This is a genomic window from Bordetella bronchialis, assembly GCF_001676705.1.
GTDB lineage: Bacteria > Pseudomonadota > Gammaproteobacteria > Burkholderiales > Burkholderiaceae_B > Bordetella_C > Bordetella_C bronchialis.
Genome location: NZ_CP016170.1, coordinates 1,933,013 through 1,990,683, shown reverse-complemented (window position 1 = coordinate 1,990,683; position 57,671 = coordinate 1,933,013). Strand labels below are relative to the sequence as shown.

At 67.5% G+C, this 57,671-nt stretch carries 48 protein-coding genes and 1 pseudogene (2 of these 49 running past the window's edge); 6 read left to right on the top strand and 43 right to left on the bottom strand.

What is annotated here, in order from left to right; genetic code table 11:
- The 18 genes and pseudogenes from dnaG to ndk form a co-directional block, all read right to left on the bottom strand.
- Positions 1-32, bottom strand: partial view of a DNA primase gene (gene dnaG, locus BAU06_RS08855; RefSeq protein WP_066347283.1) — the 5' end (the start) only. It extends 1,975 nt beyond the left edge of the window; only the first 32 of its 2,007 coding nucleotides appear in the window; its start codon is at positions 30-32; its stop codon lies beyond the left edge, outside the window.
- Positions 33-74: 42 nt separating this feature from the next.
- Entirely contained in the window at positions 75-287 is a 213-nt protein-coding gene (gene rpsU, locus BAU06_RS08850) for a 30S ribosomal protein S21 (RefSeq protein WP_006218592.1), read from the bottom strand.
- 53 nt (positions 288-340) lie between these two features.
- Entirely contained in the window at positions 341-883 is a 543-nt protein-coding gene (locus BAU06_RS08845) for a phosphoribosyltransferase (protein ID WP_066347281.1), read from the bottom strand.
- 12 nt (positions 884-895) lie between these two features.
- Positions 896-2,191 (bottom strand): adenylosuccinate synthase, encoded by a 1,296-nt coding sequence (locus tag BAU06_RS08840; RefSeq protein ID WP_066347278.1) that lies wholly within the window; start codon positions 2,189-2,191, stop codon positions 896-898.
- 73 nt (positions 2,192-2,264) lie between these two features.
- Positions 2,265-3,422 carry an ATP phosphoribosyltransferase regulatory subunit gene (locus tag BAU06_RS08835; RefSeq protein WP_066347274.1) on the bottom strand — a complete coding sequence of 386 codons (1,158 nt, stop codon included), beginning with the start codon at positions 3,420-3,422 and terminating at the stop codon, positions 2,265-2,267.
- Between the two features lie 405 nt (positions 3,423-3,827).
- Positions 3,828-4,775 (bottom strand): protease modulator HflC, encoded by a 948-nt coding sequence (hflC, locus tag BAU06_RS08830; RefSeq protein WP_066347269.1) that lies wholly within the window; start codon positions 4,773-4,775, stop codon positions 3,828-3,830.
- Between the two features lie 17 nt (positions 4,776-4,792).
- Positions 4,793-6,088 carry an FtsH protease activity modulator HflK gene (gene hflK / locus BAU06_RS08825; protein WP_066347265.1) on the bottom strand — a complete coding sequence of 432 codons (1,296 nt, stop codon included), beginning with the start codon at positions 6,086-6,088 and terminating at the stop codon, positions 4,793-4,795.
- A complete protein-coding gene (gene hflX, locus BAU06_RS08820; protein WP_066347260.1) occupies positions 6,054-7,160 on the bottom strand; it encodes a GTPase HflX in 1,107 nt (368 codons plus the stop codon). The genes hflK and hflX overlap by 35 nt, the downstream gene beginning before the upstream one ends.
- Before the next feature lie 252 nt (positions 7,161-7,412).
- A complete protein-coding gene (hfq, locus tag BAU06_RS08815; protein ID WP_066347256.1) occupies positions 7,413-7,649 on the bottom strand; it encodes an RNA chaperone Hfq in 237 nt (78 codons plus the stop codon).
- A 125-nt stretch (positions 7,650-7,774) separates the two neighbouring features.
- Positions 7,775-8,845, bottom strand: coding sequence for a histidinol-phosphate transaminase (hisC, locus tag BAU06_RS08810; protein WP_066347252.1), 1,071 nt, complete (start codon positions 8,843-8,845; stop codon positions 7,775-7,777).
- Positions 8,846-8,861: 16 nt separating this feature from the next.
- Positions 8,862-10,265 (bottom strand): ribosome biogenesis GTPase Der, encoded by a 1,404-nt coding sequence (gene der, locus BAU06_RS08805; RefSeq protein WP_066347250.1) that lies wholly within the window; start codon positions 10,263-10,265, stop codon positions 8,862-8,864.
- Between the two features lie 20 nt (positions 10,266-10,285).
- Positions 10,286-11,443: an outer membrane protein assembly factor BamB gene (bamB, locus tag BAU06_RS08800; RefSeq protein WP_066347246.1), complete on the bottom strand. Its 1,158-nt coding sequence runs from the start codon at positions 11,441-11,443 to the stop codon at positions 10,286-10,288.
- A 5-nt stretch (positions 11,444-11,448) separates the two neighbouring features.
- Positions 11,449-12,087: a YfgM family protein gene (locus BAU06_RS08795; protein WP_066347244.1), complete on the bottom strand. Its 639-nt coding sequence runs from the start codon at positions 12,085-12,087 to the stop codon at positions 11,449-11,451.
- Between the two features lie 54 nt (positions 12,088-12,141).
- Positions 12,142-13,410, bottom strand: a complete 1,269-nt coding sequence (hisS, locus tag BAU06_RS08790; RefSeq protein ID WP_066347242.1) for a histidine--tRNA ligase — start codon at positions 13,408-13,410, stop codon at positions 12,142-12,144.
- Between the two features lie 56 nt (positions 13,411-13,466).
- On the bottom strand, positions 13,467-14,753 hold the full coding sequence (gene ispG / locus BAU06_RS08785) for a flavodoxin-dependent (E)-4-hydroxy-3-methylbut-2-enyl-diphosphate synthase (protein WP_066347237.1): 1,287 nt from the start codon (positions 14,751-14,753) through the stop codon (positions 13,467-13,469).
- 71 nt (positions 14,754-14,824) lie between these two features.
- The gene (locus BAU06_RS08780) at positions 14,825-15,319 is read right to left on the bottom strand and encodes a helix-turn-helix domain-containing protein (protein WP_066347232.1); all 495 of its coding nucleotides are present in this window, start codon (positions 15,317-15,319) and stop codon (positions 14,825-14,827) included.
- Between the two features lie 71 nt (positions 15,320-15,390).
- A pseudogene (gene rlmN, locus BAU06_RS08775) lies at positions 15,391-16,554 on the bottom strand (dual-specificity RNA methyltransferase RlmN); the annotation flags it as partial.
- 20 nt (positions 16,555-16,574) lie between these two features.
- The gene (gene ndk, locus BAU06_RS08770) at positions 16,575-17,000 is read right to left on the bottom strand and encodes a nucleoside-diphosphate kinase (protein ID WP_066347227.1); all 426 of its coding nucleotides are present in this window, start codon (positions 16,998-17,000) and stop codon (positions 16,575-16,577) included.
- 143 nt (positions 17,001-17,143) lie between these two features.
- On the opposite strand from ndk, the gene BAU06_RS08765 reads away from it, so the two are divergent.
- The gene (locus BAU06_RS08765) at positions 17,144-20,017 is read left to right on the top strand and encodes a valine--tRNA ligase (protein ID WP_066347224.1); all 2,874 of its coding nucleotides are present in this window, start codon (positions 17,144-17,146) and stop codon (positions 20,015-20,017) included.
- Between the two features lie 103 nt (positions 20,018-20,120).
- Here BAU06_RS08765 and trmD read toward each other — a convergent pair whose 3' ends face one another.
- The 16 genes from trmD to BAU06_RS08685 all read right to left on the bottom strand — a co-directional run bounded on the left by trmD (position 20,121) and on the right by BAU06_RS08685 (position 38,338).
- Positions 20,121-20,888 carry a tRNA (guanosine(37)-N1)-methyltransferase TrmD gene (trmD, locus tag BAU06_RS08760; protein ID WP_066347213.1) on the bottom strand — a complete coding sequence of 256 codons (768 nt, stop codon included), beginning with the start codon at positions 20,886-20,888 and terminating at the stop codon, positions 20,121-20,123.
- Positions 20,888-21,562 carry a ribosome maturation factor RimM gene (gene rimM, locus BAU06_RS08755; protein WP_066347210.1) on the bottom strand — a complete coding sequence of 225 codons (675 nt, stop codon included), beginning with the start codon at positions 21,560-21,562 and terminating at the stop codon, positions 20,888-20,890. The genes trmD and rimM overlap by 1 nt, the downstream gene beginning before the upstream one ends.
- A 68-nt stretch (positions 21,563-21,630) precedes the next feature.
- Positions 21,631-21,891, bottom strand: coding sequence for a 30S ribosomal protein S16 (gene rpsP, locus BAU06_RS08750; RefSeq protein ID WP_066347199.1), 261 nt, complete (start codon positions 21,889-21,891; stop codon positions 21,631-21,633).
- A gap of 181 nt (positions 21,892-22,072) precedes the next feature.
- Entirely contained in the window at positions 22,073-22,303 is a 231-nt protein-coding gene (locus tag BAU06_RS08745) for a sulfurtransferase TusA family protein (RefSeq protein WP_066358516.1), read from the bottom strand.
- A 65-nt stretch (positions 22,304-22,368) separates the two neighbouring features.
- Entirely contained in the window at positions 22,369-24,990 is a 2,622-nt protein-coding gene (gene alaS / locus BAU06_RS08740; protein WP_066347197.1) for an alanine--tRNA ligase, read from the bottom strand.
- 87 nt (positions 24,991-25,077) lie between these two features.
- A complete protein-coding gene (locus BAU06_RS08735) occupies positions 25,078-26,148 on the bottom strand; it encodes a type II secretion system protein (RefSeq protein WP_197509470.1) in 1,071 nt (356 codons plus the stop codon).
- Positions 26,149-26,164: 16 nt separating this feature from the next.
- Positions 26,165-26,767 (bottom strand): type 4 pilus major pilin, encoded by a 603-nt coding sequence (locus BAU06_RS08730; RefSeq protein WP_066347188.1) that lies wholly within the window; start codon positions 26,765-26,767, stop codon positions 26,165-26,167.
- Between the two features lie 98 nt (positions 26,768-26,865).
- Positions 26,866-28,005 (bottom strand): general secretion pathway protein, encoded by a 1,140-nt coding sequence (locus BAU06_RS08725; RefSeq protein ID WP_066358513.1) that lies wholly within the window; start codon positions 28,003-28,005, stop codon positions 26,866-26,868.
- Positions 27,998-29,713 (bottom strand): ATPase, T2SS/T4P/T4SS family, encoded by a 1,716-nt coding sequence (locus BAU06_RS08720; protein ID WP_066347186.1) that lies wholly within the window; start codon positions 29,711-29,713, stop codon positions 27,998-28,000. Before BAU06_RS08720 ends, BAU06_RS08725 begins: the two co-directional genes overlap by 8 nt.
- A gap of 8 nt (positions 29,714-29,721) precedes the next feature.
- Positions 29,722-30,249, bottom strand: a complete 528-nt coding sequence (locus BAU06_RS08715) for a hypothetical protein (protein WP_066347183.1) — start codon at positions 30,247-30,249, stop codon at positions 29,722-29,724.
- Positions 30,236-31,543, bottom strand: a complete 1,308-nt coding sequence (locus BAU06_RS08710) for a type 4b pilus protein PilO2 (RefSeq protein ID WP_066347180.1) — start codon at positions 31,541-31,543, stop codon at positions 30,236-30,238. Before BAU06_RS08710 ends, BAU06_RS08715 begins: the two co-directional genes overlap by 14 nt.
- Positions 31,544-31,545: 2 nt before the next feature.
- Positions 31,546-33,105: a type II secretion system protein GspD gene (locus tag BAU06_RS08705; protein WP_066358511.1), complete on the bottom strand. Its 1,560-nt coding sequence runs from the start codon at positions 33,103-33,105 to the stop codon at positions 31,546-31,548.
- Positions 33,106-33,224: 119 nt separating this feature from the next.
- Positions 33,225-34,106, bottom strand: a complete 882-nt coding sequence (locus BAU06_RS08700) for a TrbG/VirB9 family P-type conjugative transfer protein (protein ID WP_066347170.1) — start codon at positions 34,104-34,106, stop codon at positions 33,225-33,227.
- Positions 34,107-34,460: 354 nt separating this feature from the next.
- On the bottom strand, positions 34,461-35,801 hold the full coding sequence (locus BAU06_RS08695; protein WP_066347168.1) for an extracellular solute-binding protein: 1,341 nt from the start codon (positions 35,799-35,801) through the stop codon (positions 34,461-34,463).
- A 4-nt stretch (positions 35,802-35,805) separates the two neighbouring features.
- Complete coding sequence (locus BAU06_RS08690) at positions 35,806-37,062, bottom strand: D-amino acid dehydrogenase (RefSeq protein WP_066347163.1); 1,257 nt, start codon at positions 37,060-37,062, stop codon at positions 35,806-35,808.
- 226 nt (positions 37,063-37,288) lie between these two features.
- Positions 37,289-38,338: a CDP-6-deoxy-delta-3,4-glucoseen reductase gene (locus tag BAU06_RS08685; protein ID WP_066347161.1), complete on the bottom strand. Its 1,050-nt coding sequence runs from the start codon at positions 38,336-38,338 to the stop codon at positions 37,289-37,291.
- 120 nt (positions 38,339-38,458) lie between these two features.
- On the opposite strand from BAU06_RS08685, the gene sugE reads away from it, so the two are divergent.
- Positions 38,459-38,776, top strand: a complete 318-nt coding sequence (gene sugE, locus BAU06_RS08680; RefSeq protein WP_066347158.1) for a quaternary ammonium compound efflux SMR transporter SugE — start codon at positions 38,459-38,461, stop codon at positions 38,774-38,776.
- A 16-nt stretch (positions 38,777-38,792) separates the two neighbouring features.
- Here the strand turns inward: sugE and BAU06_RS08675 are convergent, their stop codons facing one another.
- The 8 genes from BAU06_RS08675 to BAU06_RS08640 all read right to left on the bottom strand — a co-directional run bounded on the left by BAU06_RS08675 (position 38,793) and on the right by BAU06_RS08640 (position 48,325).
- A complete protein-coding gene (locus BAU06_RS08675; RefSeq protein WP_066347142.1) occupies positions 38,793-39,671 on the bottom strand; it encodes an MOSC domain-containing protein in 879 nt (292 codons plus the stop codon).
- Between the two features lie 120 nt (positions 39,672-39,791).
- On the bottom strand, positions 39,792-40,712 hold the full coding sequence (thpD, locus tag BAU06_RS08670; protein ID WP_066347140.1) for an ectoine hydroxylase: 921 nt from the start codon (positions 40,710-40,712) through the stop codon (positions 39,792-39,794).
- A 39-nt stretch (positions 40,713-40,751) separates the two neighbouring features.
- Complete coding sequence (locus BAU06_RS08665; protein ID WP_066347137.1) at positions 40,752-41,150, bottom strand: ectoine synthase; 399 nt, start codon at positions 41,148-41,150, stop codon at positions 40,752-40,754.
- The gene (gene ectB / locus BAU06_RS08660) at positions 41,147-42,454 is read right to left on the bottom strand and encodes a diaminobutyrate--2-oxoglutarate transaminase (RefSeq protein WP_066347130.1); all 1,308 of its coding nucleotides are present in this window, start codon (positions 42,452-42,454) and stop codon (positions 41,147-41,149) included. The genes BAU06_RS08665 and ectB overlap by 4 nt, the downstream gene beginning before the upstream one ends.
- Before the next feature lie 99 nt (positions 42,455-42,553).
- The gene (gene ectA / locus BAU06_RS08655; RefSeq protein WP_066347121.1) at positions 42,554-43,102 is read right to left on the bottom strand and encodes a diaminobutyrate acetyltransferase; all 549 of its coding nucleotides are present in this window, start codon (positions 43,100-43,102) and stop codon (positions 42,554-42,556) included.
- A complete protein-coding gene (locus tag BAU06_RS08650) occupies positions 43,099-43,662 on the bottom strand; it encodes a MarR family winged helix-turn-helix transcriptional regulator (protein WP_066347112.1) in 564 nt (187 codons plus the stop codon). The genes ectA and BAU06_RS08650 overlap by 4 nt, the downstream gene beginning before the upstream one ends.
- 284 nt (positions 43,663-43,946) lie before the next feature.
- Positions 43,947-46,256, bottom strand: a complete 2,310-nt coding sequence (parC, locus tag BAU06_RS08645; RefSeq protein WP_066347109.1) for a DNA topoisomerase IV subunit A — start codon at positions 46,254-46,256, stop codon at positions 43,947-43,949.
- A gap of 53 nt (positions 46,257-46,309) precedes the next feature.
- A complete protein-coding gene (locus tag BAU06_RS08640) occupies positions 46,310-48,325 on the bottom strand; it encodes a DNA topoisomerase IV subunit B (protein WP_066347104.1) in 2,016 nt (671 codons plus the stop codon).
- A gap of 261 nt (positions 48,326-48,586) precedes the next feature.
- Here BAU06_RS08640 and trxA point away from each other — a divergent pair, with 261 nt between their 5' ends.
- Positions 48,587-48,913 carry a thioredoxin TrxA gene (gene trxA, locus BAU06_RS08635; RefSeq protein WP_066347101.1) on the top strand — a complete coding sequence of 109 codons (327 nt, stop codon included), beginning with the start codon at positions 48,587-48,589 and terminating at the stop codon, positions 48,911-48,913.
- Positions 48,914-48,993: 80 nt separating this feature from the next.
- Positions 48,994-50,250: a transcription termination factor Rho gene (gene rho, locus BAU06_RS08630; RefSeq protein ID WP_066347086.1), complete on the top strand. Its 1,257-nt coding sequence runs from the start codon at positions 48,994-48,996 to the stop codon at positions 50,248-50,250.
- A gap of 254 nt (positions 50,251-50,504) precedes the next feature.
- Here the strand turns inward: rho and BAU06_RS08625 are convergent, their stop codons facing one another.
- The gene (locus BAU06_RS08625) at positions 50,505-54,140 is read right to left on the bottom strand and encodes a YhdP family protein (protein WP_231934021.1); all 3,636 of its coding nucleotides are present in this window, start codon (positions 54,138-54,140) and stop codon (positions 50,505-50,507) included.
- A gap of 92 nt (positions 54,141-54,232) precedes the next feature.
- On the opposite strand from BAU06_RS08625, the gene glnE reads away from it, so the two are divergent.
- Positions 54,233-57,238: a bifunctional [glutamate--ammonia ligase]-adenylyl-L-tyrosine phosphorylase/[glutamate--ammonia-ligase] adenylyltransferase gene (gene glnE / locus BAU06_RS08620; RefSeq protein WP_082993578.1), complete on the top strand. Its 3,006-nt coding sequence runs from the start codon at positions 54,233-54,235 to the stop codon at positions 57,236-57,238.
- 34 nt (positions 57,239-57,272) lie between these two features.
- Positions 57,273-57,671: the 5' portion of an epoxyqueuosine reductase QueH gene (locus tag BAU06_RS08615; protein WP_066347077.1), read on the top strand. The gene runs 321 nt beyond the window's last position; the window shows 399 of its 720 coding nt (coding positions 1-399); its start codon is at positions 57,273-57,275; its stop codon lies off the right edge, out of view.

The following is a 57,671-nucleotide window of genomic DNA, read 5'->3' as shown; positions in this document are numbered from 1 at the left end:
AGTAGTTCCTGTATGAAGGATTCTGGAATCAATCAATGCGAATCCAATGCGAATCGCTCGGATCGACCCGGAAATCAATACAGGCGCGGGGGCAGTTGCTGGCTACGAATCCGCTTGTAGTGGCGCTTCACCGCGGCGGCGTGCTTGCGCTTGCGCTCGGCCGTGGGCTTCTCGTAGAACTCGCGCGAACGCAGTTCGGTCAGAAGACCCGTTTTTTCGATGGTGCGCTTGAAGCGACGCAGGGCGGCTTCAAACGGTTCGTTTTCCTTCAGGCGAACAATAGGCATAGGTTAGAAGATGAAATTCGACTTGGTAACAGATGATTCTAGCACGGCAGGGATCAGGACGTCGAGCCTTTCCTGCTCCAGGCCTCCAGCTGGTGGGGCCGCAGGCTGTCGTACTCTTCGAAAGGCTGATGTATCCACGGGTTGGTCAGCAGCTTTTCCATGTAGTAATCGGGGACGGCTTGCGAATGCCCTTTCCACCAGAGCACGGCGCTGCGGAGCTCGGTGATGGCGGGAAATTGGCTGCGCAGGTGGTCCAGCACGCGGTTGAAGGTCAGGCCCGTATCCACCATGTCGTCGACCAGCAACACCCGGCCGGCCAGTGTGCCCCGGGTGATCGTGATGTACTGGGCGATGTCCAGGGCGCCCTGCTTGGTGCCGGCCGCCTCGCGATAACTGCTGGTGGCGAGAATGCCCAAGGGCACATCGAAGATGCGCGACAGGACATCCCCCACCCGCACCCCGCCCCGCGCCAGGCAAAGGATCTGGTCGAACTGCCAGCCCGAACGATAAACCTTGAGCGCGAGCTGTTCGATCAGGCGATGATAGTCATCCCAACTGACCCAAAGATCCTTATCGGTACTGGGCGGTGCAGACATGGCGGTACGCTCCTAGCCCTTCAGCGGATGACGCAGGACGATGGTTTCGGAGCGATCCGGGCCGGTGGAAACCAGGTCGATCGGAACCTCGCAAACCTGGGCCACGCGCTCCAGGTAGGTGCGCGCCGCCGCGGGCAGCTTCTCGTATTCGGTGATGCCCACCGTGGATTCCGACCAGCCGGGAAGTTCTTCGAACACGGGCTCGGCCTTGGCCACCTGGCAGGCGCCATAGGGCAGGACGTCGCGGAATTCGCCATTGACGCGATAGCCCACGCCCAGGCGTATCGTTTCCAGCCCATCGAGCACATCCAGCTTGGTGATGCACAGGCCGGTGATGCCGTTCAGGCGCACGGAGCGCTTCAGCGCGGCGCCGTCGAACCAGCCGCAACGGCGCGGACGCCCCGTCACCGAGCCGAACTCCTTGCCGATATTGGCCAGGCGCGCGCCGATTTCGTCCATCAATTCGGTCGGGAACGGACCGGAGCCCACCCGCGTGGTGTATGCCTTGGTGATACCCAGTACGTAATCGAGCGACTGCGGGCCCACCCCGGCTCCCGCCGCGGCCGCGCCGGCCACGCAATTGCTGCTGGTGACGTAGGGATAGGTGCCATGATCGACGTCCAGCAGCGCGCCCTGGGCGCCCTCGAACAACAGCCGCTGCCCGGCCTGTTGCGCGGCGAACAGGTTGCTGGACACGTCGCGCACCATGGGAGCGATGGCGGGCGCCAGCGCCATGGCTTGATCGCGCACCTGGCTGGCCGCGACGGGCTCGGCGCCCAGGTACTGGGTCAGCACGAAGTTATGGTAGTCCAGCAGCTCCGCCAGCTTTTCGTCGAACAGCGCCGGATCGAACAGATCCTGGACGCGCAGCGCGCGGCGGGCGATCTTGTCTTCGTAGGCCGGGCCGATGCCGCGGCCCGTGGTGCCGATCTTGCCCTCGCCCTTGCGCTTTTCGCGGGCCTGGTCGATGGCGACGTGGTACGGCAGGATGAGCGGGCAGATCTCGGAAATCTGCAGGCGTGAACGCACGTCCAGGCCGGCGGCTTCGAGTTCCTCGATTTCCTTGAGCAGCGCCTCGGGCGACAGTACGACACCATTGCCGATGTAGCACGTCACGCCGGGATGCATGATGCCCGACGGAATAAGGCGCAGGATGGTCTTCTTGCCGTTGATCCACAAGGTATGGCCGGCATTGTGGCCGCCTTGGAAGCGCACCACGCCGTGGACCGATTCGGCCAGCCAGTCGACGATCTTTCCCTTGCCTTCGTCACCCCACTGGGTGCCGATGATGACTACGTTCTTGCTCATGATCGAAAGTGAGTATCGAGTTTCGCGGCGAAACCGCGGATTCCGTCGGGCCCCTCGTCAAAGAGGGGATGAATCAAAGGTTGCGAACCTTCCATGCGCCGCCCTGGAGTGCCAGCTCGCGGTCGCAGATGAATTCGTCCTGGTCGTCCTCGTGGCCCGGAAGGACCTGGACCACGATTTCGCCTGCCTGGCGCAAGCTCCGCACCGCGGCCACCAGCGCCGGGTCCTGGCCCCACGGTGCGCGCACGGCGGGCGAACGTTCGGCGGGGGGCAGGCCCGCGGCCAGCTTGCGCAGGTCCAGGCTGAAGCCGGTGGCGGGCCGGGCCCGGCCGAACACGCGGCTGACGTCGTCATAACGCCCCCCGCTGACCAGGGCGTCGTGCCAGCCTTCCGCATACAAGGCGAAGGTGATGCCGGAGTGGTACCCATAACCGCGGACGTCGGCCAGGTCGATACTGACCCGCAGCTCCGGCAAGGCGGGCAGCAGGGCCTCCAGCGCATCCAGCGCCTGGGCAATGCCGGGCAGCGGCGGCAACTCGGCCCGCGCGCGCGCCAGCGTGCCGGTGTCGCCGTAAAGGCCGGTCAGCGTGCGCAGGGTTTCGATGGTGCGCGCGGCTGGCCCGTCCGGGCGGCGGCCAAGCTCCATCAGGCCCGGGACGTCCTTGTCGCGCAGCAGGCTGTGAATCTGTGCCGCATGCGCCGGCGCGGCGGGATCGGCATCGATAATGGCGCGGACCACGCCGGGATGGCAGAGATCCAGGCGCGGCTGGCGGACGCCGGCGATGGTTACCGTATCCAGCACCAGCCGCAGGATTTCGATGTCCGCCTCGACGCCCGCGTGGCCGTAGATTTCGGCGCCGATCTGCAGGAGTTCGCGATTGGAGAGCAGGTCGGCCGGCCGCGCATGCAGCACCGTTCCGCAATAGCAGAGCCGGGTCACTCCCGCGCGGTTCAGCAGGTGCGCATCGATGCGCGACACCTGCGGCGTCATGTCCGCCCGCACGCCCAGCATGCGCCCGGAAAGCTGGTCCACCAATTTGCTGGTGCGCAAATCCAGGTCGGTACCGGTGCCGGACAGAAGGGAATCGATGTATTCCACCAGGGGCGGCGCGACCAGCTCGAAACCGTAGGTACGGTAGAGATCCAGCAGTTCGCGACGCAGTTCCTCAATGCGCCGGGCCTCGGCGGGCAGAATGTCCGCCAGGCGCTCGGGCAGCAGCCAGTTGCCCATGTTAGTTACCTGATCATGCCTAAATGAAAGACGCGGGCCGCGCCCGGCGATACCGATAAGCGATACCCAAACGAAAAAGCGGCTGAGGGGCGTAAGCCCGCTCAGCCGCTGCGGAATGTTTTAAAGCTTACGGGGTATTGTACATGGTTCGGACAATCCCGCCAGCCGGCGCCGCCCAGCGGGGACCCCGGGCTGGGGCGCCCCACCGGGGCGTCGAATTCGGTCGCCTGGCGGGAGCACCGGGCAGGCACACTTGTCGGCGCACGCGCCTGGGAACGGCTGGCCGGCCGCGCCTGGCCGGCCGCACCTGGCCGGAACGCGCCTGGCCGGAACGCGCCTGGCCGGCCGCACCTGGCCGGAACGCGCCGGCCGGGGGGCCGGCCGCCCTGCCCGACGCGGGGCGCGCTATTTCTTGGCGTCCGCGGGGATGGGCGCCGTGGTGCTGCCGGGCAGACCGCCCAAGGTGCCGCTGGGAGCGCCGGGCACGCCCACCGACGACTTGAAGAACTGGAAGAATTCCGAGGTCGGGTCCACCACCAGCAGGTCGCCCAGCTTGGAGAACGAGGACCGATAGGCTTCCAGGCTCTTGTAGAAGGTATAGAAGACGGGATCCTTGCCGTAGGCCTCGGCATAGATGCTGCTGGCCCGCGCATCGCCTTCGCCCATGATGGCTTGCGACTTGGCATAGGCGTCGGCCAGGATTTCCTCGCGGCGGCGATCGGCCTCTGCGCGGATTTTCTCGCCTTCCGCCGCGCCGATGGAACGCAGCTCGTTGGCCACGCGCTTGCGTTCCGCTTCCATGCGGCGATAGACGGATTCGGAGATCTCCGGCGCGAACTCGATGCGGCGCAGGCGCACGTCGACGATCTGCACGCCCAGCGGCGCGGCGCGCTTGGCCACGTTGGAGAGGATCTCCGCCATGACCTTCTCGCGTTCGGCCGAGACCACGTCCTTGACCGTGCGGATGTTGACGGACGCGTTCAGCGCGTCGCGGATCTGGGCCTGCAGGCGTTCCTGCGCGGCGCGCTCGTTGCCGCCGAAGGTCACGTAATACAGCCGCGGATCGGCGATGCGCCACTTGACGTAGGAGTCGATCAGCAGGTTCTTCTTTTCAGCCGTCTGGATACGCTCGGCATCCGTGGACTCGATGGTCAGGATGCGCTTGTCCAGGGTCACGACGTTCTGGAAGGGCGGCGGCGCCTTGAAATAAAGACCCGGCTCGTTGATGACTTTGCGCACTTCGCCGAGCGAGAAGACCAGGGCATAGTCGCGCTCGCGCACGATGAAGACGCAGGACGACAGCGCGGCCAGGACAATGATCAGGCCGACCAGAATGGGCAGTAGACGTTGCATGTTGGGGGCTCCTCCGGTTAGCGCGACAGGCGATCGCGGGACAGCGTGTTGCCGCTGCCGGGGTTGCCGGATGTTTGCCCGGGAATGGGACGTGGCGATGGCGGGACGGTCGGCTGGTTGGCGCCGGGCAGACTCAGCGAGCCTGACGGGGGCGGCTGTTTGCCGGCCTCTTGCGCGGCCTGCTGGATGATCTTGTCGATCGGCAGGTAGACGACGTTATTGCCGCCCCGCGTATCGATCATGACCTTGCTGGCGCGCGAGAAAATTTCCTCCATGGTTTCCAGGTACATGCGCTCGCGCATGACGGCGGGCGACTTGCGGTATTCGGCGACCACGCTGTTGAAGCGCGCGGTATTACCCGTCGCATCGCCGATGACCTTGGCCTTGTAGCCTTCGGCCTCCTGGATCATGCGCGAGGACTGGCCGGCGGCCAGCGGCACGACCTGGTTGGCATAGGCCTCGCCTTCGTTGATCTGGCGCTCGCGGTCCTGGCCCGCTTTCACGGCATCGTCGAAGGCAGCCTGCACCTGCTCGGGCGGCTGCACGTTCTGGATGGCGACCGTGCTGACCTGGATGCCGGTATCGTAGCGATCGAGAATCTGCTGCATCAGCGCCTGGACCTGCGTGGCCACGTTGGTACGGCCTTCGTACAGGACGTAGTCCATGGGCTGCTTGCCGACGACTTCGCGCATGGCGGTCTCGGCGGCCTGACGGACGGATTCGTCCGGATCGCGGGTGCGGAACAGGTAATCGGGCGCGCCGTCCGCGCGCAGGCGGTACTGCACGACGAACTGCATGTCGACGATGTTCTCGTCGGTGGTCAGCATCAGCGCTTCCGGCAGTACCTTATTGCGCGAGCTGCCACGGAAACCGACTTCGAACGTCCGCAGCTGCGACACGTTGACGATTTCCTGGTTCTGGATGGGATACGGCATGCGCCACTGGAAGCCGGCCTGCGCCGTCTTGTGGTACTTGCCGAACTGGGTGACCACGGCCACCTGGCCTTCCTGGACGATATAGAAGCCGCTGGCCAGCCACAGGACAATCAATACCAGGAGGATCAGGCCGGCGCCGATGCGGGCGTTCCGCGGGCCGGTACCGCCGGGGCCGGCGGGCCCGCCGGGGCGTCCGCCCTGATTGCCCTTGCGGCCGAACAGCGCCGCGATGCGATTATTGAAATCGCGCCAGACTTCGTCCAGGTCGGGCGGACCGTCGCCGCTGCCTTGGGGACGCCGGGGCGGCTCCGAGCCATTCTGGTTGCCACGACCCCAGCCTGGGTCATTCAGATTGAACAGTTTGGATATTGGACGCATTATTTCCCGCAATCTGACCGGCCTGCGCAATTGCCGCGCGCAACGCATCCAGACCGGCGCGCTCGGCGGCGCTGACAAACACCCGCGCAATCGTACCATGGGCATCCTGTTCGACCCGCGGGGGCAGCCCCAGCAGATCGATCTTGTTATGGACCATGATGACGGGAATATCCCCCGCGCCGATCTCGGCCAGGACTTTCTGGACTTCCATGATCTGCTCGTCGCGCTGCGGGCTGGCGGCATCCACGACATGCAAAAGCAGATCGGCATGCACGGTTTCTTCCAGCGTGGCGCGGAAGGCGGCGATCAGCGTGGGCGGCAGGTCGCGGATGAATCCCACCGTATCGGACAGGACCACGGAGCCGGCGCCGTCGATCCAGATGCGGCGCGTGGTGGTGTCCAGCGTGGCGAACAGCTGGTCGGCCGCATAGGCGCCGGCGCGCGTCATGGCGTTGAACAGACTGGATTTGCCCGCATTGGTATAGCCCACAAGGGACACCGACAAGGCGCCGCCGCGCGCCCGCGAGCGCCGCTGCGTGACCCGCTGGCGCTCTACCCGGTCCAGGCGTTCGCGCAATACCTTGACGCGGGCGCCGATCATGCGGCGGTCCATTTCCAGCTGGGATTCGCCGGGCCCGCGCATACCGATACCGCCGCGCTGCCGCTCCAGGTGGGTCCACAAGCGGGTCAGGCGCGTGGTCAGGTGCTGCAACTGCGCGAGCTCGACCTGCAGCTTGCCTTCGTGGCTTTTGGCGCGCAGGGCGAAGATATCCAGGATCAGGGCGACGCGGTCGACCACCCGGAGATTGAATTCCCGTTCCAGGTTGCGTTGCTGCGCGGGCGACAGCGGGTGATCGAAGAGGATCACGTCGACGTTATGCGCGCGGGCCAGCAGGACGGCTTCCTGGACCTTGCCGGAGCCGATAAAGAATTTGGCGTCCGGGCGGTCGCGGCGCGCCAGCACCGTATCCGAGATCTCGGCGCCGGCGCCGCGCGCCAGCATGGCGAACTCCTGCGCGTGCGCCTCGAAATCGGGATTGCCCAGATCGACACTGATGATCAACGCGCGCATGCGAACTCCCGGCCGGCGCGATCGATACGTACGGCCCGTAAAACTGGAACAGATGGAATAGCGGAAACGACGACGCGGGCAACCGCCGTGCCGTCGCGTGGTCCGACAATACGGCGCCCGCAGTGAAAATGCCCGCCGACACCAATGGTGCGGCGGGCACGGAAAGCGGAATGGCCATCAAGCGGCGTGACGCCGCGCGGAGCACCGTGCGCACGGCCGCCGGGGCCTGTTGCGCGACGGCCGGTCGAGCGTTTATTCAGACGGGATTTCCACCTGGAAGTTGACGGCGCGAGCCGGAACAACGGTTGAAATGGCATGCTTGTAGACCATTTGGGTCACGGTATTGCGCAGCAACACCACGTACTGGTCGAAAGATTCGATTTGCCCCTGTAGCTTGATGCCGTTGACGAGATAGATGGACACGGGTACGTGGTCCTTACGCAGCGTGTTCAAGAACGGATCTTGCAGAGTTTGCCCTTTATTGCTCATTGGCCAGGCTCCATTGTGTTGTTTTGGGGTGTTGTATTGGGTGTGGCGGACGCCAAGATAGTTACTCTACAGGGTTTTCCCTGGCGGTGCCACTGAATGATGTGACGCAACATGACACCGAAAGTTCACACCAAAATCGTGCGCAGCGCGTGCACCAAGGCATCGCATTCCGAGGGGGTCCCGATCGAAATGCGCAGGTACTGATCGATGCGCGGATGGCTGAAATGGCGCACGATGATGCCCCTTTCCCGCAGCGCAGCAGCAAGGGTGGCGGCATCGCTTGCCGGGTGGCGCGCGAAGACGAAATTGGCGGCCGACGGGATCACGTCGAAGCCCAGCGAACCCAGCGATTCCACCAGCGCCTCCCGCGTTTGGATGACAGCCGAACGGGTGCGGTCGAAATACTCGGCGTCCTCGATCGCCGCCGCGGCGCCGGCTTGCGCCACGCGGTCGACGGGATAGGAATTGAAGCTGTTCTTGACCCGCTCCAGGCCCTCGATGAGCGCCGGACTGCCGATGGCGTAGCCCAGCCGCAATCCAGCCAGCGAACGCGATTTCGACAGCGTCTGCACGACCAGCAGGTTGTCGTGGCGCTGGACCAGCGGCACCGCCGATTCCGCGCCGAAATCCACGTAGGCTTCGTCCACGACGACGACGGCATCGCGATTGGCGGCGACGATGCGCTCGATCTCGGCCAGCGGCAGCGCCCGCCCGGTCGGCGCGTTGGGATTGGGAAACAGGATGGGCCCGTACGCCTGGCCGGCGGCCGGCAGGTAGTCCGCCACGTCGATACGGAAATCCGCGGTCAGCGGGATGGTCTGGTACCGGACGCCGTACAGCCCGCAATAGACGGGATAGAAACTATAGGTGATGTCCGGAAAGCGCAGCGGCGCGTCGTGATCGAGCAGCGCCTGGAAGGCGATGGCGAGCACCTCGTCCGAACCGTTGCCGACGAAGATCTGCGGCAGCGTCACGCCGTAGTGGTTGGCGATGGCCTGGCGCAGGCGGTCCGAAGCGGGATCGGGATAGAGGCGCAAGGCGTCGTCGCAGGCGGCCCGCATGGCGGCCAGCGCCTTGGGGGACGGCCCGAAGGGGTTCTCGTTGGTGTTGAGCTTGATCAGGTTCGCCAGCTTGGGCTGCTCGCCGGGGACATAGGGGCTGAGCCCGGCGACGACGGGACTCCAGTAACGGCTCATGGCGTGTCCTTGGGTGCTATTTGTCCTGCACGTACGGATTGCGCGAAGACTTGAACTCGATGCGCAGCGGCGTGCCGGCCAGGTCGAAGGCGGTGCGGAAGCGCGTTTCCAGGTAGCGCCGGTAGGCATCCGGCACCGCATCCAGGGCATTGCCGTGGATGACGACCAAAGGCGGATTCTGGCCCCCCTGGTGCGCATAGCGCATCTTGGGGCGGAAGATGCCCTTGCGCGGCGGCGGCTGCTGCTCGACGGCGGCCTGCAGTTCGCGGGTGAGCTTGGGCGTGGACAGTTTCGCGAAGGCCGCGGCATGGGCGCCGTTGACCGACTTCAGCAGGTTCTTCACGCCCGCGCCCTTCAGCGCCGAGATGGTGTGGACCTTGGCGAAGGAAAGGAAGCGCAACTTGCGCTCGAACTCGCGCTGGATGCGGTCGCGCTGGTCGGCATCCAGGCCATCCCACTTATTGATGGCCACCACCACGGCGCGGCCGGTCTCCAGCACGAAGCCGGCGATATGGGCGTCCTGTTCCGAGATTTCGGCCTGCGCATCCAGCATGAGCAGCACGACATTGCTGGCCTCGATGGCCTGCAGCGTCTTGATGACCGAGAACTTCTCGACCGCCTCGAATACCTTGCCGCGCTTGCGCAGCCCGGCCGTATCGATCAGCGTGTAGCGCTTGCCGTCGCGCTCGAAGTCGATTTCGATGGCGTCGCGCGTCGTGCCGGGCATGTCGAAGGCGATGACGCGTTCCTCGCCCAGCAGGGTATTGATGAGCGTGGACTTGCCGACATTGGGGCGGCCCACGATGGCCAGCTTGATCCGGTGGTCGGGCGGCGGCGCGCTGAACTTGCCCTCCGGCAAGGGCGCGCCGTCCTCGAGCGCGGCTTCGTCATCCTCGGACGCCAGGGCTTCCGGCTCCGGCTCCACGAGATCGGCCAGGGCCCGTTCGATGAGATCCACGATGCCGTCGCCGTGCGCCGCGGAGATGGGCCATGGCTGGCCCAGGCCCAATTCGTGGAAATCGGTGGCCGCGGCCATGCCCATGCCCTCGGCCTTGTTGACCGCCAGCAGCACGCGGCGCTGCCCGGAGCGGCGCAGCAGCTCGGCGATTTCATGGTCGTGCGCGTTCACCCCGGCCCGGCCGTCCACCAGGAAAATCACGACGTCCGACTCGGCGATAGCCTGCCGGGTCTGGCGGGCCATTTCGCGCAGGATGCCGTCCTTGGCGACGGGCTCGAAACCGCCGGTGTCGATGACGATGAAGGGATAGTCCCCCACCCTGCCCTCGCCGTAGTGGCGATCGCGCGTCAGGCCCGAGAAATCGGCGACCAGCGCGGCACGCGAGCGCGTCAGGCGATTGAAAAGGGTGGACTTCCCGACATTGGGACGGCCGACCAGGGCGACGACAGGCTTGAAGGACACGGATAAAGGACAGATAAGGTTCAGTTGGTGCCGATCATGACCAGATTACCGTTCCCGGTCTGGACCAGCACGCCTTGGGAGGTGGTCTGCAAGGGCGAAACCACCGCATCGCCCCCCACCGACAGGCGCGCCAGCAGGCGGCCGTCCGAGCGGGACAGGAAATGTACATAGCCATCATAGTCGCCCATGGCGATGGCGGGGCCGATGGCCACGGGCGCCGTCAGATGGCGATTGCGCAGGGCATCCTGCTTCCAGAGCTCGCTACCGTCGCGCAGGCTGTACGCGTAGACGATGCTGTGCGAGTCGGGCGCGTAGACGGCGTTTTCGTCCGCGCCCAGGCCCACCGCGCCTGAGAAGTCTTTCGCCCATACCGGACGGCCGCCCTGCGACACGTCGAAGCAGACGATGCGGCCCTGGTAGGCCACGGCACACAACAGCGGGCCGATGAGGCGCGGCGCGCCCACCACGTCGTTCAGGCGCTCCAGGTCGCTGCCGCCCTTGGGCGTGGCCACGGTGCCTTCCCACTGCACGCTGCCGCTGTCGGCGCTGATCGCCATCATCTTGCCGCCGGGCAGGCCGGCGATGACCAGGCCCTGCGCCATGATCATCTGGGTGTTGGTACGCAGCGCGAGCGCCGGGCCCGGGCGTTGCACGCTCCACACCCGGTCGCCGTTGCGGACGTCGAAGGCGGTGATGCGGTAATCGCCGCTGCGCACCACGACCAGGTTGTTGGAGACCAGGGGCGGCTCGCTGACTTCGCTGGTGGCGCGCACCTTCCATTTCTGCTTGCCGGTGTCGTCGAACGCGATGACCTCGCCAGCCTTGCTGGCCACGACGGTCGTGCTGCCGTCGCTGCCCGCGCCGGCAGTCAGGTCCGCCTTGGCGTCGGTGCGCCAGATGGCGCGGCCGCTGAGCAGGTCGTATTTGCCGACCATGCCGTTGGGCGTGGCGGCGTACACGGCTTCGCCGACGACGGTGGGAAAGAAGCCCAGGCCGCCGCCGCTGCCGACGGAAACAGACCATACCTGGCGCACGGACATGCCGGGCTTGTAGTCCGTCAGCGGGGCGGGGTCATAGCGGGTGTCGTCCTTGGAAAACAGCGAGCACGCGCCCAGGCTGAGCGCGGCCGCCAGGCAGGCGGCCAGGACGACGGGGCGACGGAAGGAAAACGTGGACATCGGGATCAGGCTCCGCTCAGGGCATCGAGTTTCAGGCGCACGACGGGGGTCAGGGGATTGGCCGTGCCGAGGCCGTCGATGGCGCTTTGCCAGGCGGCGCGCGCCTCCTGGACCTTGCCCTGCGCGGCCAGGATGTCGCCACGGCGGTCCGCATACAGCGCGGCGAAAGCCGGCGGCGGATCCTGCAACTGGGCGAGCGCGGCGTCGTATTGCTTCTGGTCGAGCAGCAGGCCCGCCAGCCGCAGCCGGGCCACCGATTGCAGGGCTCCCTGCTTGCGCTGGCCGGCCAGCCATTCGAGCTGTTCGCGCGCCCCGGTCAGATCATTCTGCGCCTGCAGCGCCTGGGCGGCCACGAGGACGCCGCGGCCGGCATAGCCGGTGCCGGGGTAGTCGTTGCGCAAGGTACCGGCCGCCGCCTTGATGCGAGCCGTGGCATCGGCGCCGCCCAGCCGCGCGGCGTCTTCCAGCGCTTCGAAATAGCCCATGGCCTGCCGGCTGTTGTGCGCCTGGTAAGCCTGCCAGCCCTGCCAGCCGCCATAGGCGATCGCGGCGGCCGCGACGACGATGGAAACGAGCAGGCCGTAGCGAGCCCACCACGCCTTCAGCGCGTCGAGTTTTTCCTGTTCTTCGAGATCGTATGCCATGCTCACATATCCTGGCGCGTCAATATTGTCGGAATCGGGGTGGCGACCGGGCCGCTATCCGCGCAGGGCCTGCGCCAATTCGGCCAGCGGCACCTGGCGCTGGCTGGCCTCGCCCCGCAAGGGCTTGACGCCCGCGGTGCCGGTCGCGACTTCGTCGGCGCCAAGGATAACCGCAACCCGGGCGCCGCTGGCGTCCGCCCGCTTGAATTGCGATTTGAAGCTGGCCGCGCCGGCGTGCACGATAACGGAAAGCCCGGCGTCGCGCAGTTGCTCGCCGACCTTGGCCGCCAGCCGCTGCGCGTCCTCGCCCTGGTGCACCACGTAGACGTCGCATTCCGGCACCGGCTCGGCCGCGACGGTCTGCTCCCACAGATCCAGCAGCCGCTCCATGCCGATGGCGAAGCCGACCGCGGGCGCGGGCTTACCGCCCAGGAGCTCGATCAGGCCGTCGTAGCGGCCGCCGCCGCACACCGTACCCTGGGCGCCGAGACGGTCGGTGACCCACTCGAAGACGGTCAGGTTGTAGTAATCCAGCCCGCGCACTAGCCGCGGATTGAGGCGATAGGCGATGCCGGCATCGTCCAGGCGCTGCCGCACGCCATCGAAGTGGGCGCGCGATTCGTCGCCCAGGAAATCGAACAGACGCGGCGCGCTGTCCGCCATGGCCTGCATGGCGGGATTCTTGGTATCCAGCACGCGCAAGGGGTTGGTGTACATGCGCCGCTGGCCGTCCTCGTCCAGGACATCGCGGTGCTTTTCCAGGTGCTCGATGAGCGCGGCACGGTGCGCGGCGCGCTCCGCCGGCTGCCCCAGCGAATTGAGCTCCAGCCGTACGTCGGTCAGGCCCAGCAGCTTCCACAGGCGCGCCAGCATGACGATGAGTTCGGCATCGACATCCGGGCCGGCGAAGCCGAGCGCCTCGACGTCGATCTGGTGGAACTGGCGGTAGCGGCCGCGCTGCGGGCGTTCGTGGCGGAACACCGGGCCCAGGGAATACACGCGGTGCGGGCGGTCGTACAGCAGATTGTGCTCGATGGAGGCGCGCACGATGCCGGCCGTCATTTCCGGCCGCATGGTGAGCGAATCGCCGTTGAGCGCGTCGGTGAAGGTGTACATCTCTTTTTCGACGATGTCCGTGACTTCGCCGATGCCGCGCGCGAACAGGCGCGTGTGTTCGAGCACGGGCGTGCGCACATTGCGGTAGCCATAGGCGCGCAGCCAGTTCCGGACGATTTCCTCGAACTGTTCCCACCGGGCGCTGGCGCCGGGCAGGACATCGTTCATGCCCCGGATGGCGGCGACTTTCTGGAAAGCTTGCGTCATGTCTTGATGCGCGCGCCGCGGCGGCTGCCGTGGCGGAGGCGCCATACCCTTTACTTTTATTGTGAGACCTGCGAGCCGTAGCGGCGCGCCACATAGTTTTCGACGATCGCCTGGAATTCTTCGGCGATGTGATCGCCCTTGAGCGTGACCGTGCGTTCGCCGTCGATGAATACCGGCGCGGCGGGGACTTCGCCGGTGCCCGGCAGGCTGATGCCGATGTCGGCGTGCCGGCTTTCGCCCGGTCCGTTGACCACGCAGCCCATGACCGCGACATTCATGCTTTCGACGCCGGGATAGCGGGTGCGCCACACGGGCATCTGGCGGCGCAGATAGGACTGGATGCTATCGGCCAGCTCCTGGAACACGGTGCTGCTGGTGCGGCCGCATCCCGGGCAGGCGACCACCATGGGCGTAAAGGCCCGCAGACCCATGCTTTGCAGGATTTCCTGCCCCACGACGACTTCGCGCGTGCGGTCGCCGCCGGGTTCCGGCGTGAGGGAAATCCGGATGGTATCGCCTATGCCTTCCTGCAGCAGGACGGCCAGCGCCGCGGTGGACGCCACGATGCCCTTGCTGCCCATGCCGGCTTCCGTCAGGCCCAGGTGCAGGGGATAGTCGCAACGCGCGGCCAGGTCGCGGTAGACCGCGATCAGGTCCTGCACATGGCTGACCTTGCACGACAGGATGATCTTGTCGCCGGCCAGGCCGAGTTCCTCGGCGCGCCGGGCATTGCTGATGGCCGAAACCACCAGCGCATCCCGCATCACCGCCTGGGCTTCCCACGGCGTGGCGCGGCGGCTGTTTTCGTCCATCTTGCGCGCCATCAGCTCGTGGTCCAGGCTGCCCCAATTGACGCCGATGCGCACCGGCTTGTCATGGCGGCAGGCGACCTCGATCATCTGCGCGAAGTTGTCGTCGCGCTTCTTGCCGCCGCCCATGTTGCCCGGGTTGATGCGGTATTTGGACAGGGCCTGCGCGCATTCCGGGTATTGCGTCAGCAGCTTGTGGCCGTTGTAGTGGAAATCGCCCACCAGGGGGACATCGACGCCCATGCGATCCAGCTGTTCGCGGATGGCGGCGACTTCGCGCGCGGCTTCGGGGGTATTGACCGTAATGCGCACCAGCTCGGAGCCCGCCTGGGCCAGCTCACGCACCTGGATCGCCGTGGCGATGGCATCCGCGGTATCGGTGTTGGTCATGGACTGCACGACCACGGGCGCGTCGCCGCCTATCGTGACCGCGCGGCCATTCCATTGCACCCGCACCGCGCGGGTGGCGTGGCGGGATCCGGGCCCCACGGGCGGCGGCGCTTGATCCTGGCAGGGCGGTGACGATTCTTGCATGGCGGGGTGTCGAAACGCGATGAATGGAACGGTGGTCGGCGTCGATGGCCGATGGGCGGCAGCCCCGGCCGTCAATGCCCCGAGCGGGACAGCCAGCCGGGCAGCCAGTGGGTGGGCAGCCAGCCCTGCCAGATGCCGTAGGCCACGGCGGCGGCGATCACCAGCAGGATGACCACCAGCCACCCCCAGGACGACGAACTGCGCTCTTCCTCTGCGGGAATGGTGCCGCGCGGGGACTGCAGCGCGCCCTGGTTGGTGAGGCGCGCCGGCGCGCCGCCGCGCATATGGGGCTCCAGCGAGGCGATGATGGCTTCGGGATCGGCTCCCAGCAAGCGGGCATAGCTGCGGACCAGCCCGCGCAGCGATATGCCTTGCGGCAGATCGGCCCAGCGTTCTTCTTCCAGCGCGGCGATCTGGCGCGGGGCGAACTTGATGCGGCCGGCCACTTCTTCCAGCGACCAGCCTTTGCTTACACGCAGCGCTCGCAGTGCATCGCCCACCGCGCTTTGCCCGGCCGCGTTGGCGCCGGGCTGGGTGGAAACGGTCGCGGAAGCGTTGTCGCTCACAGTAGTACCCTCCTGTGGCCGTGTCCGCCTTGCTCCGGCGATGCCGCTCGCCCCTCCTGGGGCCGCGCGGGAGCGCCGACCTGCTTGATGGGGATGGCCTGCCTTTGGGCCGCGATGCGCTCGGTGATGCGGGTACGGTCGCGCACTTCGCCGGCGAGCTGGCCGCAGGCCGCGTCGATGTCGTCGCCGCGCGTCTTGCGCACGGTGGTCACGACACCCGCGTCCATCAGGCGTTGCGCGAACAGTCGCACGCGCGCCGCGGGCGATCGCTTCAGGCCGGATTGCGGAAACGGATTGAACGGAATGAGGTTGATCTTGCACCGCACTTGCGCGGCGATGCGGATCAACTCGCGCGCATGCACGTCGGCGTCGTTGACACCGTCGAGCATGACATATTCGAAAGTAATGAAATCGCGCGGCGCGTGTTCCAGGTATCGGTTGCACGCGGCGAGCAATTCCGCCAGCGGATATTTGCGGTTCAGCGGCACGAGCTCATCGCGCAGCGCATCGTTGGGCGCGTGCAGCGAGACGGCCAGCGCGACCGGGCAATCGTGCGCCAGGCGGTCCATCATGGGCACCACGCCGGAAGTGGAGACGGTGACGCGGCGGCGCGACAGGCCATACGCGTTGTCGTCCAGCATCAGCCGCAGGGAGGTCAGCACCTGGTCGTAATTGAGCAGGGGCTCGCCCATGCCCATCATCACCACATTGCTGACCACGCGGTTGTCCGGCTGCGCGGGAACGGCGGCCTTGTCCGAAGGCAGGCGGGCACTGGCCACGTCGCCTTCCAGGACTTTGCGAGCCCACCACAGCTGCCCGATGATTTCGCTGGCGTGCAGATTGCGGTTGAAGCCCTGGTGGCCGGTGGAACAGAAGCGGCAGGCCACCGTGCAGCCCGCCTGGCTGGAAATACACAGGGTGCCGCGATCGTCCTCGGGGATGAAGACGGTTTCGATGGCATTGCCCTGCCCCACGTCGAACAACCACTTGCGGGTGCCGTCGGTGGATTTCTGCTCGGTGACCACCGGCAGCGCCTGGATCGTGCATTCCCGCGCCAGCTGCGCGCGGAAATCCCGGGCCAGGTCGGTCATGGCGTCGAACGTGTCGGCGCCGCGCTGGTGCACCCAGCGCTGCAGCTGGCGGGCGCGGAACGGCTTGCCGCCCCAGCGCTGCACCAGCGCGGCGAGCTCGGCGCCATCCAGGCCCAGCAGATTGACACGTTCGTTATCGTTCATGACGTCGGCGGACGCCGCGATCAGCGGCTGTGGATGTTGATTTCAGGGAAGAAGAAAGCGATTTCGACGGCGGCGGTTTCCGGCGCGTCGGAGCCATGCACGGCATTCGCGTCGATGCTTTCGGCGAAGTCGGCGCGGATGGTGCCGGGGGCGGCCTTCTTGGGATCCGTCGCGCCCATCAGGTCGCGGTTCTTGGCGATGGCGCCTTCGCCTTCCAGCACCTGGACGAAGACGGGACCGGAGACCATGAAGTCGACCAGATCCTTGAAGAAGGGACGCGCCTTGTGGACGGCGTAGAAGCGCTCCGCATCGGTGCGCGACAATTGCTGCATGCGCGCGGCGATGACCTTCAGGCCGGCCTGCTCGAAACGGGCCACGATCTGGCCGATAACATTCTTTGCCACGGCGTCGGGCTTGATGATCGAGAGGGTGCGTTCGATGGACATGAAAACTCCAATAAAAACAGGGACTTCTACGTGGTTTACAGTAACCGGACATTCTAGCACGCCGCGATTGGCGTCTACATCTTAAAATTGTCGGTTTGCCCCGTAGGAATCAGGCGGGGCCGTCAGTCAGCCGGAATCGCGCAATGAACAAAGCCGCACCCCCTCAGAACGAGTCGCAGGAACTATCCAAGAGCTTCGAACCCGCCGAAATCGAAGCGCGCTGGTACGCCGAATGGGCCCAGCGCGGGTATTTCGACGCCGGCCGGCACGTCGCGGGCGAGACCTCCACCGGCAGCTACGCCATCCAGTTTCCCCCGCCCAATGTGACTGGGACCTTGCACATGGGGCATGCGTTCAACCAGACCATCATGGATGGGCTGACGCGCTACCACCGCATGCTGGGCGCCGATACCGTGCTGATTCCGGGGACGGATCATGCCGGCATCGCCACGCAGATCGTGGTCCAGCGGCAGCTGGACGCGCAGCAGATTTCGCGCCACGACCTGGGCCGTGAAAAGTTCGTCCAGAAGGTCTGGGAATGGAAGCAGCAGTCCGGCAATACCATCACCAGCCAGGTGCGGCGCCTGGGGGCGTCGGCCGACTGGAGCCGGGAATATTTCACCATGGACGACCGCCTGTCGCGCGGCGTGGTGGAGACCTTCGTCCGCCTGTACCGCGAAGGCCTCATCTATCGCGGCAAGCGGCTGGTCAACTGGGATCCCAAGCTGCTGACGGCGGTGTCCGACCTGGAAGTGCAGGCCGAGGAAACCGAAGGCTTCATGTGGCGCATCGAATACCCCTTCGTGGACGGGCCGCAGACCATCGTCGACCGCGAGGGCAACACGGTGACGCTGCGCGGCCTGACCATCGCCACCACCCGGCCCGAAACCATGCTGGCCGACGGCGCCCTTTGCGTGCACCCGGGCGACGAGCGCTACAAGCACTTGGTGGGCAAGCTGGTGGAACTGCCGCTCTGCGACCGCAATATTCCTATCATCGCCGACGATTTCGTCGACCCCGATTTCGGCACGGGCGTGGTCAAGATTACCGGCGCGCATGACTTCAACGACTATGCCTGCGCGCTGCGGCACAAGCTGCCGCTGATCGTCATTTTCACGCCGGACGCCCACATCAACGAGAACGGCCCCGCCCAGTTCCGGGGCCTGGAGCGCTACGAGGCGCGCAAGGCCGTGGTGGCCGAGCTCGAAGCCAACGGCTACCTGCGGGGCGTCGAAAAGCACAAGATGATGCAGCCCAAGGGCGACCGCACGGGCGTGGTGCTGGAACCCATGCTGACCGACCAGTGGTTCGTGGCGATGAGCAAGCCCGCGCCCGATGGCACGCTGCATCCCGGCAAGAGCATCACGCAGGTGGCGCTCGATGTGGTGGCCGACGGACAAATCACCTTCTATCCGGAGAACTGGACCACCGTCTACAACCAGTGGCTGAATAACATCCAGGACTGGTGCATTTCCCGGCAGCTGTGGTGGGGCCACCAGATTCCCGCCTGGTACGCCAAGGACGGCAGCATCTTCGTGGCCCATACCGAGGCGGAAGCCCTGGAGCAGGCCCGCGCGGCGGGGGTCGACGGGCCGCTGGAGCGCGATCCGGACGTGCTGGACACCTGGTTCTCGTCGGCCCTGGTGCCGTTCACCGACCTGGGCTGGCCCGACAAGACACCCGACCTGGAACGCTACCTGCCCTCCAGCGTGCTGGTGACGGGCTTCGACATCATCTTCTTCTGGGTGGCCCGGATGATCATGATGACCACGCACCTGACGGGCCAGATTCCTTTCAAGCACGTCTATGTGCATGGCCTGATCCGCGATGCGGAAGGCCAGAAGATGAGCAAATCCAAGGGCAATACGCTGGATCCGGTGGACCTGATCGACGGCGTGGACCTGGAAACGCTGGTGGCCAAGCGCACCTATGGGCTGATGAACCCCAAGCAGGCCGGCGCCATCGAAAAGGCGACGCGCAAGCAGTTTCCCGAAGGCATACCCGCCTTCGGCGCGGATGCCCTGCGCTTCACCATGGCGGCCTACGCCACCCTGGGGCGCAACATCAATTTCGACCTCAAGCGCTGCGAAGGCTACCGCAATTTCTGCAACAAGCTGTGGAACGCCACTCGCTTCGTGCTGATGAACACGGAAGGCCAGGAGGTCGCGGCCAACGGCGAGACCAGCTTCGTGGACCGCTGGATCGTCAGCCAGCTGCAGGAGCTCGAAGCGGAAGTCGCGCGCGGCTTCGCCGACTACCGTTTCGATAACGTCGCCAATGCGCTCTACCGTTTTATCTGGGACGAATACTGCGACTGGTACGTGGAGCTGGCCAAGGTGCGGCTGCAGACCGGCACGCCGGCACAGCAGGCCGCCACGCGCGCCACGTTGATCCGCGTGCTGGAAGTCGTTCTGCGCCTGGCGCACCCCATCATTCCCTTCATTACCGAGGAACTCTGGCAAAAGGTGTCGGTGGTGGCCGGCAAGCGGCAGCCCGGCGTGGCCGGCAGCGTCAGCGTGCAGCCGTATCCGCGACCCAATCCGGCGGCGGTGGACAAACAGGCCGAGGCCGACGTCGCCGAGCTGAAGGCCCAGGTGGAGGCGGTGCGCGCGCTGCGCGGCGAGATGAATCTATCGCCCGCGCAGAAGGTGCCCCTGATCGCCCAGGGACCGGCGGAGCTGCTTGGCCGCAATGCCCCCTACCTGGCGGCGCTGGCTCGCCTGACGCAGGTCGACGTGGTGGACATGCTGCCGGACGTCGGCGCGCCGGTGCAAGTGGTCGGCTCCGCGCGTTTGATGCTGCATGTCGAGATCGACGTGGTGGCGGAACGCGCGCGGCTGGACAAGGAGATCTCCCGCCTGGAAGGGGAAATCGCCAAGGCCAACGGCAAATTGTCCAACCCCAGTTTCGTGGAACGCGCGCCCGCGGCCGTGGTCGAGCAGGAAAAGGCGCGCCTCGGCCAGTTCGGCGAAACGCTGGCCAAGGTACGCGAACAGCGGGCCCGGCTCGCGGCCTGAGCGACGCGGCGAAGCACCGGTTCGGGTGCGGGCCGACACGTGCCCGCCGGCCAGCTTCCGCACCGCCCGGGCGGTGGTGCGGGCGGCCCGGCTGGACCGGCTCCTAGGCCGGTTTGTCCAGGGTGCGCAGGAACCGTTCGTCTTCGGCGGTCAGCCAGCCCCGCTCGCGCGCACGCGCGATAAGGTCGGGCCGCCGTTCGGCGGTCAGGCGCAGGGATTGTTCGCGGCGCCATCGCGCGATGTTGGCATGATGGCCCGACAGCAGCGGCGCCGGCACGGCGACATCGTCATAGACCTCGGGCCGCGTGTAGTGGGGACTATCGAGCAGCCCGGACAGGGCGGGATTGAAGGAATCCTGCACCGCGGATTCATCGTCGTTCAGCACGCCGGGCAGCAGGCGTACGGTGGCATCCACGATCGCCAGGGCCGCCAGCTCGCCGCCTGACAGCACGAAATCGCCGAGGGAGAGCTCCTCGTCCACGTAGCGGTCGATGAAGCGCTGGTCTATGCCTTCATAACGGCCGCAGATCAGCACGGCGCCGGCGGAAGTCGCCATGGCGTGCGCACGCGCCTGGTCGAAGCGGCGCCCGGTGGGCGAGAGCAGGATGACCGGCGCCGGCGACATGGCGTCCGCCACACGGCGCGCCTGGGCGGCCTGCACCGCCGCGGCGAGCGGCGCGGCCATCATGACCATGCCCGGGCCGCCGCCGTAGGGACGGTCGTCCACGGTGCGGTGCGCGTCATGCGTATAGTCGCGGGGGTTCCAGGCCTGCAGGTTCCACCGGCCCTGGCCATGCGCGCGACCGGTCACCCCCAGGTCCCGGACGACGGAAAACATGTCCGGGAACAGGGTAACGACATCGAAGCGCATCAGAAATCCAGCGGCCAGTCGCTATCGATGCGGCGATTGGCCAGATCGACGGCACGGACGTGCGCCTGGACGAAGGGCACCAGGACGTCCACAGGCCGCCCCTTGGCATCGAGCAGCGGAACGGGGTCGCCACCTTGCGGCGGCAGCTGCTGGCGTCGCACCTTGAGTACCGCGTGCGCGCCGTTATCCAGGACTTCGTCGACGACGCCGAGCAAGACGGGCGCGCCCTCGTGATCGCCATACAGGGTGCAGCCGATCAGGTCGACCCAGTAGTACTCGTCCGGGTCGGGCGCCGGGAAGGCGCTGCGCGGGGCGTAGACGGCCATGCCTTTCAGGGCTTCGGCCTGGTCGCGGTCGTCGATGCCTTCCAGCTGCGCGACGATGTGCGACCCATGCGGACGGGCGGCTCTGATGGCGTAGGGATGCGCAGGCGAAGACTTGCCGGATGCCGCGGCCGACGTGCCGGGCAAGGCGGGCCGGGCGAGCCACCATGTGGCGGCGGGCGCGACGGGTGCCGACGCCGGCTTGGCGGAAGCCGCGACCGACAGCAGGACATCCGCATCGGCCGAGTGAGGCTGGATCTTGATCCAGCCCTTCACGCCATAGGCCGCGACGATGCGCCCGAGCTCGACCAGGTCGGCGGGCGCCACGGCTTGCGTTGCGGCGTTGCTCATTGCGCGGCGCGGATCATGCATGGAACGGGCGGACGCTCAATGCGGGCCGCCGTGTTCGCGGGCACGTATCAGGCCGCGGCCGAGACCTTGGCCGAGTAGTCCTTGACCAGGCGCGCGACGGCGGGCGACAGCTGGGCGCCGTTGCTCGTCCAGTACTGCACGCGGTCCAGGGCGATACGCAGGCTTTCCGTGCCTTCGCTCGCGACCGGATTGTAGAAACCCACGCGCTCGACAAAACGGCCGTCGCGGCGGTTACGCGAGTCGGTCGCCACCAGGTTGTAGAACGGACGTTTCTTCGAGCCACCGCGGGCCAGACGAATCACCAGCATAGGTAATCCCTTGAATTGGTTGTGAAAAACAGTAGATTCTAGCATTGATGCGACGGGCACGGCAAATAGCCTACCGCATTTTGTTCAGGGCTGTGGCATCGGGGCCGCGCCGAATGGCGTCCCTTTTAAGGGAAAGCGCCGGATCGCCGGGATCCGGGCTGTCCCCTGCCCGGCGCCCGTTTCAGCGGCGACGCAGGTAGTGCACGCCCTGTCCATCGCTTTCCTGCTGATGCAGCAGGGTGTTGCCCGTTTGGCGGGCGAAGGCCTGGAAGTCGCGGATGGCGTTGCGGTCGGTGGTGGCGACCTTCAATACCTGCCCGCTGGCCAGCTGCGCCAGGGCCTTCTTGGCGCGCAGGATGGGCAGCGGGCAGGCAAGCCCCGTTGCGTCGATTTCCAGGTCCGCGACGGGGATGGCCGACGCGTCCCCGGCAGGCGCTGCGGCCTGCGTGCCGCCGCCGTTGGAGGGATCTTCGGTGCTCACAGCCGCTCATCCACCCATTGGCGCACACTGGCGATGGCCGCCGGCAGGGCCGCGGCATCGCTGCCCCCGCCCATGGCCATATCCGGCCGGCCGCCGCCCTTGCCGCCGAGTTGCCCGGAGACGAAGCCGACCAGGTCGCCGGCCTTGATGCGGTCGGTCAGGTCGGACGTGACGCCGCCGACCACGCTGATCTTGCCGTCCGCCGCCGCGGCCAGCAGCACCACCGCCGGCTTGAGCTTGTCCTTGAGCTGATCCACCATGCCGCGCAGCGCCTTGGGATCGGCGTTGTCGATGCCCGCGGCGAGCAGCTTGATGCCCTTGATTTCCACGGTCTGCCGGGCTGCCAGATCGTTGCCGGCGCTGGCGGCCAGCCGGCTGCGCGCCTGGTCCAGGTCTTTTTCCAGCGACTTGACCTGTTCCTGCACCTGGACGATGCGCTCGGGCAGGTCGGCCGGCGAAGCGCGCAGCGCGGCGGCCGCGCGGTTCAGCAAGGCCGCCTGGGCCTGTACCCACGCCACGGTGTTGTCGCCCGTGATGGCTTCGACGCGGCGCACGCCGGCAGCCACGCCGGTCTCGGCCACGATCTTGAACATGCCGATGTCGCCGGTGCGGGCGACGTGCGTGCCGCCGCAGAGCTCGCGCGAAGAGCCGATATCCAGCACCCGCACGGTGTCGCCGTACTTTTCGCCGAACAGCGCCATGGCGCCGCTTTTGACGGCCTCGTCATAAGGCAGCACGCGCGCCTGCGCGGGTTGGTTGGCCAGGACTTCGGCATTGACGATGGCTTCGACGCGGGCGATTTGTTCGGCCGTCATCGGGGCATCGTGGGCAAAGTCGAAGCGCGTTTTCTCCGGGTCGACCAGCGAACCGCGCTGCTGCACGTGCCCGCCCAGCACTTCGCGCAAGGCCTTGTGCATCAGGTGCGTGGCGGAGTGGTTGCGGACCGTGCGCGCCCGGCGCACCGCATCCACGCGCGCCAGGATGGTGTCGCCCACCGCCAGCGTGCCGGATTCCAGCCGCCCATGATGGCCGAATACCCCGGCCTGGATCTTCTGCGTGTCGGCCACGGCGAAGCGCACGCCCGCGGCTTCGAGCAGCCCGGTATCGCCGACCTGGCCGCCGGACTCCGCATAGAACGGCGTGGCATCCAGCACCACCACCGCATCCTGGCCGGCCTGGATGCGCTCGACCGCCGTGCCGTCGGCATACAGCGCCACCACCCGCACGTCGTCGAGCTCGATGTTCTCGTAGCCCACGAAGCGGGTATCCACGCCATCGTAGGCCAGGCCTTCGGCCATCTTGAACTTGCCGGCCGCGCGCGCCTGCTCGCGCTGCCGCGCCATGGCGGCATCGAAGCCGGCCAGGTCGACTTCCACGCCGCGCTCGCGGCAGATGTCGGCCGTCAGGTCCACCGGGAAGCCGTAGGTGTCGTACAGCGTGAACAGGGTGGTGCCGTCCAGCTGGCCGCCCTTGGGGACGCCGGCCAGCGCGCCGTCCAGGATCTTCATGCCGTTTTCCAGCGTTTCGCCGAAGCGTTCCTCTTCCTGCCTGAGCACTTGCGCCACGCGTTCGGCCGTGCGGGCCAGTTCCGGATAGGCCTCTCCCATTTCGGCGACCAGGTCCGGCACCAGGCGGTGGAAGAAGGGCTTGGTCTGGCCCAGTTTGTAGCCGTGCCGCAGGGCGCGGCGGACGATGCGGCGCAGCACATACCCGCGCCCTTCATTGCTGGGAATGACGCCGTCGACGATCAGGAAGGAACAGGCGCGGATGTGGTCGGCGATGACCTTCAGCGAATTGTCGTTGAGGTCGCGCACGCCGGTTTCCCGCGCGGCCGCGGCAATCAGCTTCTGGAAAAGATCGATCTCGTAATTGGAATGCACGCCCTGCAGGACGGCGGAAATGCGCTCCAGGCCCATGCCGGTATCGACGCAGGGCTTGGGCAGCTTGGACATATTGCCCGCGGCGTCGCGCTCGAACTGCATGAACACCAGGTTCCAGATCTCGATATAGCGGTCGCCGTCTTCCTCCGGCGATCCGGGAGGGCCGCCCCATACTTCGGGACCGTGGTCGTAGAAAATTTCCGAGCAGGGGCCGCAAGGGCCGGTTTCCGCCATTTGCCAGAAATTGTCCGAGGCGTAGCGGGCCCCCTTGTTGTCGCCGATGCGCACGATGCGCTCGGCCGGCACGCCGATTTCCTTGGCCCAGATGTCGTAGGCTTCGTCGTCCTCGTGATAGACCGTCACCCACAGCTTCTCGGCGGGCAGCTTGTATACGGCGGTCAACAGTTCCCAGGCGTAATGGATGGCATCGCGCTTGAAGTAATCCCCGAAGCTGAAATTACCGAGCATTTCGAAGAAGGTGTGATGCCGCGCCGTGTAGCCGACGTTTTCCAGGTCGTTGTGCTTGCCGCCCGCACGGACGCTGCGCTGCGACGACGTGGCGCGCGAATAGGCGCGCGTCTCCTTGCCGGTGAATACGTCCTTGAACTGCACCATGCCGGAATTGGTGAAAAGCAAGGTGGGGTCGTTGCCGGGCACGAGCGACGACGAAGGGACGATGGTATGCCCCTTGGACTGGAAGAACTGCAGGAACTTCTGGCGGATCTCGGAGGATTTCATCGCGGAGAATCGGTCGACATAAGGCGAATTTTTGATTATAGAGGGTAGCGTCCGTTTGAAGATGGTTACGCCTTCCGGCCGGCGCGCTCAGCGCACGCAGACGTAGCCTTCCGTCCAGCCCACTTCGGGGTCTCGTTCACCGCCGGCCGCGACCAGTACCGCCTGGAAGCCCGGCGGACAGGAGCAACGGCCCGTCCTGGGGTTGAGGGACGACCGCCCGACCATACCGGTGCAGCCGCCCCCCGTATTCGTGGCGAACACGCCGCCGAAACCGCCAGGCGGCGCCCAGACCCCGGCCACGCAGTTCAACAAGCCCCCTTCCGCGTCCCGCGCCAGCAGGCCGTTTTCCGGGCAGGGTTCGCCGGAGACGGCAAGCCCATCCAGCTTGAGATGCCCGCCGGCGACCAGGCGCCCGCCGGCCGACAGGTTCCCGGCCGTGGAAACGTCGCCGCGGAATCCCGGGTCCCGGCTATCGTGGCTGCGCAGGTAACGGCTCGCATCCTGGGCTTCTTGGCCCGCGCGCACCGCGATCGTCCCGACCGGCAGGGCCGCCATGCCGGGCAGGGGCGGATTCGGCAGATCGAAGGAGGCGCCGCGCAGCCGGCCGGGCGCCAGTTCGGATACGCTGCCGGCGGCGCCGTCGGCCGCCATGAGCACGCCCGCGATCCGGGAGGAATCCACCCGCCCGCCATTTGCCGTGGGCAAGGCCGGCAGGGTCCCGTGGGCCAGGGCCTCTATCCGGCATCCCGCGCCCGGACAGCCCTGGCCTCGCCACAGCGCCATGGTGATCCGCATGCCCAGCGGGCCGGGGTCTGGAAACGCGGCGGCGAGATGCCCCTGCGCCTTGAGCTCCGCCACCGTGGGAGCCCAGGGATCGGCATACGCCGGCCTGCCCTGCTCGTCCATCGGCGCCTGGCCGGCGGCCAGCGTGTCGCCATGGCGCGCCAACAGGCCGTCCAGCGCGCGCCGGATATCGAGCAGCCACAGGCCCGCCGCCCGTTCGGCCACGCCGTCCACCTCATGCATGAGACGGTTGGCCGCCCAGACCGCCAGCATGCAAGTAATAGCGACGGCAATGGCCAGCTCCAGGAGCGCGAAGCCGCGCTGGCGGTGCGGCCCGGCGGCGCGGCGCGGCGCGCGCGGATGTATCGCGTTCAAGGGCATCCCGTCCTTTTCAGCGTGCGGTAAAGACGAAGGTATTGGCATCGCCGCGCGCGCACTGCGCTTGCGCCAGCATGGCGTCGTAGGCCATGGGCGGCGAGGCGGCGGCGTCCTTCACGACTACCGGGCCGCCTTCGCCTTCCAGGGTGATGACTTCGGAGACCCGTTGCATCACCGACGCGAGCGCCGGGCAGGCGGCGTTATTGACATTGGTCAGCGTGAGCGTGAAGGCGGAACCCGGGCCGCCGCCGGCGAAGAACGCCGGCGCCAGCGCGATGGTGCCGTGGCCAGCGGAACCGTTGCCGCCCAGGCCATGCGCCACCACGGCGGATGCATCGCTGCCCTTGACCGCGAACACGCTGGAATCGCGCAAGGCGTTCGCGAGCATGCCGTCGTGCAGGTTCTCGTAGGGCGCCACGCCGCCCCCCTGGCCGTTGGCTTTCACGCGCGCGACGAAGCGCTGGAGCTCCTCGCCCACCTTCGGCACTTTGTTCTCGATGACGTAGCTCCCGATCGCGGGTATGCCCACGATGGCGATCAATAGAACGATGGCGGTGACGATGGACACCTCGATCAGCGAAAACCCCTGCTGCATGCGGCGGCGACGGGAAGACATGGCGGCTCCTTGTAAAGGCCAGTATGAAAAGAGGGACCGGCGGGCGGCTTCGGTCCCGGCAAAGGATCGGGCGGCCCGCGTCAACCCGAAGAGAACGATCAGCCGGAGGCGTGGACGTGCATCATGGCGCGGCGCAACTCGTCGATCGCGGCGTAGTGCCACAAGGCCAGGGCCAGTACGGCCCCCAGCGCGCCCAGCAGCAGTGTCCAGCGCAGGGCCTGCGCCTGCCGCGCCACGCGTGCCAGCGCGCGCCCTTCGACCCTGGCCGCGGCCCGGTCCAGGCCGCAGGCCATGCCATGGGCGACGATCATGTCGTTCAGGTACCACCAGGTAGGGCGATCGATCATGCCGGTGTCGAAACTGTCGGCGCCGACCAGCCCCGCGTCGATCCGGGCGACCATGGTGCGGATATGCCAGGACAGCCAGGGGCCGGCCTGGTCCGCCTGCATGTCCAGGGCCTGCCGCAAGCGGATGTCGACACTGCCACGGCGCCGGACCAGGACGGCAAGCATGGCCAGGAAGCGGATGGCGTTGACGTCGCGATACAGGCGCCAGATGAACCAGCCGTCCAGGCGCGCGCGCCACGGCCCCACCAGATTGGGCAGCGACCATACCAGCACCCAGGCGCCGCCGGCCGCGCATGCCGCCAGCAAGGGCAATCCTGCCCGGACGGCCTCGCCGAACGCGAACAAGCCGCGTGTAAGGCCACCGTGATGGATGGCCGGAACGTCGTGGAACACGGCCTGCAGCCGCGGCGCGGTGAAATACGGCACCGCGCAGGCCAGGGCCAGCGCCACGCACAGGGCGAGCAGGCCCGCCAGGAGCGTGTCGCGGAAGATGCGCGCGGCCTGCCCAGCCACACGGGCCGCGCGGGCAAGGTCGCGCAGGGCTGCAATCAGGGCGCCAGCACCGCCGGCTTGCGCGGCACGCAGCAATGCGAGTTCTTCGGACGGCATGCTGCCGGCCCAGGCGGTGGCCAGGTCGCCGCCGCAGTTTTCCAGCGTCCGGACCCATCGCCGCGCCAGCCTGCCCCTTACCGTGCGGTCGCCGTGGCGCAGTGCGTCGTCATGGAACAGGTCACGCAGCGATTTGCGCCCTTGAAGGCCATCCAGCATATCGGCGAGGTACTCGTAGTAATCGGCACGCATGCCCGAGAACCGCAGGACATCGCAACGCAGACGCCAGAACGCCCGATCCGGCAGCCATGCGCGCGCCGCGAAGAAGGACCGCTCACGCATGCACGACCCCGTGGCCCCGGGGCGCCCCGCCCGGGGCATCGGACGGGAAGCGGAACTCGATCTCGCGCGGATCGATCTGCCCGGTGGCCGCCTTGTACAGGGCGCATTCCATGGCGCTCTTGCCGGTCATGTCGGGATGATCCAAGGACGCGACGCGGACCGACCGCAGATGGGCGCGCAGGGCCAGGTTGTCCCGTTGCCGCACGCAGCGCAGGAAGATGTCGTCATGCGAGGGCTCTATCATCTCCGCCACCACGGTACGGCCCGCAAGGCCGTTCAAGTCCGGCAGGTCTTCGTTGCGGCAATGCGGGCACCCCTGGTCGTTGCGCACGCGCAGGACGTCACCCGGCAAGCCGTGACGCTCGGTAAAGCGCCGCGTCCATTGCTGCCACCATGCTCCCTGGGGGCTGTCCTGCAAGGACGCCAGCGGCAAGGCGCAATGCCGGCAAAGGCGCGGCACCAAAGCCTGGTACACCAGCAGCTTGAGTATGCCGGGGGTAGCCAGGAAGTCCCGCGACACACCGATGAAATCCGAGGCCAGCCGTTCGGGAATCATCCACGCGCACCCGGCATGCGTGGTGGTGTAGAGATTGACGCCCGATGCCGCCAGGTCCATGAAGGCGCGGCCGGTTTCCGCGTCGCGGATTTCGCCGACCAGCAGGTCGTTCATCGCGGAACGCTTGACCGTGCGCAGCTTGGCGTCGAACGCCGTCATGCTGCTGTCGTCCAGATCGCGCGCGACGCTGTTCTGCAAGGCGTTGTCGATGTGATATTCCACCGGGTCTTCCAGCGTGATGATCTTGCGGGTGTCGGGCAGCGATCGGATCAGCGCGGCGATGGTGGTGGACTTGCCGGACCCGACCGCGCCGGCCAGTACCACCGACCCGCCATCGGCGCGGCTGGCGCGATCGAGCATGTCGATCTGGCTGTCCAGGTATCCGAGGGACCGCAAGGACAGTCCGTCGGCCCGCAGATCGAGCCGCAGCAAGCGCAGGCAGACGGAAGGCCCCCGATCCGTGGCCAGCGACGCCCATCGCAGCATGACCGGCCTGTCGTCCACCTTGACGTGCAACTGGCCTTGCTGCTCGGCCCTGGGATCGAAAACGGCGCCATTGCCGCCCTGCACGTCCATCCATGCCACGGCCAGCATTTCCATCAAGGTGGCGGTAGGCATGTGGCGGAAGCGGGCGGGCGCGACATAACGTCCCGCGATGGTGAAGCGGATTTCGGATTCCGCGCCGCGCCGGTGCACATTCAAGTGGACGTCGCTGGCCTCGTTGCGCACGCCCCAGGTGACGATGTCGCAAAAGCCCGCCGCCAGTGCGGATTTGTGCCGGTCCGCCAGGCCCGCGCGCCGGTCGCGCAGGCATTGCAGGGTAAGCTGCCCGCGCGCCACGCTGAGCAGCAGCGGCGCCGGCAGCACATAGCGCGAGGGCGTGGCCAGGCGGCGTCCACGACGCTGCACCATGCGCTCGATCTCTTCGATCTGGTCACCCGCGGCGTAGTCCGCCAATGCGAAGATGGCCACGGCGCCGTCCTGCAGGACGACGGGACACAGGCGGCCCGTCAGGCCGGCCAGATCGAATTCCTCGCCTAGCGCCCGCGCGAAAGCCGGGACCATGGCCGCGATGTCGTCCTGGGTGGCGAGCACGGGCACCGAGGACGGCGGCTGCGTGGGCAGGCCGGTGGGAAAACGTCGTATCGTCATGACGCGGCCTACTCGCCGCCCGCCAGGCAGATGCGGCGGTTTCCCGACGCACCGTCCAGCACGACGCAACTGCCCTGGATACCGCGCAGGGCGTAGGCGCCCTCCCCGTTCGGCGCTTCCTCCGGCCACTCGCGACCGTGGCGATAGCGCAAGCGACGTCCATTGAACAGGACTTCGACATCCAGCCGCTTGCCCACGCCGTAGATGGCAGCCAGGTCGATCCGGTCCGTCGGCACGTCCGCCTGCGCGGGAGGCGGATTTGTGGCTCCCGCCGCATCGCGCGCCGCCTGGCGCCGGGCCTGCGCGGCAAGCGCCGCGCGGGTTTCCCGGCGCAAGAGCTCGTCGACGAGGTCCGTATCCGGCCAATCCGGCGCCACGACGCTGCCGGCCGCCGGCGACGCGGCCGGCGCGACATGGCCCGGCGCTTCGGCATGCGCCGGCGTCGCGCAAGCGGCCACCAGGAGCAGCATGGCGCAGCGCCGCCACAGGGGCACACACAAATACCGCGGCGGCGCCGGGAAGTCATTCGCGTTCATATACGGTTCCTTCGAGCTGGGCCATCAAGGGACTGTGGGCGATGTCCGGGCCGCGCTCGTCGTGCAGGGTCAGGCTGACCGCGGTCCACGAGGCGACGGTCCGCGGCTGCGTAAACAGGGCGAAAGAACGCAAGGGGCCATGCACCACGAGCGGGCGCTTGCGCAGGCGCGGCATATCCGGCGGCGCGGGCAGCGGGTTGCCGTGCGCGTCGCGCGGCGCGGCGACGGGAAGCGCCGCCGGCGCGCCGAGCGCCACCCGGGCGAACGCGGGCCGGATGGACTGCAGCATGCTGGCGAATTCGATATCCGTGCGGGCTGGATCGGGCAGGCCCTCAGGCCGCAGCGTGCCGGCAGCGCCGGTGACGCGCCACGAGAGCGAGGCCTCGTCCAGCGTAACGAAGGCGGGGCGGATGGCCGCGGGCAGGTGTTCGGCCAGCGCGCGGTTGGTGGCGTCCGGAGCGGTGCGCGCGTAGCGCGCGTCGCAGGCCCAATCCCCGCCGTGGGGACGGCAACGCGCGGACCGCATGCTCCAGCCCTGCAACGCCGTGGGCAGGGCCCGCAGCGTCGCGAACACGCGGCCAAGCTGGCTGGCATCATGGATGCGCACGGCGGCCGTCGCCTTCGCCAGCGCTTCGTGCCAGGCGCGAGCCGGATCGGGGCTGGCCGCCACGGGAGGCGTTCCGAGCCGTTGCCAGGCCCGCCAGGCCGGCGGAGCCAGCACGGCCAGCACGACCAGAAGAGCCGCGCCCTGCACGGGCAGGGGCAGCCGCATGAGCGGCACACCGGCACGCCAAAGGCACGCCGAGGGATCGAGCGCGGCGGCGAGCCCATCCAGCGACAGATCGCGAACCTGGCCGGCCAGCCCGGGATGCATGGCGTCGAGTTCGGCCAGCGCCTGCCGCGCCGAAGCGGCATCGGGATGCACGCGATCGCCGCGTGCCATGACGGCGCCATTGCGCGAGGCCACCAGCCACACCCGGCCATCGTCCAAGGGCAGCAGGCCGGCCGCCGTGCCGGCCCCCTGCATGCCGGCGAACACCTGGGCGGCCGCATAGCAGGCCTTGGCCCGCCCGCGCAAGCGCGCGCAGCCCACCGCCGCGGCCCCGGTGCCGCCGTGCACGTAATGGGTCGCGCGGGTCTCCCTGGCCTTGCGGCGGGCGAGCACATCGACACGGGTGCCGATGAGCGGCGACCACGTCAGGCCGAACACCAGTACCGCCCCATCGGTCAAGGGCAGCACAAGATGATCGCCCAGGGGCTGCGGGAGATCGCTTTCGCGCGAGCTGGGCGGCATGGTCAGAATCCCTCTTCGATTTGCGCCGTGACGATGACGATGGTGGTGGCGCGTTGCGTGGATGCGCGGTCGCTGCCCCCGAACGCATAGGGAGCGCCCGGCGTAAGCCGGCGACGGTCGTACTCGTCTTCGCTGCGGTCGAACCCCGAAATAATCATGGGCTGGCCGGCGCGCAGTTCGACCTGCTGCACCATCCCATTGCCGTCGATGGTGATCTGCTGGACTTCCAGCGGATTGCCCGGCTTGCCGAAAGTCAGGCTCTTGAGCGGCTGCGCGACGGTGTTGTCATAGGCGATGGACAGCAGGATCTGGCCGTCTTCCTGCGCGTCGGGGACCAGGGTCAGGAAGGAACCCACGGTTTCCTGCTTCTGGTTGATCGACACGGCGGGCAGCAGCCCGCTGTGCAGCCCGTGGCCCGCGGCGGCGGTGCCGGAAACATTGCCCTGGACCTGGTTCACATAGGAAAACGTGGTGCGCACGGCGTGCGTGACGGGCCGGCGGTTGAGCGTCAGCACGGGCACGCTGCTGTGGCGCACGATGGTGCCGATCTCGCTCAAGGCGGCGACGATGGCCTGCGTGCCGTTGAACCACCCATCCTTGACGCCGGCGGAGGCCATGCCCGGCACGCTCCCCGCCAGGCCCGGCGAGGCGACCGACAGGGCCGCGCGCGTCCCTTGATAAAGCAGGTTCCAGTCTATGCCTGCCTTGGCCTGGTCCTTGGCGACCACGGTAATTTCCTCGAAGACCAGGCGGACGCGCCGCGTCAGCGCCTTGTTTTCGCGGTCCAGGAATCGCGCCACGGCTTCCAGGGCATCGCGCGTATCGTTGACCACGATGGAGCTGCCGGCTCCCGGCGCCGCCGTCACCGTCCCGGCGCGCGTCAGGAAGGGCTCGATGCGCGCGCGTACCGATGCCATGGCATCGTGCTCGCCGCTCGACAAGGTGGTGTTGGAGGTGTTCTCGAAGCCTTCCTCGCCCGACCGGGCAGCACGCCCCAGGCGAGCGTCGGCGCGGGCGTTCAGCGTCAGGGCACGAACGTCGAATACCCGCGTTTCGGTGCGATAGAACTCGATGGCGCCGTCCGCGTAGCGCCAGTAGATCCCCAGCCGCCAGGCAAGCGCGTCCAGCACGCGCGGCAAGGGTTGCGCGCCATCCGGCAGCGAGGCCCGCGCGGGAAACGGCGTGCCACCGCCGTGCGAAACGGCCAGGCGTGGCAGGAACAGTTCGGCCGGCAGCAGCGCGTCGGGCCGCACCTTGACGCCGATACCGGTGGCGCGGGCGATGCGATCCGCCAGCACGGCGAGATCCGCCTGCCCGCCGGCGAACATCAAGGTGGTGTCCACGTTCTTGCGCAAGGCCGCGGGCAAGGTGGCCTCGCGCGCCAGGGGCCGCGCCCGCCCCGCCAGCCAGGGCCGAGGGACATCCTGCGCGCCGGGGCGCGCGGCGCCACCGGACAAGGAACGCACGAAGCCGGCATGCGCCGCATCGCCGCGGGCCTGCGCGCGCTGCGCACGGTCCTGTATCGCGGCGATACGGTCGGGCGACACGCAGGCGGGGCACATCGCCGCCAGGGCAAGCGCGGCGACCCGGCAGGCCAGAAGCCCGGGGCCGGCCGCGGCAGGCGATCCGGGGCGGCCGCGACGTTGCGAGACGCGCCTTTGTCCGGAATGCGGCGGCCGCGTCATAGCGAGGCTCCCGCCCGCGCGGCGGTACGATCGCAGGCCTGCGACAAGGGAATGACCCGCAAGACCTGGTTGGCATAGAAGCACGGCTGCAAGGGACGGTCGCCCAGTTCCGTGGCGGCGACGAGCTCGCGCACGGACCCCTTGAAGTCGTCCGAGAAGTCCGCGCTGGCCGAGAGCGGAATATCGACATCCACGGCCCAGTGCTCGGGCTGGAAGGTCCAGCCGGCCAACCCCGCCCAGCGGGCCAGGGCGCGGCGCATATTCTCGTCGGTGGGGCCGACACGATACAAACGGGCGGCAGTGAAGGCGCCCGCCTTATTGCGCTGCGCATCGCCGCGGGAGGGGGCCGGCAGGACCGCGCCGCTGCCCTGGACGGCCGCGCCGGCGGCGTCCGTTGACGGCCGCCCCGGAACCCCGCCGGAAGACGCCATGGCAGGCGCGGTCGCGGGCGCCACGGCGAAATGCGCCGGCGGCGCCATGGGTGGCATGGCGCCCGCCATCGCGGAGGACGCCGGGCCGACGTAATCGGCACGCGCCTGCAGCGAACCGCCCCGCATGATGAGAGACGGCCATTTCCCTTGCACGATGGCATAGGGCTCGCGGCGCACATAGGCGGCCGGCTGCTGGATGCCGTGGGACTCCACGAACAGCGCCGGCATGGCCTGGCCCGGGGCGAACTGCAGCCAGGTCTGGCGGCCGTCGTCGAATACCTGCAAAGGCGCGACCTGCCGATCGCCGGAAAGACGCCAATTGAAATCGTGGATACGACCGGCCCCGGGCGCCGGCGTCCAGTCCTGCGCGCCGCTGCCCGGCGCCCACGATGGTACGCAGGCGGACAGCCATGGCAACAGGAACAGCGTCTTGAACAATCGATGCATGCCGGATCCCCGCGATGGTCGCGCCGGCATTGGCGCGACACAGCCATGGTGCCGGCGGCCGGAAAGGCCAACAAGGCGCACATATACGCATGGCTGGAAGCATCACGCCATCGGGGATAGGACGGCCTTCGCGACGTTCCGGGCCGCGCCGGCGGACCGCGGCGGGAGAACGACCGCAGCGACCCGGCATGCGGCCGTACATGCCGCCAATACGATCACGACCGCATCGATCTCAAGCAAAAAGGCCCGGGCCCGTGCGATAACGGGTCCGGGCCTTGACGCCTGGCCATCCGGCTTGCGGCGGCCGGTTCATATCCGCCCGCCGCTTGCATCGCCGGGAAGGCGCGCGGCGTATCAGCGCTGCTGCGCGATCACGCGTGCCTGGCTGATGGCATTGGTCAATGCCGCCACCGGCGGGGTCTTGCCATCGAAAGCATCGTCCAGCTCGCGGCTGAGGAGCGGTTCGATGCGATCGTAGTTGTTCACGCGGAAACCGCGCGCGGTGATCGGCGGCTGGGTACGCATGTTGGCGATGATGGATTGCGCACCCGGCAGGCGGTTATAGAAGGAAACCTCGGACGCACGGAAAGCGGCCTCGGTCAGCGGCAGGTAGCCGGTGTTCTGGTGCCATTCCGCGGCCACGACCGGCTTGGACAGCCAGGCCAGGAATTCCGCGGTGGCCTTGTCCTGCGCGGCGGGATGGCCTTCCATCACCCAAAGGGCGGCACCGCTGACGAAGGGCTTGCCCGGCGTCTTGGTGACCTGCTCGTAATAAGGCAGGGGCGCCACGCCGAAATTCAGGCCCTTGGCCGCCATCAGGCGTCCCAGGGCGCCGGAGCCGGACGTCAGCACGCCGCACTGCCCCTTGGCGAAAGCCACGTCCGGCTGGTCGTCGTTCGAGTGCTGGGTCAGCAATAGGGAGCGCTTCCACGTGGCCATCAGCGACACATGGCGCATGTACAGGGTGTCGAACTGCAGCGATGCGGGCGCCGGCTTGCCCTTCACCGCCTCGATGCCGTTGCCGTTGCTCGTGTACAGCTGGTTGTTGATGGGCGCCAGGTTTTCCAGGTGGACTTCGACCTGGTCGCTGGAGGCGTATGGGCACTCGACATCGGCGGTGTCGCGCAGCTTCAGCAGTTCGGCCTGCAGGTCCTGCCAGGTCCGCGCCGGCTTGTTGGGGTCCAGGCCAGCCTTCTTGTACAGCGCCGTGTTGTAGAACATGACCGGGATTTCGGCCATGTAGGGGAAGGCCAGCAGGCGGCCCTTGCTGTCGCGCGTAAAGCTGGTGGTGGACGGCAGGAACCAGGTGGCATCCTTGATGGGATACTTGGCCAGCAGTTCGTACAGCGGCTTGATGGACTTGTATTCCGCCACGACTTCCGGCGAATGGTTGTCCTGCAGCTGCACCAGATTGGGCGCCTTCTTGGCCGACACGGCGGCGACCGTGGCTTGCTGCAGGGCCTGCGGCGTGGCGAAGTCGCGCAGCGCGACTTCGACGTCGTTCTGTTCTTTGTTGTATTGCTTGACCAGCTTTTCGAATTCCGCCTTGTTGGCGTCGGTCAGGGTATGCCAGACCTGGATCTGCACCGGCGCCGCATGCGCCGCTCCCGCCGCCATCATGGCGACGCCGAAGATCCAGACGCGCCCGGTGGCGCGGATTGCGCGGGCCAAGCCCGTTTCGTGCAAGTTCTTCATAGGTCTACATGCCGAGGAAAGGAAACTCCGGTTCCGGCGCGCGTCCGCTGAGCAGATCGGCCAGAGCCCGGCCCGAACCGACCCCCATCGTCCAGCCCAGCGTTCCGTGGCCTGTGTTCAGGTACAGGTTGGGAATACGGGTACGGCCGATCAGGGGCACGTTCGACGGAGTGGACGGACGCAAGCCCGACCAGTAAGCGACGCGATCGAAGTCGAGCGCGCCGGGGAAAAGATCGCGCGCCAGGTCCGTCATGGCCTGGCAGCGCCGGGGATTCAAGGCGCGGGAATAGCCCGCGAGTTCGGCCGTGCCGGCCATGCGCAGGCGGTTTCCCAGCCGGGAGAACACCACTTTGTGGCTGCTGTCCGTCAGGCTGACCGTGGGCGCCGCCAGGGGATCCAGGATGGGGAAGGTCGCGGAATAGCCCTTGGCGGGATAGACGTTGCACGGCACGCCCAGCGGGCGCACCAGCAGCGGGCTGTAGCTGCCCATGGCGACCACGTAGGCATCGGCCGATACCTGGCCGTACACGCCCTGCGGATCGAGGATTTCCACGGCATCCACCCGGCCGCCGACCGGGACCAGGCGGGTGACCTGCGTGGAATAGCGGAATTCCACGCCAGCGGCCAGGCACTGCGCGGCCAGCGCGGCGGTGAAGAGATGGACGTCGCCGCTTTCGTCTTCCGGCGTGAAATCGCCGCCGACGATGCGGTGGCGTTGCGGCGCCAGGGCCGGCTCCACCGCCACGACTTCATCGGCCGTCAGGATGCGGCGTTCCACGCCGAAGTCGCGCATGACGCCGGCCGCCTTTTGGGAGAGCTCGAATTCGTGCGCATCGCGATAGAAATTCAGGATGCCGCGCTCCAGGTGGTCGTACTGGAGGCCCAGGTCGGCGCGCATGCCGCGCAGGGTGGCGCGGCTGTACTCGGCCAAGCGCACCATGGCGCGGATGTTCGGGGCCAGCCGGCCCGGCAGGCACTCCCGCAGGAAGGCCAGACCCCAGGCCCACTGCCGCCAGTCCAGCTGCGGCCGGAACAGCAGCGGCGCGTCTTCGCGGAACAGCCACTTCAGCAGTTTGAGCGGCGCCTGGGGATTGGCCCAGGGCTCGGCGTACGAGACGGAAATCTGGGCGCCATTGGCGAGACTGGTTTCCTGAGCGGGACCGGTACGCCGGTCTATGACCACGACATCATGTCCGGCCTGGCGCAACCACCACGCCGACGAAATACCGATGATGCCAGCTCCCAATACCGCAATTCTCATTCGCGCCAAGCTCCTGGGTGCGACCACGGCTGACCGCAGCCGGAGACGCGAGATCCCGTTGAAATACCGGGAAAGAAGTTTACATTGCCTCTTGCCGCGGATTCCGCATCCCGGGCGTTGAAAAGCATCGCTATCCGTCTGCTTGTAAGCTGCCGTGTCAACTTCCCGGCCAAGGGGAACGACGCGCCGCCTTGCCTGGTTCCGGGCGGGCGCGCGGCGCGCATCGTCAGGCGGGGCGCGCCTTGGCCAGGTCGGCTTCGGAAGTAAAGGCATCGGCGTAGAATTCCTCCGCCGGCAACCCGCACTGCGCGGTGAACTCGCGCCGGGCGGCATCCACCATGACGGGGGCGCCGCAAGCATACACCTGATAGCCCGACAGATCGGTCAAATCGCGCATGACGGCTTCGTGCACGAAGCCCGTGCGCCCGGTCCAGCCGTCTTCCGGCAAGGCATCGGAGACGACCGGCACGTAGCGGAAGTCCGGCAGGCTGGCCGCCCAGGAAGCCGCCAGGGCATCCATGTACAGGTCGCGCGGACGCCGGCCGCCCCAGTACAGGGACACGGGCCGCCGGATCTGCTTGTGGGCCATGTGCTCCACGATGGCCTTGATGGGCGCGAAGCCGGTGCCGCTGGCCAGCAGCACGATGGGCTTGTCGCTGTCCTCGCGCAGGAAGAAGGAGCCGAACGGCCCTTCGATGCGCAGGATCTCGCGCTCTTTCATCTGGGTGGCGCCGGCGCCGAACACGTGATCGGTGAAATGCCCGCCGGGCATATGCCGGATATGCAATTCCAGCGGGCTGCCGGCATGGGGCGGCGTGGCCATGGAATAGCTGCGGCGCCGGCCTTCCTTCAGGATGAGCTCGATATATTGGCCCGCGTTGAAGCGGAAGGTCTCGGACGCGGGCAGTTGCAGCTTGATGACCGCCACGTCGGGCGCGGCGCGTTCGATGGTTTGCACGCGGGCGGGCAGCTTGCGTATCTGGATGTCGCTGGCCAGGCGGACTTCCGCCGACTCCACCAGCAGGTCGGAGGAAGGCCGGGCCTGGCACAGCAGGGTATAGCCGGCCGCCAGTTCTTCCGGGGCGAGGATCTGCGCGGGATAGGGGCCGGCGTCGTACTGACCCGATACCACCTTGCCTTTGCAGGTGGAGCAGGCGCCGCTACGGCAGCTGTAGGGCAGGACATAGCCTGCGGCCAGCGCGGCATCGAGCACGGTTTGTCCGACTTCGGCCTTGAACTGGTGCTGGGAGGGCGTAAGGGTTACCTGGAAACTCATGGCGCGACGGGTGCGTGACGGTTCGGGAACAGGGGCGAATCGGACATTCTATAATTTTTGCCGTCCCGGGACAGGCGCAGCCGGGGCTGCCATCCCGCTTAATGCGCCGGAAGGTTCTCCATGACGTGGGTCATCCTGGTTCTGGCCGGATTGTGTGAAATCGTGTGGGCGGTGGGCCTGAAGTTCACCGACGGCTTTACCCGCATCCTGCCCTCTGCCATCACCATCGTGGGCATGGTGGCCAGCGTGTGGCTGTTGGCCATCGCCATGCGCACCCTGCCCCTGGGCACGGCCTACGCCGTGTGGGTAGGCATCGGCACGGTGGGCGCGTTCATCGCCGGCGTCATCCTGTTCGGCGAAAGCATGGGCTGGCTGCGCCTGGCCAGCGTGGCCCTGATCGTGGTTGGCCTGGTCGGCTTGAAGCTGTCCGCGTCGTAGCGCCGCGTCCGCCGCGCTAGAAATTCCACTCCGCCGAGATCGCGTCGCCCACCCGCAGGATGGCGCCGGGCCGGGCATCCACGATGGCGTTCTGCCCGAACACCACGCCCAGGTCCGTGCTGCGCGTGGCGGTCAGCGTGATGCCGGGCTCGTCGCCGCGCCGGCCCGAGCGCTGGTCCACATCCGGGATGCTGCAACGCGTGCAAGGCTTGACCAGGGCCATGCGGACGTCTTCGCCGCGCGCCAGCAAGGCCAGGTGATCCTCGTCGTAGGCGGCCAGGTCGTCGCCGTCCAGCACGATATTGGGCCGGAACCGGTTCATCGGCACGGGCTCCCGCCCCTTCCCCCGCAATTGGGCATTGAGTTCATCCAGCGATGCCTGGTTGGCGATCAGCAAGGGGAAGCCGTCGGCGAAGCCGAACAGGTTGCGGTCGTCGAAGCCGGCGGCCAGGTCGGCGTGGCTTTCGCGCCAGCGCCCCACCCAATCGCGGCTGACGACACGCCCCGCGCCGGCGATATCGACCTTGAACAGGCGGCAGGGCTGTCCCAGGAAGTCGCTGAACCAGCGGGCGGCCGCTTCGCCTTCGGGGCGAGCGGTGAAAGTATCGCGCCACACCGTGACGGATTCCTCCGGGCCGGCCAGTCCGGAGCCATCCAGGGGCACCTCCAGCGGCGGCATGCCGGGCGCGCCCAGTTGCAGATGCGTGGCGGTCAGGGCCGTGCGGATCGCGGCCATCTCCGGCCGCTGGCGCTGCGTCAGGAACTGGCCGCCGGCCACGACCAGCCAGCGGCGGTCGTGGGCCAGTCCGGCGGCATCGATGGGCGACACATCCAGATCGATGCCCGCGCAGGACTTGACGGGGTAGATGTGCAGGCTGCGTATGGAAAGGGACATGTCGGGCCGGGCGTGCTTGGGAATCGCGCAAGCATAGCAATAATCCCGGGCAACCCGGCCACCGCGGCGGCGGGCGGCGTTGAATGCGTCGCGCGCCGCGCGCGGCGCCGCGGCGGCGCGTCAGACCAGCTTCAGCGCGTCCAGCGGCGTCAGGGCCTTGAAGCCGGACCGCGTGGCGATGTGCTCCGGCCGCGGCGCCAGCCCGTATTTCGGCGCGCCCAGCGCGTTTTCGACGCTGTTGTAGACCATGAATACATTGGACCGCGGCCAGGGCGAGATATTGCTGTTCGAGCCGTGCATGGTGTTGCAGTCGAAGAACACCACCGAGCCCGCCTTGCCCGTCATCGCCTGGATCCCGCCCTGTTCCACCAGCAGTTGCAGGCTGACCGGATCCGGCACGCCGTACTCCTGCTTTTTCAGCGACTGCTTGTAGTGGTCCTGCGGCGTTTCGCCGATGCAGGAGATGAACTGCCGGTGGGAGCCCGGCACCAGCATCAGCGGACCGTTGCAGGCATTATTGTCGGTCAGCAGCACCGAGCAGCTGAGCGCGCGCATGGCGGGCATGCCGTCCTCGACGTGCCAGGTCTCGAAATCCGAGTGCCAATAGAATTCCTTGCCCTTGAAGCCCGGCTTCATGTTCGCGCGCGACTGATGGACGTAGACTTCGGAGCCCAGTATCTGCCGCGCCACGTTGATGAGACGGGGATCGCGCGCCAGCCGCGCGATCATGGGGCTGAGCTGGTGCACCATGAAAATGGACCGCACCGCATTGCTGCCCGGTTCGGTAATGGATTCCTCGCGCCGCACGATGGCCGGATCGCGCGTCATGCGCGTGGTCTCGGCGATGAGCGCATCGACCTCGGCCGCCGGCAAGAGGTTTTCCAGCATCAGGAAACCGTCGCGTTCGTAGGCCTGGACTTGCTCGGCCGACAAGGCGTCGGCGTAGCGCCCGTCGCCATACACCACGGGGTCGTGGCGGGCGACGATGCCGGCGCTGCGGTCGGTGCGCGAGGCGTATCGGTCTTTGGCAGGTGAGATCATCACGTTGCCTCCTTGCAAATGAATCGGTTCAGCACTGTCTTACGCCGCCGCCTTTTCGGGCAGCGGATACACGCCGTTCTCGTCGTGCACTTCCTGGCCCGTCAGCGGGGGATTGAAGACGCAGATGACGCGCAGCGGCTTTTCGCCGCCGCACAGCCAGTGTTCGTCGTTTTCGTTCAAGGCGTAGACCACGCCCGGACCCAGCTCATAGCGCTTGCCGTCGGCGATGGTTTCCAGGGAACCGTCGCCTTCGATGCACCACACCGCCTCCAGGTGGTTGCGGTAATGGATATGGGTGCGCGTGCCGGGAAAGATGGTCGTTTCGTGGAAGGAGAAGCCCATGCCGTCTTTCTTGAGGAGCACACGCCGGCTCATCCAGGTATCGGTGCGGACCTCGTCCTTGGTCCCGATGACGTCTTTCACATTGCGTACGATCATTGGCGTTTTCCTCCGAATTTCAGGATGCGGGCGGATTGCCCGGATTCGGCCAGTACGTCGGCCACACTGGCCTCGATGGCGTCGAGGCCGCGCTTGAGCAGGTCGTCTTCGATGGTCAGCGCGGGCAACACCTTCAGCACCTCGTCATGGGCGCCGGATGTCTCGATGACGATGCCGCGCTCGAAGGCCTTGCGGGCGATGCGGTTGGCCAGCTCGGGCTGGCTGGCGGTGACCAGGCCCTGTATCAGGCCCCGGCCGCGAACCGCCAGGCCGCTGCCCGGATAGCTGTGCGCCAGGTTCTCCAGCCAGTCGCGCACCAGCCTTTCCTTGCGCAGCACTTCGCGCGAAAACGCCTGGTCTGCCCAATACGTGTCCAGCGCGGCGGCCGCGGTAACGAAAGCCAGGTTGTTGCCGCGGAAGGTGCCGCTGTGGGCGCCCGGCTTCCAGACATCCAGTTCAGGCTTCATCAGCACCAGCGACATGGGCAGCCCGAAGCCGGACAGGGACTTCGACAAGGTGATGATGTCGGGCTGGATGCCGGCGGTTTCGAAGCTGAAGAACGTGCCGGTTCGTCCGCAGCCCACCTGGATGTCGTCCACGATAAGCAGCATGTCGTGGCGGCGGCAGACCTTTTCCAGCTCCTTCAGCCAGCGCAGCGTGGCCACGTTGACGCCGCCCTCGCCCTGCACGGTCTCGACGATGACCGCGGCCGGCTTGTCCGTGCCGCTGCTGGGATCGTCCAGCATGCGCTCCAGGTAGGCCATCGTGTCCACGTCGGGACCGAAATAGCCGTCATAGGGCATGAAGGTGGTGTTGCTGAGCGCATAGCCGGCGGCATCGCGAAACTTGGCATTGGCCGTGGCCTGCAGGGAGCCGCCGCTGACGCCGTGGAAGGCGTGGGTAAAAGAGATGATGTTGGAACGGCCCTTGACCTGGCGCGCGATCTTCAGCGCGGCTTCTACCGCATTGGTGCCGGTGGGTCCCGTGAACTGCAGCGTATATTGCCATTTGCGCGGCTTCAGCAGCACCCGGTCGACCGTTTCCAGGAAATGCTTTTTGGCGCTGGTGGCCATATCCAGGCCGTGCACCACGCCGTCGGACGCCAGGTAATCCATCAGGCGCGCCTTGAAGAGCGGGTTGTTGTGCCCGTAGTTCAGCGTGCCGGCGCCGCTGAAGAAATCGATGTATTCGGTCCCCTCTTCGTCGATCAGCAGCGAACCGCGCGCCTGATTGAAGATCACCGGGAAGGAACGTATGTAGCCGCGTACTTCCGACTCCATGCGATCGAAGATTTTCAGGTCCATATCGTTTTCTCCTTTTTGGTGCATCTGGGACAAGCGGACCGCTGCCCGCCGCGATGGCGGCGCCGTCCACTGCTTGGGGGAATGCCGCGACCGGTCCGCCTAGCGCGGGATCGAGGCGAACGGCCCGATGCTCAGCAGCATCTCGTCGTCGTGCTCGGCCTGCCCGAAGAGCTGCTTGCCGAAGAACGGTTGTTCGGCCACATGGGCGCCGAGATCGGCGGCCAGGCGGATGAACGTGCGACGCGATGCGTGGTTGTCGGGGCCGACGGTGGTTTCCAGACGGCGGACGGCCGCCAGTCCGGGACGGCGCAGCAAGTCGTGCAACATGTGCCGCGCCAGGCGATGGCCACGCGCGCGCTCATGCACGGCGACCTGCCAGATGAAAAGACGGTCCGCCTGCCCGGGGGGCACGTAGGCCGACACAAAGCCGTCGATGCTGCCGCCCGGGCTTTCCGCCACCACGCAGGTGCCGGAAAAGTGCTGGCACAGCAGCAGGTAGGCGTACACCGCGTTCAGGTCCAGCGGCGGACATTCGGCGATCAGGCGATGGATGGCCGCGCCATCGGTGACCCGCGGCGTCCTGAACAGGTGGGTCGCTTCCTGCGCGAGCGGAGGCGCGGCGGCGCGCGCGATGGCGGCCCGCGTCATACCACCAGCCCCGATTCCGGCGCCGGCCCGTTGGTGGGTACATCCAGGATGGGCGACGCATCGTGCGCGTCGGCGGGCGCCGCCTGGCCACCCTGCTCCATCAGCGCGACGATGCGTTCCAGCGACAGGGTGATGGTGGCCTGTTCCAGTTCCGGCAGGGCATTGAGGGCATCCGCCAGGTGCTTCTGCAAGGGCGAAGGCGCCTGCTTGGCGAGCTCGATGCCGGCGACGGTGGCGGTGACGAACACGGTGCGGCGGTCCTCGCGGCCGCGTTCCCGGCGGATCAGGCCCTTGTCTTCCAGGCGGTCCAGGATGCCTACGACCGTGCTGGGGCTGACGTGGATTTCCCGGCTGATCGCGGTGGAGGTCAGCGGGCCCAGCGCGATGACCGTGCGCAGGCACATGAGCTGGGGCGCGGTGATGTGGCTGACCGCTGCCAGCTGGCGCGAGTGCAAGGCAATCGACCGGGTGATCCGGCGCAGCGCGCGCAGGATACGCAGGTCGTACTGCTGGGCAGAGGGCGCGGGCGCCGCGGGAGCGGGGTGATGGGACTCAGTCATATGCACTGAAATAAATCGGCTCAGTAAGATTCTGACCAGAATAAATTCTGGTGAATTGATTTCAGTACGAATTATATGAGCTCAAGTCGATCCTGTGAACCCCCGTGATCCGCCGGGGCGGGCGATCTCACCTTCGCTTACCTTCGGTCACCTGCCCCGCGGCGGGGTCGGTGCGGCGGGGCATGGAGCCGGCAAGCCAGGCCAACCGGCAAGCGCCCCGGCAAAAAAAACGGCGGCCCCAGGTAAACCCGTGGAGCCGCCGGCCTTGGCCGCAAAACGGTGCGCTAGAACACCGGGGACAGCAAGGGCTGCTTGGGCCGCACGTCCAATTGCCGGCCCTTGCGCGCCCGCTTGCCCACATAGGCCTGCAAGTCCGCGCCGGCCAGGATGTCCTCGACCTGCTTGTTGCGATACGTACCCGTGGCGCGCAGGCCCTTGGGACCGATGGGCACCGCCTGGGCCAGCGTGTCGTTGCCATCCAGCCCCATCAGGATGGTGCCGCGCCCGCCGCCGGCCAGCGTCTTGACCTCGTCCAGGCCGAACAGCAGGAACTTGCCCTTGGCCGACAGCAGCGCCAGCCGCTGGGCACTCTCGAAGACCGGCACCGGCCGCAACAGCGCATCGCCCTCTTCCAGGGTGATGAACTGCTTGCCGCCGCGCTGGCGGCTGGTCATATCCGACAGGCGCGCGATAAAGCCGAACCCGCCCTCCGTGGCGAACAGCCAGCGGGTGTCCGGCGCCGCCGCGATCATGTGCAGGATGCGCGTGCCCGAGGCCAGATCGATCATGGTGGTGACGGGCTGCCCGTCGCCGCGCGCGGAAGGCAGGTTGGCCACCGGGACGGTGTAGGCGCGGCCGTTGTCGCCCAGGGCGATCAGGGTATCCGTGGTGCGGCATTCGAAGGCGCCGTACAGGTGGTCGCCCTGCTTGAAGCCGAACTGCGTGGCATCGTGCCCATGACCCTGCCGCGCGCGCAGCCAGCCCTTCTGCGACACGATCACGGTGACCGGCTCATCGACGACGCGCGCTTCCACCACCGCGCGTTCCGCCGCCTCGATCAGGGTGCGGCGCTCGTCGCCGTACTGCTTGGCGTCGGCTTCGATCTCACGGACGATCATGCGCTTGAGCGAAGCGGGATTGTCCAGCAGCTCCTGCAGCTTGGCGTGCTCTTCGCGCTTGTCCGCCAGTTCCTGCTCGACCTTGATGCCATCCAGGCGCGCCAATTGGCGCAGGCGCATTTCCAGGATGTCCTCGGCCTGGCGCTCGGTCAGCTTGAAGCGCGTCATCAGCGCGGCGCGCGGCTCGTCGGCTTCGCGTATGGTCTGGATGACCTCGTCCACGTTCAGGTAGACCACCATGCGCCCTTCCAGCACATGGATACGGTCGGCGACCTTATCCAGGCGGTGGCGCGTGCGGCGGATGACGGTGTCCGTGCGGAAGGCCAGCCATTCCAGCAGGATCTCGCGCAGCGGTTTCTGGCGGGGGCGGCCGTCGGTGCCGATGCACACCAGGTTGACCGGCACGCTGCTTTCCATGCTGGTCTGCGCCAGCAGGGTGTTGACGAACTCGTCGCGATCCACGCGCGAGGTCTTGGGCTCGAAGACCAGGCGCACCGCGGCATCCTTGCCCGACTCGTCGCGCACGGCGTCCAGCAGCGCCAGCATCTGCGCCTTGGCCTGCTGCTGTTCCGCGGTCAGGGCCTTCTTGCCGGCCTTGACCTTGGGGTTGGTGAGTTCCTCGATCTCTTCCAGCACGCGCTGGCCCGATGCGCCCGGGGGCAGTTCGGTGACCACCAGCTGCCACTGGCCGCGGGCGAGTTCCTCGAACTGCCAGCGGGCGCGTGCCTTCAGCGAACCGCGGCCGCTGTTGTAGATCTGCGCGATGTCCCCCGCCGGGGTGATGATCTGCCCGCCGCCGGCGAAATCGGGACCCGGCACCAGGGCATAGAGTTCTTCGTCCGGCAGGTTGGGATGCTTGAGCAGCGCGACGCAGGCCTGGGCGATTTCCCGCAGGTTGTGCGAGGGGATCTCCGTGGCCATGCCCACGGCGATCCCCGAGGCGCCGTTCAGCAGCATGACCGGCAGCCGCGCCGGCAGCATCTGCGGCTCCTGGTGGCTGCCGTCGTAGTTGGGAATGAAGTCGACCGTGCCTTCCTCGAGCTCGTCCAGCAGCAACCGGGCGATGGGGGTGAGCCGGGCCTCGGTATAGCGCATGGCCGCGGCGTTGTCGCCGTCGCGCGAGCCGAAATTGCCCTGGCCGTCGACCAGGGGATAGCGCAGCGTGAAGCCTTGCGCCATGCGGACCATGGCGTCATAGGCCGCCTGGTCGCCGTGCGGATGGTATTTGCCCAGCACGTCGCCCACCACGCGGGCGGATTTGACGGGCTTGGCGGTCGGCCCCAGGCCCATGGCCTGCATGGCGTACAGGATGCGCCGCTGCACGGGCTTTTGCCCATCGCCCACGTCGGGCAGCGCGCGGCCGCGCACGACGGATACGGCATAGTCCAGGTATGCCTGCTCCGCGTAGCGGCCCAGCGTGATGGCGGCGTCGCCCGATTCGGTGTCGAACAGGCCTTGTTGATTACTGTCGGTCATGGTGTCGCGTCATTGCGATGCCGCCCCGGCCATGCCGGCGGCGGCATCTGGCATCAGATATCGAGTTCGGCGAGGTTGCCTTTTTCTTCCAGCCAGGAACGGCGCTGCGCGGATTCGCCCTTGCCCATGAGCATGTCGAAGACGCGCGTGGTCTGTTCCGGGTCCAGGTCGCCGTAGCTCACGGGCAGCAGGCGCCGCGTATCGGGGTTCATGGTGGTTTCCCACAGCTGCTCGGGACTCATTTCGCCCAGCCCCTTGAAGCGGCTGATGCTCCAGCTGCCCTCGCGCAGGCCTTCCTTGCGCAACTTGTCCTGCACGGCTTCCAGTTCGCCGGCGTCCAGGCAATAGACCTTGCGCGGCGGGCGCTTGCCCTGCGCCGGCACATCCACGCGGAACAGCGGCGGCCGCGCCACATAGACGTTGCCGGCCTCCACCAGCTTGGGGAAATGCCGGTAGAACAGGGTCAGCAGCAGTACCTGAATGTGCGAGCCGTCCACATCGGCGTCCGAAAGGATGCAGATGCGGCCGTAGCGCAGGCCGGACAGGTCCGGCGTATCGCCGGGCCCGTGCGGATCGACGCCGATGGCCACGGCGATGTCATGGATCTCGTTGTTGGCGAACAGGCGGTCGCGCTCGACTTCCCAGGAGTTGAGCACCTTGCCGCGCAGCGGCAGGATGGCCTGGAATTCCTTGTCGCGGCCCATCTTGGCCGAACCGCCGGCCGAGTCGCCCTCTACCAGGAAGACCTCGGTACGCGAGGCGTCGCTGGATTCGCAATCGGTGAGCTTGCCCGGCAGTACCGCCACGCCGGAACTCTTGCGCTTCTCGACGCGTTGCGCCGACCGCGCGCGTGCCTGGGCCTGGCGGATCGCCAGCTCCGCCAGCTTGCGGCCGTATTCCACATTGCTATGCAGCCAGAGGTCCAGCGCCCCGCGCGTGAAGCCGCCCACCAGGCGCACGGCGTCGCGGCTGTTCAGCCGTTCCTTGATCTGCCCCTGGAACTGCGGGTCCAGCACCTTGGCCGACAGCACGAAGCTGGCACGGGCGAAGACGTCCTCGGGCAGCAGCTTGACGCCCTTGGGCAGCAGGCTGTGCAGTTCCGCGAAGCCCTTGACGGCGGCGAACAGGCCCTCGCGCAGGCCGGACTCGTGCGTGCCGCCCGCCGGCGTGGGTATCAGGTTTACATAGGATTCCCGGACGGCATTGCCCTCTTCCGTCCAGGCGACCACCCATTGGGCGCCTTCGCCGTCGGCGAAGGTTTCGTGGTCCGCGCCGGCGTACTGGCTGCCCTCGAACATCGGGATCATCAGTTCGGCGCCGTCCAGGGCCTCGGTCAGGTAGCCGCGCAGGCCGTCCTCGTACAGCCAGGACTTGGTGTCGCCGCTCTTTTCCACCGCCAGCGTGACGCGGGTACCGGGCAGCAGCACCGCCTTGCTGCGCAGCAGCTGGGTCAGCTCGGCCAGCGGAATGTTGGGGCTGTCGAAATACTTGGGATCGGGCCAGACGCGCACCCGCGTGCCGGATTTCTTCCTGGCCACGCCGCTGAAGGGGGCCAGCGCTTCGGCGACCTCGCCGTCGCGAAACACCATGCGGTGAATGCCGCCGTCGCGCCAGACGATGACCTCCAGGCGGTTGGCCAGCGCGTTGGTGACCGATACGCCGACGCCGTGCAGGCCGCCGGAAAACGCATAGGCGCCGCCGCCCTGCTTGTCGAACTTGCCGCCGGCGTGCAGCCGGGTGAACACCAATTCCACGACCGGGGCGTTTTCCTCGGGGTGCATGCCCACCGGAATGCCGCGGCCGTCGTCCTCGACGGAGACGCTGCCGTCGGCGTGCAGCGTGACCTGGATGTGCTTGCCGTTGCCGGCCAGGGCTTCGTCGGCGGCGTTATCGATGACTTCCTGCACGATGTGCAGCGGATTTTCGGTGCGGGTGTACATGCCCGGGCGCTGCCGCACGGGCTCCAGGCCCTTCAGGACCCGGATGGACGCCTCTGTATAACGTGGAGTGGCCAAGTTATCCCCAACATCTGTGGAAAAAAACCGACATTCTAAGAAAAGCCTGAGCATTGGCGCGGCCCGAGGTGGGATGCGCAGATCCTGACCAGGCACCGGACGGGCGCCGGACGAACCCCGCCGGCCCATGGGCGGCGGGAGCGTCCGCCCCCGGCGGGACGGGGCTGTCGGCGCCGGCCGCCCCCGCGCGAGGCTGGTTATCCTACACAAAAACCCATGAAGCCTGTTCGGATGGACAGTGGTATGCTTTAATCCTGCCAAACAATAAGGGCGGGTCGTAGCACGTCTCCCCGCCGCAAAGCAACGAGAACAGTCATGAGTGACCAAATCAAGCATGTCAGCGACGCCAGCTTCGATGCCGACGTTTTGAAGGCCGACCTCCCCGTGCTGGTCGACTACTGGGCCGAATGGTGCGGCCCCTGCAAGATGATCGCCCCCATCCTGGAAGAAGTCGCCAAGGAATACGCCGGGCGCATCACCATCGCCAAGCTGAACGTGGACGAAAACGGCGACACGCCGGCCAAGTACGGCATCCGCGGCATCCCCACGCTGATGCTCTTCAAGGACGGCAAGGCCGCCGCGACCAAGGTCGGTGCCCTGTCGAAATCCCAACTCACCGCCTTCCTGGACAGCGCCTTGTAATCAGCGTTCGCTCCCGTCGCGCGGGCCCGTCCGTGGCCCGCCGCCCCCTTCCTCTTTCCTTCCCCCGATAATTCAACGCAATGCACCTGAATGAACTAAAGGCGCAACACGTCTCCAAATTGCTGGAACTGGCCGCCTCCCTGGAAATCGAGAACGCCAATCGCCTGCGCAAGCAGGAGCTGATGTTCGCCATCATGAAGAAGCGCGCCAAACAGGGCGAGCAGATCTTCGGCGACGGCGTGCTGGAAGTCCTGCCGGACGGCTTCGGTTTCCTGCGGTCGCCGGACACCTCGTACCTGGCGAGCACCGACGACATCTATATTTCCCCCTCGCAGATCCGCCGCTTCAATCTGCATACGGGCGATTCCATCGAGGGCGAGGTGCGTACGCCCAAGGACGGCGAGCGTTATTTCGCGCTGGTGAAGGTCGACAAGGTCAACGGACTGCCGCCCGAGGCGATCAAGCATCGGATCATGTTCGAGAACCTGACGCCGCTGCATCCCAACCAGGCGATGCGGCTGGAACGGGACATCAAGAGCGAGGAAAACCTGACCGGCCGCATCCTGGACATCTTTGCGCCCATCGGCAAGGGCCAGCGCGGACTGATCGTCGCCAGCCCCAAGTCGGGCAAGACGGTGATGATGCAGCACATCGCGCACGCCATCACCACCAACTTCCCCGACGCGGTCATGATCGTCCTGCTGGTGGACGAACGCCCGGAAGAAGTGACGGAAATGCAGCGCACCGTGCGCGGCGAAGTGGTCGCCTCCACCTTCGACGAACCGGCGACGCGCCACGTGCAGGTGGCCGAAATGGTCATCGAAAAAGCCAAGCGCCTGGTGGAACTCAAGAAAGACGTGGTGATCCTGCTGGACTCCATCACCCGCCTGGCGCGCGCCTACAACACGGTCGTGCCAGCCTCGGGCAAGGTGCTGACCGGCGGCGTGGACGCCAATGCCCTGCAGCGCCCCAAGCGCTTCTTCGGCGCCGCGCGCAACGTGGAAGAAGGCGGTTCCCTTACCATCATCGGTACGGCCCTGATCGAAACCGGCAGCCGGATGGACGAAGTCATCTACGAAGAATTCAAGGGCACCGGCAACTCGGAAGTCCACCTGGAACGCCGCCTGGCGGAAAAGCGGGTCTACCCGTCCATCAACCTGAACAAGTCGGGCACCCGCCGCGAAGAGCTGCTGATCAAGCCCGAACTGCTGCAGAAGGTCTGGGTACTGCGCAAATTCATCCACGACATGGACGAAATCCAGGCCATGGAATTCATCCTGGACAAGATGCGCGCGACGAAGACCAACGCCGAATTCTTCGACATGATGAAGAAGTAGGTCCACCCCCCGAAGCGCTGCGCGCTTCCCCCCTCAAGGGGGGCGACGCTAGCGGACCGGCGGAGCCGGATCCGCGCGTCCTGGGTCTGGGAGGCACCTGTTTTTTGCGGAGGGGGAGGCTCCCCTCCGAAGCGCTGCGCGCTTCCCCCCTCAAGGGGGGCGACGCTGCAGACCGGCGGAGCCGGATCCGCGCGTCCTGGGTCTGGGAGGCACCTGTTTTTGTGCAAAGATGGCAGTGCCTATCCCTAGTTTTATCAATGCTCGATGGGGTCCTTGGGTATTGCGGCTTCGGATGCGGGGCTGGTGGGGAGCGGGCCCTCGATGGGGGCGACCTTGGGGTCGCTCCAGGGGCCGGTGACCGCGTATTGCACGGTCATCGCCCGGGCCAGGGGGTATTTCAGCAGCCATTGCGTCACGAAGGCGCCCAGGCCCAGCAGCGGGTTCACGGCCAGCGCCGTGGCCACCGCGGCGCCGCTGGCATCCAGATTGGGCACCACCACGGCCTTCAGGTCCCAGGTTTCATCGATGATGCTGGTCGTGCCGGACAGCACGATCGTGGCGACCGGGCCGTTCACCTTGTAGTCGTCCGTGCGTATCAGGCCCTTCGATACATTGAAGCGGGCGCGTATGGTGTCGAAGGGAAAGCCGTCGCGGAACAGGTTCGCCGGATTCAATTCCAGCTTGGCCAGGCGCTGCAGGGATTGCATGGACAGCAGTTCCAGCAGGCGCGCCGTGCGGGAATTCACGTGGATGAGCCGGCCCTTGTCCATGCGCAGCTTCAGGTTGCCGTCTATACCCGCCACATTTTGCGACCACGGCAGGTCATACCAGGTGAGTTTGCCCTCCGCCGTTCCGGCGCCCCCGGCCGCCATGTCCGGCCAGCCCAACCGTGCCAGCAGCTTGCCGAAGTCGCTCCATTTGGCGGAAGCATCCACCGACAAGCCGCGTTCCGGGCCGCTGAGCCGCCAGGTGCCCGTGGCGTCCAGCGAGGCGTCGTCGTTGGCGATGCGCAGCGTATCCAGCCGCCAGCGTTGGCCGCGCTCGACATTGGTGCCGACCACGCGCAGGCTGCCCAGGTCCTTGCCATAGAAGCGCAGCACGTCGGCTTGCAGGTCGACCGCGGGGATATCTTTCAGGTCGTCGCCCGACGAGGTATCGTCCGCGGCTTTTTCATGGCCTTCCTCACCGAAGGACAGGTATTTGAAGCGGGCGCTGACCTGCCCGGCGATCGCGCCGGAAGCCTCGCGCCACGTAACTGAACCGGCGGCCTGTTTGGACTGGATATCGACGCGCCACTGGGCGGGCTCGGGGCGCACGGCATAGAGCTTGAGGTCGTTCAGCGTCACGCCCGCCACGCGCAGCCGCGGGGTCTCCATGGAAATCACGTCCGGCGGTGGCAGCAGCGGCGTATCGGCCGCGCGCTTGCCCTTGGCTGGCGCGGGGGGCGGATCGAAACCGTCCGCCACGTCCTGCCACGCGTCCACGTCCAGATCGGGCAATTGCAGGCGCAGGCTGAGCCCCTGCGCGGGCAGGGTCGCGGGCTGGTTGGCGCCCAGCGCGCCGCGCGCGAACGTCCAGCGCTTTTCGGCGGGATCGCGTTCCAGCAATAGATTGATGTTCTGGCCCAGGCTGGCGGTCAGCCAGTCGCGGTCGCGGCTGCCGGCATTGGTCGCCGGGCTCCATTGCACGCGCAGGGGCAGCGTCGCGGCGGCGGTCTTGCCGACCGGCGCGGGCATATCGATGGCCATGCCAGCCAGGTCCGACTCCAGCGAAACGTCCACGCGCCCGCCACGGATGTAGAGCAACTTGCCGCGCACCGCGGTGCGCCCGGAGAAGCGCGACATCGCCGGGGCGCGCACCAACTGCGCGAGCCCCGCCGCGCTGACCTGGCCGTCGAAGCGCAAGCCGTTGCGCGTGTCCAGCAGGCTGCCGTTGATGGTCAGGGGGCCGCCCAGGAACTGGGCCTGTACGTCGCGCGCCCGCAGGTCTTCCTCCGTGAATTCCAGCATGCCGCGCAGCTGCGTGAGCGCGGGCAGCCGGGGATACAGGGTGAAGTCGTTGTCGTTGAAGGACAGCGAGCCCTGCACGGTGGTGTCGTCGGTATGCCGCAGCGGAACATGCAGCGCGAGCGCCACATCCCACTCGCCCGTACCGCGGGACTGCGCCAGGCGGTTCTCCAGCAAGGCGCCCAGGGGCGTGGCGTTCGCCGTGGAGAGAAAAGCGGGCACGGGACCCCGCACCTCGCCCTGCAGGTAGAGCTCGGCGTCGTTCTCCATATCCGGGATACCGGCCTTGATCGCGCCCAGCTGCAGCGGCGTATCGCGCACGTCGGCCGGACGCAGGATGCCCCCGGGCTTGCCGTCCAGGGTAAGCGCCGCGCCATCGATGGCGAAACTGCCGTCCAGGCCCAGTATCGCCGGCCAGGCCTTGCGGTCCCGCGTCGCGGGGGCGTAGTCCACCGTCGCGCCTATGAACTGCCCGCCGATATGGAAGCGGCCGCCCTGCTCCGGCCGCGAAAAGGGAAACTGGTTCAGGTCTCCCCGCAGGACCAGGCCGGCATCGCGGACGACGCCCGCCTGCAGGCCGGTGGCCAGCCATTCGCGGGCGTCCTGCGATACGGTCAGGGGCAGATAGCGGTGAATGGCGCTCATGGTGGCGCGCCGCAAAGTGCCCCGGACGTCCGCGGTGCCGGCATCGGTCTCGCCGCGGGCTTCCCATTTGCCCTGCAGGCGCAGGTCCAGGTCGCCGTTGGCGGCCTGCAGGTCGCGCAGGTCCATGCCAAGGACGCCGTTGGGCGCGCGCCGCACGGTGGTGTCCAGCCGGGCCGTGTCCAGCGCCAGCCGGGGTTGTTCGAAGATACCGGGCAGGTCGGCGCGAACCTCCGCCGCCTGCCCGCGCAGCGCCAGCCCCGCGCCGTCCGCGCTGCGCGCCAGGGCGGGATATTGGCCGGCCCTGGCCAGGTCGCCGGGCAGGCCTTCCAGGCGGGCGCGGACCGTGCCGGCCGATGCGGCGACGCCGTCCTGCCAGCGCCAGCCCAACTGGCGCGCGACCAGGTCCAGCGTCACCGCGCCGAGCTTGCGGCCGTCGACCTGCATCCAGGCGCGGGCCGCCATGCGGCCTTGCAGCGGCGGCATATCCAGCCAGGGCCGCCAGGCGGTAGGCTCGCCATCCGCCAGCTCGGCGTAGACCTGCCCATGCCAGCTGGCGAAGTCCATGGGGTGGCGGTTGAACAGCGAGCGCTCGACCTCTCCGCGCACCGTGAGGCCGGCTGCCAGTGCGGCGGGCGGCCGGGCCTGCAGGGCGAAACGATGCGACAGCGCGCCATTGAGCATCACCAGGCTGGCATCCTGCAGCGTCAGTTCCGGCGCCGCGCGCGACTCGTCGATCCAGCGCACCGTGGCATGGCGCAGCACGATTTCACGTTGGCGCGCCAGCCACCGCAAGGCCACCGACCGGCTGGCGTCGTCCTGCCCGGAACCCGCAAGATCGATGGATAGTCCCGCTACCCACAGGCGGTCGTCGCGGTCGCGGCGCACGGTAAGGTCCAGCCCGTCGGCCTGCAGGAACACCAGCCGCGGCTCGCGGTTCAACAGGCTGCGCCAGGCGAGCACCGCATCCACCGCCGGCAGGGTCAGCACCGGGTCGCCCTGGCCGTCGGCGATTTCCACGCCCGCCAGGGTCAGCCTGGGATTGAGGCCGCGCCAATCGGCCGCGATGTGGCCGATGCGCACCGGAGCGCCCAGCGTCTGGCTGGCGTACTGTTCGATCTGCGGGCGCCACTGATCGATGCGCGGCAGCACGAAATAGCGCAGCCCCAGCAGACCCACCGCGGCGGCGACATAAATGATCCAGAGACTCCAGAGCAGACCGCGGAGGATTTTGAAGGGCACACGCACGTTTATTTAGCGGGGAAAGAGGTCTTGCGGTATCGTCCCCTTATACCCGAAATGTTTCGGGGCGTCTGCGCGATTTTTATCTATCTATGTCGACCTCTTCCCGCACACCGGCCGCCGGTTCGCCGGCCGCCGCTTCGCAGTCCGCCACTTCTCCGTCTGCCATCTCGCCGGCGTCGTCCGCCGCGGGCGCGATAGCCTTCGACGTCGCGCTGGCCTGGTCGGGCCACTTGCGCCGCGCGCTCGATGCGCGGCCGGACCTGCACGCGTGGCTGCGCGATGAGGGCGTGACGCAGGCATTGACCCCGGCGGTCCTGCGGACGTGGCGGGATGCGCTGGCGGGCACCCAGGCCGAGACCCTGCCGGTGGCCGAATGCCGCGCGGTGCTGCGGCGCCTGCGCGAACGTGTCTTCTGCGCCCTGATGGTGCGGGACCTGGCCGGCGCGGCCAGCCTGGAGGAAGTGGTCGGCGCCATGACGGCGCTGGCCGACCTGGCGGTGGCCGAGGCCTACCGCAGCGTGGCCACCGACCTGGCGGGCGTGCACGGCGCGCCCATCGACCCGACGACCGGCGCGCCGCAGGAAATGCTGATCATGGGCATGGGCAAGCTCGGCGGCCAGGAGCTGAACGTCTCCTCTGACATCGACCTGGTCATGCTGTACGGCGAGGAAGGCGAAACGCCCGGCCCCCGCCGCCTGAGCAACCACGAGTTCTACGGCCGGCTGACGCAGCGCATGATGCCCGTGCTGTCGGAACGCGATGCCAACGGCCATGTCTTCCGCACCGACCTGCGGCTGCGCCCGGACGGCGACGGCGGCCCGCTGGCCTGGAGCCTGGACGCGCTGGAACATTACCTGGTCGGGCAAGGACGCGAATGGGAGCGCTATGCCTGGCTGAAAGCCCGCCCCATGCCGGCCCGGGCCTTCGCCGGCAGCGATCCGGAACCCCATCTGCGGCACATGGAAAGCCTGCGGCAGCCCTTCGTGTACCGCAAGTACTTCGATTTCGATGCCCTGGCGGCGCTGCGCGCGCTGCGCGAACGCATCCGGCTGGATTGGGAAAGACGGGCGCTGGCGCGCAACGGCATGGACAGCGCGCTGAACATCAAGCTGGGCGAAGGCGGTATCCGCGAAATCGAATTCGTGGTGCAGCTCTCGCAACTGATACGCGGCGGCCGCATGCCGGCGCTGCAGGTGCGGGGCTTGTTGCCGGCCCTGCACTGCGAGCGCGAGGCCGGCCTGATCCCGCCGCAGGACGCCCAGCGCCTGGAAGCCGCGTACCGTTTCCTGCGCCGCGTCGAACATGCCCTGCAATACCGCGAGGACGAGCAGACCCACCTGCTGCCTGCCGAGCCGGCCCAGCGGGCCGGACTGGCCGCCGCCCTGCGCATGGACCCGGACGCCTTCGAACGCACGCTGGCGGAACACCGGGGCTTTGTCGAGGAAACCTTCCGCAACGCATTTCGCCTGGCCGGCGTGGGCGACGGTGACGGCGGCGCCGGGGCATCGAGAAATCCCCAGCCGACGAACGGCCCGGACGGCGCGCGGAGCGCCGCTTCGGGGCCGGGCGCCGCGGCCGGCGCGCGCCCGGCCCGTCCGGGCGAGGCGAACGGCGGCCGCCATGTCCCGGGCGGCAACGGCGCGGATGCCGAGACGGATCCGGAATCCGCGCTGCTCGACGAAATCCACGCCCTGTTCGGCGAGGACGCCGCGCAGTTGTCCAACCGCGCGCGCGCCCTGCTGGATAGTCCGCGACTGCGCACCCTGCCGCACACCAGCCGCCAGCGGGTCGACACCCTGCTGCCCATGACGCTGCGGGCGGCCGCCCGCACCGGCGCGCCGGCCGCCGCCGCGGTGCGCCTGTTCGACCTCATCGAAGCCATCGCGCAACGCAGCGCCTACCTGGCGCTGCTGGCCGAATACCCCGACACGCTGGCGCGCATCGCACGCATGATGGCGGCCAGCCCCTGGGCGGCCCAATACCTGACTCAGCACCCGCTGCTGCTGGACAGCCTGATCGATTGGCGCACGCTGCACGAGCCGCTGGACTTCGGCGCGATGGCGCGCCAGCAGCGCGCGGATCTGGACGCCTGCCTGCTGCCCGACGGCAGCCCCGACATCGAGCGGCAGATGAACCTGATGCGCGACGTGCAGCGCCAGGCCAGCTTCCAGCTTCTCGCCCAGGACCTGGAAGGCGAACTGACGGTCGAAAAACTGGCGGACCAGCTGTCCGCCCTGGCCGACATGCTGCTGGCCGAGACGCTGCGGCGCGTCTGGCCCCTGGTCAACAAGCTGCCGGGGGCGGAACCGCGCTTCGCCGTGGTGGCCTATGGCAAGCTGGGCGGCAAGGAGCTGGGCTACGTTTCCGACCTGGACCTGGTGTTCCTCTACGATGACCCGCGCGAGGACGCCGCCGAGGTATACGCCAAGCTGGGGCGGCGCATGGCATCCTGGCTGTCCACCATGACTTCGTCCGGACGCCTGTACGAAATCGACCTGCGCCTGCGTCCCGACGGCGACGCGGGGCTGCTGGCGGTATCGGTGGAAGGATTCGCCGAATACCAACGCAAGCACGCCTGGGTATGGGAGCACCAGGCGCTGACGCGGGCGCGCTTTGCCGCCGGCGACCCCGGCGTGGGCGCCCGTTTCGAGGCCGTGCGCAAGGAGATCCTGCTGCAGCCGCGCGACGCCGCGAAGGTGCGCGCCGAAGTGCTTGCCATGCGCGAGAAGATCAGCGCGGGACATCCCAACAAGACCGACAAGTTCGACTTGAAGCACGACCGCGGCGGCATGGTGGACGTCGAGTTCGTGACCCAGTACCTGGTGCTGACGCAAGCGGCGGCGCATCCGGTGCTGGTCGGCAATCTGGGCAATATCGCGCTGCTGGGCATCGCGGCGCGCGAAGGCCTGGTCGATCCGGCGGTGGCCGCCCGCGCAGCCGATGCCTATCGCACCCTGCGCAGGATGCAGCACCAGATCCGGCTGCAGGGCCAGGAAAAAGCGCGGGTCGAACCCGGCGTCCTGGACGCGGAACGGGACGCCGTGGTGCTGCTCTGGAACGCGGTATTGGGGGACGAGCCGGCCGCACACGCCTGAGCGTCGCGCGGGGGAGTCGCCCTATAATCGAGCCATGTCCGAACTCGTCCGCCCCGTCCTGCAATTGCCCGAAGGCCGCCGCAAGGTGCTGCTGCACTCCTGTTGCGCGCCCTGTTCCGGCGAAGTCATGGAAGCCATGCACGCCTCGGGCATCGATTACGCGATCTACTTCTACAACCCGAACATCCATCCGGTCAAAGAGTACGAAATCCGCAAGCAGGAAAACATCCGCTTCGCGGAAAGGCATGGCATCGAGTTCATCGACGCCGACTACGACATGGACAACTGGTTCGAGCGCGTCAAGGGCATGGAAAACGAGCCCGAGCGCGGCATCCGCTGCACGGCCTGCTTCGACATGCGTTTCGAGCGCACGGCGCTGTACGCCCACGAGCACGGCTTCGACACGATCACCAGTTCGCTGGGCATCTCGCGC

Excerpts from the sequence above, each read along its gene's own strand:
- rpsU (WP_006218592.1), bottom strand. The coding sequence starts at position 287 with ATGCCTATTGTTCGCCTGAAGGAAAACGAACCGTTTGAAGCCGCCCTG.
- BAU06_RS08845 (WP_066347281.1), bottom strand. The coding sequence starts at position 883 with ATGTCTGCACCGCCCAGTACCGATAAGGATCTTTGGGTCAGTTGGGAT.
- BAU06_RS08840 (WP_066347278.1), bottom strand. The coding sequence starts at position 2,191 with ATGAGCAAGAACGTAGTCATCATCGGCACCCAGTGGGGTGACGAAGGC.
- BAU06_RS08835 (WP_066347274.1), bottom strand. The coding sequence starts at position 3,422 with ATGGGCAACTGGCTGCTGCCCGAGCGCCTGGCGGACATTCTGCCCGCC.
- hflC (WP_066347269.1), bottom strand. The coding sequence starts at position 4,775 with ATGCAACGTCTACTGCCCATTCTGGTCGGCCTGATCATTGTCCTGGCC.
- hflK (WP_066347265.1), bottom strand. The coding sequence starts at position 6,088 with ATGCGTCCAATATCCAAACTGTTCAATCTGAATGACCCAGGCTGGGGT.
- hflX (WP_066347260.1), bottom strand. The coding sequence starts at position 7,160 with ATGCGCGCGTTGATCATCAGTGTCGATCTGGGCAATCCCGATTTCGAG.
- hfq (WP_066347256.1), bottom strand. The coding sequence starts at position 7,649 with ATGAGCAATAAAGGGCAAACTCTGCAAGATCCGTTCTTGAACACGCTG.
- hisC (WP_066347252.1), bottom strand. The coding sequence starts at position 8,845 with ATGAGCCGTTACTGGAGTCCCGTCGTCGCCGGGCTCAGCCCCTATGTC.
- bamB (WP_066347246.1), bottom strand. The coding sequence starts at position 11,443 with ATGTCCACGTTTTCCTTCCGTCGCCCCGTCGTCCTGGCCGCCTGCCTG.
- BAU06_RS08795 (WP_066347244.1), bottom strand. The coding sequence starts at position 12,087 with ATGGCATACGATCTCGAAGAACAGGAAAAACTCGACGCGCTGAAGGCG.
- hisS (WP_066347242.1), bottom strand. The coding sequence starts at position 13,410 with ATGACGCAAGCTTTCCAGAAAGTCGCCGCCATCCGGGGCATGAACGAT.
- ispG (WP_066347237.1), bottom strand. The coding sequence starts at position 14,753 with ATGCAAGAATCGTCACCGCCCTGCCAGGATCAAGCGCCGCCGCCCGTG.
- ndk (WP_066347227.1), bottom strand. The coding sequence starts at position 17,000 with ATGTCCATCGAACGCACCCTCTCGATCATCAAGCCCGACGCCGTGGCA.
- BAU06_RS08765 (WP_066347224.1), top strand. The coding sequence starts at position 17,144 with ATGAACAAAGCCGCACCCCCTCAGAACGAGTCGCAGGAACTATCCAAG.
- trmD (WP_066347213.1), bottom strand. The coding sequence starts at position 20,888 with ATGCGCTTCGATGTCGTTACCCTGTTCCCGGACATGTTTTCCGTCGTC.
- rimM (WP_066347210.1), bottom strand. The coding sequence starts at position 21,562 with ATGAGCAACGCCGCAACGCAAGCCGTGGCGCCCGCCGACCTGGTCGAG.
- rpsP (WP_066347199.1), bottom strand. The coding sequence starts at position 21,891 with ATGCTGGTGATTCGTCTGGCCCGCGGTGGCTCGAAGAAACGTCCGTTC.
- alaS (WP_066347197.1), bottom strand. The coding sequence starts at position 24,990 with ATGAAATCCTCCGAGATCCGCCAGAAGTTCCTGCAGTTCTTCCAGTCC.
- BAU06_RS08730 (WP_066347188.1), bottom strand. The coding sequence starts at position 26,767 with ATGTCTTCCCGTCGCCGCCGCATGCAGCAGGGGTTTTCGCTGATCGAG.
- BAU06_RS08725 (WP_066358513.1), bottom strand. The coding sequence starts at position 28,005 with ATGCGTGAGCGGTCCTTCTTCGCGGCGCGCGCATGGCTGCCGGATCGG.
- BAU06_RS08720 (WP_066347186.1), bottom strand. The coding sequence starts at position 29,713 with ATGACGATACGACGTTTTCCCACCGGCCTGCCCACGCAGCCGCCGTCC.
- BAU06_RS08715 (WP_066347183.1), bottom strand. The coding sequence starts at position 30,249 with ATGAACGCGAATGACTTCCCGGCGCCGCCGCGGTATTTGTGTGTGCCC.
- BAU06_RS08710 (WP_066347180.1), bottom strand. The coding sequence starts at position 31,543 with ATGCCGCCCAGCTCGCGCGAAAGCGATCTCCCGCAGCCCCTGGGCGAT.
- BAU06_RS08705 (WP_066358511.1), bottom strand. The coding sequence starts at position 33,105 with ATGTGCCCCGCCTGCGTGTCGCCCGACCGTATCGCCGCGATACAGGAC.
- BAU06_RS08700 (WP_066347170.1), bottom strand. The coding sequence starts at position 34,106 with ATGCATCGATTGTTCAAGACGCTGTTCCTGTTGCCATGGCTGTCCGCC.
- BAU06_RS08695 (WP_066347168.1), bottom strand. The coding sequence starts at position 35,801 with ATGAAGAACTTGCACGAAACGGGCTTGGCCCGCGCAATCCGCGCCACC.
- BAU06_RS08690 (WP_066347163.1), bottom strand. The coding sequence starts at position 37,062 with ATGAGAATTGCGGTATTGGGAGCTGGCATCATCGGTATTTCGTCGGCG.
- BAU06_RS08685 (WP_066347161.1), bottom strand. The coding sequence starts at position 38,338 with ATGAGTTTCCAGGTAACCCTTACGCCCTCCCAGCACCAGTTCAAGGCC.
- sugE (WP_066347158.1), top strand. The coding sequence starts at position 38,459 with ATGACGTGGGTCATCCTGGTTCTGGCCGGATTGTGTGAAATCGTGTGG.
- BAU06_RS08675 (WP_066347142.1), bottom strand. The coding sequence starts at position 39,671 with ATGTCCCTTTCCATACGCAGCCTGCACATCTACCCCGTCAAGTCCTGC.
- thpD (WP_066347140.1), bottom strand. The coding sequence starts at position 40,712 with ATGATCTCACCTGCCAAAGACCGATACGCCTCGCGCACCGACCGCAGC.
- BAU06_RS08665 (WP_066347137.1), bottom strand. The coding sequence starts at position 41,150 with ATGATCGTACGCAATGTGAAAGACGTCATCGGGACCAAGGACGAGGTC.
- ectB (WP_066347130.1), bottom strand. The coding sequence starts at position 42,454 with ATGGACCTGAAAATCTTCGATCGCATGGAGTCGGAAGTACGCGGCTAC.
- ectA (WP_066347121.1), bottom strand. The coding sequence starts at position 43,102 with ATGACGCGGGCCGCCATCGCGCGCGCCGCCGCGCCTCCGCTCGCGCAG.
- BAU06_RS08650 (WP_066347112.1), bottom strand. The coding sequence starts at position 43,662 with ATGACTGAGTCCCATCACCCCGCTCCCGCGGCGCCCGCGCCCTCTGCC.
- parC (WP_066347109.1), bottom strand. The coding sequence starts at position 46,256 with ATGACCGACAGTAATCAACAAGGCCTGTTCGACACCGAATCGGGCGAC.
- BAU06_RS08640 (WP_066347104.1), bottom strand. The coding sequence starts at position 48,325 with ATGCTCAGGCTTTTCTTAGAATGTCGGTTTTTTTCCACAGATGTTGGG.
- trxA (WP_066347101.1), top strand. The coding sequence starts at position 48,587 with ATGAGTGACCAAATCAAGCATGTCAGCGACGCCAGCTTCGATGCCGAC.
- rho (WP_066347086.1), top strand. The coding sequence starts at position 48,994 with ATGCACCTGAATGAACTAAAGGCGCAACACGTCTCCAAATTGCTGGAA.
- glnE (WP_082993578.1), top strand. The coding sequence starts at position 54,233 with ATGTCGACCTCTTCCCGCACACCGGCCGCCGGTTCGCCGGCCGCCGCT.